40 protein-coding genes (1 of these 40 running past the window's edge) are annotated in these 57,671 nt (G+C 36.9%); 35 read left to right on the top strand and 5 right to left on the bottom strand.

Annotated elements, in window-relative coordinates:
* Positions 1-895: the 3' portion of an acyltransferase family protein gene (locus RZN25_06405; protein MEQ6376458.1), read on the top strand. The gene continues 149 nt to the left of window position 1, outside the view; only the last 895 of its 1,044 coding nucleotides appear in the window; its start codon lies off the left edge, out of view; it ends in the stop codon at positions 893-895.
* A 516-nt stretch (positions 896-1,411) separates the two neighbouring features.
* Positions 1,412-2,860: an S-layer homology domain-containing protein gene (locus tag RZN25_06400; GenBank protein MEQ6376457.1), complete on the top strand. Its 1,449-nt coding sequence runs from the start codon at positions 1,412-1,414 to the stop codon at positions 2,858-2,860.
* 590 nt (positions 2,861-3,450) lie between these two features.
* Here the strand turns inward: RZN25_06400 and RZN25_06395 are convergent.
* A complete protein-coding gene (locus RZN25_06395) occupies positions 3,451-4,851 on the bottom strand; it encodes an O-antigen ligase family protein (protein MEQ6376456.1) in 1,401 nt (466 codons plus the stop codon).
* A 776-nt stretch (positions 4,852-5,627) separates the two neighbouring features.
* On the opposite strand from RZN25_06395, the gene RZN25_06390 reads away from it, so the two are divergent.
* Entirely contained in the window at positions 5,628-8,225 is a 2,598-nt protein-coding gene (locus RZN25_06390; GenBank protein ID MEQ6376455.1) for an SH3 domain-containing protein, read from the top strand.
* A gap of 522 nt (positions 8,226-8,747) precedes the next feature.
* On the opposite strand, the gene RZN25_06385 is transcribed toward RZN25_06390, so the two are convergent.
* Entirely contained in the window at positions 8,748-9,656 is a 909-nt protein-coding gene (locus RZN25_06385) for an accessory Sec system S-layer assembly protein (GenBank protein MEQ6376454.1), read from the bottom strand.
* A gap of 186 nt (positions 9,657-9,842) precedes the next feature.
* Positions 9,843-12,212, bottom strand: a complete 2,370-nt coding sequence (secA2, locus tag RZN25_06380; protein ID MEQ6376453.1) for an accessory Sec system translocase SecA2 — start codon at positions 12,210-12,212, stop codon at positions 9,843-9,845.
* A gap of 736 nt (positions 12,213-12,948) precedes the next feature.
* On the opposite strand from secA2, the gene RZN25_06375 reads away from it, so the two are divergent.
* The 6 genes from RZN25_06375 to RZN25_06350 all read left to right on the top strand — a co-directional run bounded on the left by RZN25_06375 (position 12,949) and on the right by RZN25_06350 (position 20,841).
* Positions 12,949-15,240 (top strand): polysaccharide pyruvyl transferase family protein, encoded by a 2,292-nt coding sequence (locus RZN25_06375; protein ID MEQ6376452.1) that lies wholly within the window; start codon positions 12,949-12,951, stop codon positions 15,238-15,240.
* Between the two features lie 442 nt (positions 15,241-15,682).
* The gene (gene murJ, locus RZN25_06370) at positions 15,683-17,140 is read left to right on the top strand and encodes a murein biosynthesis integral membrane protein MurJ (GenBank protein ID MEQ6376451.1); all 1,458 of its coding nucleotides are present in this window, start codon (positions 15,683-15,685) and stop codon (positions 17,138-17,140) included.
* 90 nt (positions 17,141-17,230) lie between these two features.
* Positions 17,231-18,175 (top strand): glycosyltransferase family 2 protein, encoded by a 945-nt coding sequence (locus RZN25_06365; protein MEQ6376450.1) that lies wholly within the window; start codon positions 17,231-17,233, stop codon positions 18,173-18,175.
* A gap of 51 nt (positions 18,176-18,226) precedes the next feature.
* Positions 18,227-19,951: a DUF6020 family protein gene (locus RZN25_06360; GenBank protein ID MEQ6376449.1), complete on the top strand. Its 1,725-nt coding sequence runs from the start codon at positions 18,227-18,229 to the stop codon at positions 19,949-19,951.
* A gap of 97 nt (positions 19,952-20,048) precedes the next feature.
* Positions 20,049-20,396 (top strand): EamA family transporter, encoded by a 348-nt coding sequence (locus RZN25_06355; GenBank protein MEQ6376448.1) that lies wholly within the window; start codon positions 20,049-20,051, stop codon positions 20,394-20,396.
* On the top strand, positions 20,383-20,841 hold the full coding sequence (locus RZN25_06350) for a DMT family transporter (protein ID MEQ6376447.1): 459 nt from the start codon (positions 20,383-20,385) through the stop codon (positions 20,839-20,841). Before RZN25_06355 ends, RZN25_06350 begins: the two co-directional genes overlap by 14 nt.
* Before the next feature lie 481 nt (positions 20,842-21,322).
* Here the strand turns inward: RZN25_06350 and galU (RZN25_06345) are convergent, their stop codons facing one another.
* Together galU (RZN25_06345) and RZN25_06340 are read right to left on the bottom strand one after the other, a co-directional pair.
* Entirely contained in the window at positions 21,323-22,243 is a 921-nt protein-coding gene (gene galU / locus RZN25_06345; GenBank protein ID MEQ6376446.1) for a UTP--glucose-1-phosphate uridylyltransferase GalU, read from the bottom strand.
* Between the two features lie 83 nt (positions 22,244-22,326).
* Positions 22,327-24,777 carry a S8 family serine peptidase gene (locus RZN25_06340; GenBank protein ID MEQ6376445.1) on the bottom strand — a complete coding sequence of 817 codons (2,451 nt, stop codon included), beginning with the start codon at positions 24,775-24,777 and terminating at the stop codon, positions 22,327-22,329.
* Positions 24,778-25,951: 1,174 nt separating this feature from the next.
* On the opposite strand from RZN25_06340, the gene RZN25_06335 reads away from it, so the two are divergent.
* From RZN25_06335 to RZN25_06210, 26 genes are all read left to right on the top strand, one after another.
* Complete coding sequence (locus RZN25_06335; protein ID MEQ6376444.1) at positions 25,952-26,596, top strand: DUF4433 domain-containing protein; 645 nt, start codon at positions 25,952-25,954, stop codon at positions 26,594-26,596.
* Between the two features lie 164 nt (positions 26,597-26,760).
* Positions 26,761-27,798 (top strand): macro domain-containing protein, encoded by a 1,038-nt coding sequence (locus tag RZN25_06330; GenBank protein MEQ6376443.1) that lies wholly within the window; start codon positions 26,761-26,763, stop codon positions 27,796-27,798.
* Between the two features lie 674 nt (positions 27,799-28,472).
* Positions 28,473-29,207 carry a hypothetical protein gene (locus RZN25_06325; GenBank protein MEQ6376442.1) on the top strand — a complete coding sequence of 245 codons (735 nt, stop codon included), beginning with the start codon at positions 28,473-28,475 and terminating at the stop codon, positions 29,205-29,207.
* A gap of 1,155 nt (positions 29,208-30,362) precedes the next feature.
* A complete protein-coding gene (locus RZN25_06320) occupies positions 30,363-30,911 on the top strand; it encodes a transposase (protein MEQ6376441.1) in 549 nt (182 codons plus the stop codon).
* A 159-nt stretch (positions 30,912-31,070) separates the two neighbouring features.
* On the top strand, positions 31,071-31,835 hold the full coding sequence (locus RZN25_06315; protein ID MEQ6376440.1) for a Wzz/FepE/Etk N-terminal domain-containing protein: 765 nt from the start codon (positions 31,071-31,073) through the stop codon (positions 31,833-31,835).
* Position 31,836: 1 nt separating this feature from the next.
* Positions 31,837-32,508 carry a CpsD/CapB family tyrosine-protein kinase gene (locus RZN25_06310; GenBank protein ID MEQ6376439.1) on the top strand — a complete coding sequence of 224 codons (672 nt, stop codon included), beginning with the start codon at positions 31,837-31,839 and terminating at the stop codon, positions 32,506-32,508.
* Between the two features lie 639 nt (positions 32,509-33,147).
* A complete protein-coding gene (locus RZN25_06305; protein MEQ6376438.1) occupies positions 33,148-33,915 on the top strand; it encodes a CpsB/CapC family capsule biosynthesis tyrosine phosphatase in 768 nt (255 codons plus the stop codon).
* A 757-nt stretch (positions 33,916-34,672) separates the two neighbouring features.
* A complete protein-coding gene (gene galU, locus RZN25_06300; GenBank protein MEQ6376437.1) occupies positions 34,673-35,551 on the top strand; it encodes a UTP--glucose-1-phosphate uridylyltransferase GalU in 879 nt (292 codons plus the stop codon).
* Between the two features lie 30 nt (positions 35,552-35,581).
* On the top strand, positions 35,582-37,426 hold the full coding sequence (locus tag RZN25_06295) for a nucleoside-diphosphate sugar epimerase/dehydratase (GenBank protein ID MEQ6376436.1): 1,845 nt from the start codon (positions 35,582-35,584) through the stop codon (positions 37,424-37,426).
* Positions 37,427-37,987: 561 nt separating this feature from the next.
* Entirely contained in the window at positions 37,988-38,353 is a 366-nt protein-coding gene (locus RZN25_06290; GenBank protein ID MEQ6376435.1) for a type II secretion system protein, read from the top strand.
* Between the two features lie 1,060 nt (positions 38,354-39,413).
* Positions 39,414-40,040: a sugar transferase gene (locus RZN25_06285; protein ID MEQ6376434.1), complete on the top strand. Its 627-nt coding sequence runs from the start codon at positions 39,414-39,416 to the stop codon at positions 40,038-40,040.
* Positions 40,037-40,888, top strand: coding sequence for an NAD-dependent epimerase/dehydratase family protein (locus RZN25_06280; GenBank protein ID MEQ6376433.1), 852 nt, complete (start codon positions 40,037-40,039; stop codon positions 40,886-40,888). Before RZN25_06285 ends, RZN25_06280 begins: the two co-directional genes overlap by 4 nt.
* Position 40,889: 1 nt before the next feature.
* Positions 40,890-42,002, top strand: coding sequence for a glycosyltransferase family 4 protein (locus RZN25_06275; protein ID MEQ6376432.1), 1,113 nt, complete (start codon positions 40,890-40,892; stop codon positions 42,000-42,002).
* Entirely contained in the window at positions 41,992-42,894 is a 903-nt protein-coding gene (locus RZN25_06270; protein MEQ6376431.1) for an ATP-grasp fold amidoligase family protein, read from the top strand. The genes RZN25_06275 and RZN25_06270 overlap by 11 nt, the downstream gene beginning before the upstream one ends.
* Positions 42,895-42,914: 20 nt before the next feature.
* Complete coding sequence (locus RZN25_06265) at positions 42,915-44,006, top strand: CapA family protein (GenBank protein ID MEQ6376430.1); 1,092 nt, start codon at positions 42,915-42,917, stop codon at positions 44,004-44,006.
* Between the two features lie 2 nt (positions 44,007-44,008).
* Complete coding sequence (locus RZN25_06260; GenBank protein ID MEQ6376429.1) at positions 44,009-45,220, top strand: glycosyltransferase; 1,212 nt, start codon at positions 44,009-44,011, stop codon at positions 45,218-45,220.
* A gap of 105 nt (positions 45,221-45,325) precedes the next feature.
* Positions 45,326-46,390, top strand: a complete 1,065-nt coding sequence (locus tag RZN25_06255; GenBank protein MEQ6376428.1) for a glycosyltransferase family 4 protein — start codon at positions 45,326-45,328, stop codon at positions 46,388-46,390.
* The gene (locus tag RZN25_06250; GenBank protein ID MEQ6376427.1) at positions 46,387-47,700 is read left to right on the top strand and encodes a hypothetical protein; all 1,314 of its coding nucleotides are present in this window, start codon (positions 46,387-46,389) and stop codon (positions 47,698-47,700) included. Before RZN25_06255 ends, RZN25_06250 begins: the two co-directional genes overlap by 4 nt.
* Complete coding sequence (locus RZN25_06245; protein MEQ6376426.1) at positions 47,701-48,837, top strand: glycosyltransferase; 1,137 nt, start codon at positions 47,701-47,703, stop codon at positions 48,835-48,837. It abuts the gene before it with no gap.
* 1 nt (position 48,838) lies between these two features.
* The gene (locus RZN25_06240; protein ID MEQ6376425.1) at positions 48,839-50,188 is read left to right on the top strand and encodes a hypothetical protein; all 1,350 of its coding nucleotides are present in this window, start codon (positions 48,839-48,841) and stop codon (positions 50,186-50,188) included.
* A 12-nt stretch (positions 50,189-50,200) separates the two neighbouring features.
* Positions 50,201-51,238, top strand: a complete 1,038-nt coding sequence (locus RZN25_06235) for a nucleoside-diphosphate sugar epimerase/dehydratase (protein MEQ6376424.1) — start codon at positions 50,201-50,203, stop codon at positions 51,236-51,238.
* A gap of 15 nt (positions 51,239-51,253) precedes the next feature.
* Positions 51,254-52,366 carry a capsular polysaccharide biosynthesis protein CapF gene (locus RZN25_06230; protein MEQ6376423.1) on the top strand — a complete coding sequence of 371 codons (1,113 nt, stop codon included), beginning with the start codon at positions 51,254-51,256 and terminating at the stop codon, positions 52,364-52,366.
* A 3-nt stretch (positions 52,367-52,369) separates the two neighbouring features.
* Entirely contained in the window at positions 52,370-53,542 is a 1,173-nt protein-coding gene (gene wecB / locus RZN25_06225) for a UDP-N-acetylglucosamine 2-epimerase (non-hydrolyzing) (GenBank protein MEQ6376422.1), read from the top strand.
* A gap of 117 nt (positions 53,543-53,659) precedes the next feature.
* Entirely contained in the window at positions 53,660-54,892 is a 1,233-nt protein-coding gene (locus RZN25_06220; GenBank protein MEQ6376421.1) for an ISL3 family transposase, read from the top strand.
* Positions 54,893-55,103: 211 nt separating this feature from the next.
* Positions 55,104-56,459, top strand: coding sequence for a UDP-glucose/GDP-mannose dehydrogenase family protein (locus RZN25_06215; GenBank protein ID MEQ6376420.1), 1,356 nt, complete (start codon positions 55,104-55,106; stop codon positions 56,457-56,459).
* Positions 56,452-57,483 carry an SDR family NAD(P)-dependent oxidoreductase gene (locus tag RZN25_06210; GenBank protein MEQ6376419.1) on the top strand — a complete coding sequence of 344 codons (1,032 nt, stop codon included), beginning with the start codon at positions 56,452-56,454 and terminating at the stop codon, positions 57,481-57,483. The genes RZN25_06215 and RZN25_06210 overlap by 8 nt, the downstream gene beginning before the upstream one ends.
* The last annotated feature ends 188 nt before the right edge of the window (positions 57,484-57,671 follow it).

Genomic DNA, 57,671 nt, shown 5'->3' with positions numbered 1-57,671 from the left:
TATCTTTGTAATGATCAGTGGAATGCTTTTATTGAATCCTAAAAAGCAGGAATCAATCTCCGATTTTATGAAAAAGAGAGCTTCTAAAATCTTAATTCCCTTCGTCTTTTGGGTATTATTTTATACCCTTTGGAAATCGAGACGTAGCTTAGGAGATTTTAGTGTGGTGAGCGAAGCTAGTAATATTATCAGTGGAGATGTCTATTTCCATTTATGGTATATGTACATGATTGTGGGGCTTTATTTAATTACCCCTGTGATAAGAGTTGTCATTGCTCATGCCCAACAAAGGTTGATCGAGTACTATTTGATTATCTGGTTTATTACAAGTTCATTATTTCCTATGGCAAGCCATTTTCTCGATTTGAATGTTGGACTTAAGCTAGAGTTTTTCACGGGGTATCTCGGATATTTCATTTTAGGATACTATTTGCATAATGTACAGATTTCAGAAAAGGCCAAGAAGTGGATTTACTTAGCAGGCTTTTTAGGATTGATTGTCACCTTCTTAGGAACCTATCTCGGGACAGAAGCAAAAGGTGCCTTTGAAGCGTATTTCTATGAATATAAGTCACCTAATACATTTTTTGTTAGTGTTGCTCTATTTGTATGGGCTAAAAATATAGACTGGGATAAACATTTTTCAAAAGATGGAGCATTTATGAGAGTAGTAGCTTCCCTATCGGCTACAAGCTTTGGAATCTATCTTATCCATCCATTTGTCATGTCCCTACTGGGAACTGAACTGAAAAATTTGGTAGGATTCAAACTTAACTATGCCTTTATTCATCCAATTATAGGCGCGCCAGTTTCAATTGTTGCAATTTTAGTATGGAGTTACCTCATAGTTTGGATGATGCAGAGAATACCCATCATTAAGAAGTTAGTACCTTAAATAAAAAGGTATGGTCACAGTGACGCCCCGGAATTTGTCGAATGTTGGTAGGGTAGAAGTGTAGGGGTGGTTGGGTTTGTTGTTGTGCTTTTTTCTATTATTTTTTCAAACACTGGTGTCAGGCAGCACATAAAGACAAATTATTAAAGTTGTTTTTAGTGGAAGGACATAGTATAGACATATAACGATGGGCGAGTTCAAGATCTAGGAATCACTGACTGGGAAAACTTCAGAACCTAGTGAAATTAGCGGAAGAAAATGCCAGCAATATCGACGTAACAACTGAAGGCCGAATTGCTGTCGTGGCAGAATAATAAATGAAGAAAATGTTTGTTGGTAGGGACGGTTCTTAATTTTACGCGAAGTCAAAAAGAAACGTTGATATAGTGGGATTCTTAATTTTGAAACTGTGTTGGTGAGAACCGTCCCCACCAACACTAGTTTTAAAATCTAATCTATCAAAAATAGTAAATTTCTAGTAAAATATTTAATGAAAGGTAGAGGAGGTTTATGGAGATGAAGAATTTACGAAAAGTGGGAGCTGGATTCCTAGTATTTATTTTTACTATGAATCTAGTGAATCCAGTTAATGCTACAAGTGTTGAGCCAGTCTATGTGAATCCTCCTGTTGAGGAAATTAAGCAACTCATCACAGAAACAGCCAACAAACACAATATTCCACCTGAGATCATGAAGGCTATTGCCTTTAACGAGACTGCTTATAAGCAATTTGATGACGCAGGGCAACCTATTATTTCTCCAGACGGTGGGATTGGAATGATGCAGGTGACACCCGACAATATCGATACGGACTTATTGGTTGATGAGCAAAAGCTTAAAACCGATATTGCCTATAACATTGAAATTGCTGCGCAAGTCTTAAATAAAAAATGGAGTACAAGCTTTCTGCCACAAATCAACGGTGGGGAACGAAATGTTCTAGAAAATTGGTATTTTGCGGTAATGGCCTATAACGGACTGGCCAAGCAAAATGATCCAAATTTCCATCCAGATACGGCTTACCAAAGCAAAATTTACAAACGTTTGGGAGGACATTCGTTTATCGTTCAAGAGCACGACTACTTTCTTTTCCCAAAATTCGATATTAATTATAAGGAAGGCTCATCTATCATGGCTTTTCCTGAAAAGGATTATAAAACAAATGTCATGACCTCATCTCAACAAATGTACAATGTTGGTGACACAGTTTACATTAATGGACGTGATGGTGTGGTGAATTTTCGTGAGGGTTCTATCACAGGCTCTCCCACCAAACAGCTTTCTCATAATACGGAGCTAACTATAACTGGGGCTCCTATTGAAACCGAATATAGAGAGAATGACTATGTTTATTACCCAGTAGCAACAACTGATGAGGTGGAGGGTTATGTGGCGTCTGCTTATTTAACTCCCGAACCTGGAAAGCTATTTGAATTTCCTGACCTTTTGGGTTATCGAACGGAGATCACATACCTAGCAGAAAGAAAGATTATTAACGGTTATACGGATGGAACATTTGGTCCAGACCAAACAGTTTCAAGAACACAGGCTGTAGTCATGATTTTAAGAACTCTTGGCGTGGATTATCAAAATTCAAACGCACCGGATCCGGGTTTTACGGATGTTAGTCCAGCAACCAACGAATATAAAGCTATCGCAGAAGCGGTAAGCCTAGGGTTTATTAGTGGAAAAGAAAATAATACTTTTGATCCAGCAGGAAAACTCACACGCGGTCAAATGGCAAAGATCCTAGTTAAAGCATTTGAATTAACAGGGGAATCAGATAAAACATTTACAGATGTTGCAGCACCAACAGATGATTCTGATGGCCATTGGGCGTACGACTATATCAGCACCCTAGCAGCAAATAAAATCACAACCGGCTATCCAAATGGCACTTTCTTGCCACAGGCCGACATTAGTCGCCAGCACTTCGCATTGTTTATTTACAGATATTTAAATTAAAGTTTAGGGGACGCCCGTTGTGTGCGTCCCTTTATTTTTGGGTTGGTTTAAGCAAGGGGGTTATTTTATCGTTTGTTGGTTCCTTTATGTGTAAACTGCTTCGTTTGAGAGCCGCTATAATTCATTGGGTGATGATTAATAGGTTTCCGTGATGATATAGAAAACTTAAGTGCTAGAAGAATAGTTTTAAGTGACGGTTTGGAAAAACATAGTGACGTTAACATTGTTTCCGTGAGAACATAATTAAATAAGTGCCACTAGCATTAAATGGGTGCCAACTCCGAAATTCCAATGAACCATATAAGTGCCGGTTCATCAAAGCATAGTGCCACAATCAATGAATAAGTGCTAATCCATCTAAATAGATGACAAAAAGTAAATTTAAGTGCCACCACCGCACAACACAAACTCCCCAAACCACCCCTCACATCAACCCAAAACAAAAAAGCACAGAGATTATTCATCTCCGCACCTTTAAGTAAAACACATATAAATTAAAGTATAACCAAAATCCGGATTATTCCAGATCAAGGTTAACTAAGGGAGCAGTAATTAGACCCATGAGCTAACCAATCATAATATCACGAGAGCTAAACGAGCTCTGATGATTTGGAATTATTTAGAAAATTTGTCAGAAGTAAAACCATAGCCAAAGCTAGATAAATGCTGACTGCTGGTGCAAACCAAACATGACCTGCAATAAGTGCAATTCCTGACGCGAGCCCTATGGAGACCATATAGGCTACATTTTCTATTTTAAACACTTTTGTGACATTTGTAAACAGATTCTTAACAACTATTCCAACTAAAATAAATAATGGTAAGAGAATGAGAATGGATCCAAAAATACCAAAGGAAAAGAAAATATCGAAAAAGTCCATTTCAATGGTCTTTCGGTTTTTTATATAATTCCCTGCATATCCCATTCCAAATACCTTTTGTAGAGGTTCTGCGTATATATATTGATTATATTGCCACGTAAAGTAAATCTGACGAGAACTCAAAATTTTATTCAAAATCGGTGAGTTCAAAGTAATAATCTTTCTCTTTGGTTCTCCATTCTCTCCACCTAAATCAAGTTCATCTTCTAGCTCAAAGCCCTTGTCAATGTCCTCCTGATCTGGGACCTTCATATTAACAGACAAGTTTGTATATGAAGGAGTCGCAGGAATAATGGCCATAAATACGATAGTAAAAATTAAGCTAGTCAAAAGCTGAGGTGTTTTCTCATTTTTTGCTCCTTGTTTCCGTAATAAGAACAGCCAGTGAAGTAAAATAACCACAAACATGATCACTGCCGTTCCAATCATGGCAAATAGCCCGACCTTTGTCCCAATAAGTACACCTACAATGCCTAACACTATCGTTGGAATCCAATAAACAGCTTTCTTTAAAGAATCCGTTTTTAATACTGAATAAAGATAAACCAGTGGGAAGGTAATGCCAATTATGGCGCTTAACTCGTTCCCGGAGTAAAACCAGCCTTTAAAGCCAGCCTTAACCCATTCGTAAGTATCACTTGAAGTTCCAGTTATGATAGAAAAAAGAATTGTTCCTGAAACAATCATCATAGCAATTAAAGTTAAAAATAAAAATCTTTCTTTAACTTTTTCAAGATTCTCTCTTGTTGTAAAAACAAGTAAAAGGGTAGAGAACATAATTACAAAGTAAAGGATCTTCGCTAACCATTGGGCTTCCATAAATAAATTGAACACAGGCTTGCTAAAGATATTTATGATAAAACCAATACCTAGGACACCAAATAAAGCAACAAGATACCAAACTGCATATTTTTTATATGGACTATCATTACCAAACAAAATATAGAGAAGAGAAATTCCCATGAACAGGACACGTATGACTATCCCTACTGTTAAACTGGTGTCTAAGTAAGCAAGTGACGCCGTGGTTAGAATATCGAGAATAGGTTGAAAGATAATGTAATATTTCAAAAGGGTTGTAAACTTTGATGCCTGGGAAAATGTTGTCATCTACTCGTACCACCTTACCGTTCTTTTTAAAAAGATAAGAAAATATTGAGTCTGTTTAGCTCCAGCGAAAAAGCATCATCGAGTGATCTTCGAAGTTTTTGTCCCAAGTAAGGAAAGCTACTTAGAGCTTCTTCGTAGAAACAAGTGATTTCTTGTTTCGAGGGGAAGACTATCGACCAGAGTTGGTTCTCTCCTCTCGAGTCAAAGTCAACATCGATGAAGGAAGTTTGATTAAAAAAGCGACGCCCTGGGCCTGCGGTCACTCGGCCTACCGAAAACATTTGTCGCAACACCGAACAGACTCGCATCCTGCGAACCGTGTTTCCTTTATCTCGGAGGAACGTAGGCTAAAACCGCGACATCGTGTTGGGACTGCGATTACTCGTCCCACCGAAATGATTCGCAACGCCTACGTGCCCACATCCTGTGGGCCTCACCTCCTTACGTCGATGGTCAAGGGAGGTTCCGCTTATTAAATAGTCATTTAAAGTATATCTCAATTCATAAGGGATTGTCCATATGACTGGAATAATGAATTGAAATAGAAATAGACCATTTGATTCATTTTTTAAATATGAAAAAAACAAGGATATAAAAGAACCTTAGTCTATCAATTTGCGACTCTATTATTCCATATTTTGGACATATAGTTTTTTGCTAATATGCCAATTTAGTATAGATAAATACAAGTTTTGCTTATAAAATGAGAATAAGGGAAATTAATTCTGATATTTTGTAGAATTTTCCCGAAAAATACAAGGGGAGTGATCACATCATTGAGGAAAGCAAGATATAAAAACTTCATATCGTTTGGGATTGGTATTTTACTAGCTTTAGTCATCTTTTTACCGTCCACTACTTCAGCAACAGAGAGTTTTACAAGCGCGGATCAGTACTTTGAAGTCACAAGCGACCGGTTAACCATCTATGATAATAGCTCGGGAAGTCTTGTCCCAGTAGGCACTCTGCATAAGGGTCAGATTTTTAAGCGTATTAGTGGTATGGGTAACTGGCATAAGGTCCAATTTGGTGGTAAGTACGGATATATATGGGGACCAGCAACTGTCCCTGCAACTGAGCCGGCAGAACTTAAATGGTCAGAGGGGACAAGCCACCCCAACACAGGGATCGCTTTTAAAACTTTGACGGTATACGATAACAGTACTGGAAAACTCGTTCCTTTTGCAACAATCCTACAAGGAAATGAATTCAAGTATGTCAGGCAATCTGGTAATTGGATGATTGTTGAAATCTCTGGACGGAAAGGCTATGTCTATGCACCGGCCGTTAGCTTTCCTTTTAAGTCAACCGACCGTTACTTTAAGGTTTTAACTGATAATTTAACGGTTTATGACAACAGTACAGGTAAGCTAGTAGCAGTTGGAACCTTGCCAGAGGGTCAGGTGTATAAGCGTACTCGCGACATCGGAAACTGGCATGAGATTGAGTATGCGAGCGGAAAAGGGTATGTTTGGGAAGCTTCAACTACACCAGCAACCTCTAGTGAAGTTAAAAACTGGACCAGTGGCGGAACCTATGTCCAAGAAATTGTTGGAATGACCGATCTTCCTGTCTACGATAACACAAGTGGATCCCTGGTTTCTTTTGCTAAAGTTACTAAAGGTCATACGATTAAGTACATTCAGAAATCTGGTAATTGGCTTATTGTCGAAGTGGGAGGTCGCAAAGGTTACATTTATGAGCCAGCGACCAAGAGACCATTTAAGTCCACGGATAAATTTTTCGAGGTACTTGAAAACAATCTCACAATCTATGACAATAGTACAGGTAGTCTCGTAGCGGTAGGTACATTGAAAAAAGGGCAAGTGTTTAAGCGTACAGCTGACGTAGGAAATTGGCATGAGATTTCGTATGGCACAGGCAAAATGTTTGTATGGGAAGATTCTACTCGGCCTGTGGATGTAAGTAATGTTTCGAACCCTAACCTTGGAAAAGCGTTTAAGGAAGAAAAAATTGTCCTTGGACAAGATGTTCCTGTTTATGACAACTCAAAGAATGAATTAGTTCAGTTTGCTACGTTAAAGAAGGGACAGCTTTTACAAATCACGGGAATGGATGGTTCGAACTGGTACGAGATTGATCTAGGAGGTCGTCTTGGTTACATCCATGTCACTGGTGTTGAAAAGAACATGCAGACTATCTATGAAGAATACAATAAGGACTTTAATAATCTAGTTAATCTGCAAATGAATTATTCACCAAAAGCTGACGGATCCGGTAATATTTATGCAAGTCGTGAGGCCGTAGAATATTATATGAATCCCAATAATTTTTCTGTAAGTACAACAGATTTCTTTCAGTTCCTTGTCCTTTCTAGAAATGCAAATCTACATGCAGCAGAAATTAATGAAAAAGTCTTATCAGGTAGAGGGATTTTTGAGGGAAGAGCGGAGGCATTCATTGAAGCGGGACAGAAATACAATATTAATGAGGTGTATCTAATTGCTCATGCTTTACATGAAACTGGGAATGGTACATCCACTCTTGCACAAGGAGTAAGCGTAAATGGCACAACGGTTTACAATATGTATGGAATCGGTGCCTATGATGCCACTCCAGTAAGTAGCGGATCTAATTTTGCTTATCAGCAAGGCTGGTTTACACCTGAAGCTGCTATTGTTGGTGGTGCGAAATTTATCGCGGATAGATATATCAATAGTGGACAAGATACCCTTTATAAAATGAAATGGGATCCAGAAGATATTGATACACGTAACAGGAAGCAATATGCAACTCATGTAAGTTGGGCTGTACTTCAAACGTCACGAATTAAAGACATCTATGACATACTTGAGAATTATGTCATAGTGTTTGAAGTACCAAAGTATCTCAACCAACCAGGAGCAACGGCGAAACCTACGGGAGAAGCTCTTTATCTACTAGATACAACTAAAGCTGGAAAAGCAGGAGCGACAACTGATAATCTAAATATGAGAACAGGTCCTTCCACGTCCTTTAGCAAAATCACAACTCTACCATTAGGAACACCAATTGAAGTGATTGGTTCAAATGGTTCATGGTTGAAAATCAAGGCAAACGGACAAGTGGGATGGGTCATTGACACTTATGTAACGTTTACGGATGGAGCACCTACTACTCCTGAACCTGCACCATCGGTGGATGTGCTTACGGTAGTAAACACTGAAGGAGTAGGCTTGAATGTTCGTAGTACAACTGATACAAGTAGTAGTGCAAACATTATGGGTAAAGTTTATGAAGGAGATATCCTAGATGGTGTAAAGGATGCTTCTGGTAATTACGTGAAGGACACAACCGGAAAGTGGTACCAAATCAATTTCCAAGACCAGCAAGGCTGGGTTCATGGAGATTATGTACAAGTTACTTCTAATTAATGTAAAAGATGCACAACCCTTGTGGGGAGTGCATCTTTTTTTGTATTAATAGAATCATTTATATGGAGTGCTCTTAACCACGTCAGTCAATGCCCAAAAAAATATTTCTATGCTCAATTTCCGTTTGTTATGCTTAATATATAAGTTTAATGCTCAGACTTTATGGGGGCTATGCTCAAAATCCAACGTTGGTTTCAGGGAGCAGTGCTCAAGGTAATCCCTATATGCTTAACCCTATGATTACATGCTCAATTTTACTACTTTATGCTCAACATCCAGAAATTCTATGCTCAACTTTTAAACGTTAATGCGCGTTATTGTTAATCTTTGCGCAGGAAACAGTCTCTATGCTCAAAATCCTTTTACTCCGCGCAAACTTTAAATCTTATGCTCAACGGTGACAACAGCAAATTTAACTAAGTCAACAAAAAAAACTAGCGAATATTATTAAAACAAAACAAAAACCGCCTGCATCTCTAAACTAAAAATTCAGGCGGCCTTACAACAAAATATCTTATTTACTTACTGTACCGGATAAACTCTCCACTTCGAAAGATTAATAACATCATTCTTAACCATAGACTTAGGGAAAATAAACGTCCAAGGCTTACTTGTATTAGCCTTCACTTCAAAAGAATCGAATTTGAAACTCCCTTCAGCAATGACTTCTCCTGATGCATCTTCAACTTTCAACGGAAGCTGCTGGAACTGAATGTTTTTATCCGTACCATTTCGAATCAATACAGTCACTGCTAGGTCACCAGAGTCTTGAATACGAGCGTTAATTCCCATGAAATTCACTTCCCCTGGTTTTAATGGAGCGGCGTTTGCTATTACTTTTTCTAAACTTTCAATGGCGTCCTCTGCTAGAGATTGCTTCCAAGAATCAGCTAAATCTAGTTCATGGCGACGGCTCGTTGGCTTGATTTCAAAAGCAAGAGACCATCCCTCTCTAGGAATCTCTTCATTGGTGAAAAAGTCTTTTGGTTGAAAAGTGAACTGCCATGGGCGGCTCGTCTTAGAAGGAATAACTCCAGCCTGACTAAGATCAAACACCTTGCGAGCTAATTTTTCTTGATTTGGTCCCAACAACAAAATCGGCATTTCCTTCAATTGAATGTCCTTGCTCAATGTCTGACGGATAAAGGCAACAAACACATATCCACCAGCTTGCTTATCCATGTTAATCCCAGATAAGGAGAGCTGGTTCGGTTTCAAGGGTTTTAAATCACTATGATGGAAGGCATACACATATTTTTCTTCTTCGGGAAGCTTCCAATCAGGATGATAGGAAATCTCTGTTTGCACCAATTCTTCCTCTGGGCCCTCTGCCGAATCAGGACCTTCAAGTAAATCCTTTGCATCAAACGATTGATCAATTCCAGAAGTATTTTCTTTCGTTACTTTCTTACTTTTCGAAAATGGAAACATTGCAAACTCCCCTTTTTTAAAACTACTTTACAGAAAACACCTAAACTTATATTAACTAGACTAACACTAAGCACAAAATTTTCCTCTTTATAAAAACGGTCATGGGCCTCCATCTCATAAAAGACCGAAACCCTTGCCAAATTAGGTTTGACCCAAAACGCCGGTTCAACTCAAATTCAATCCAAATTAAGTTAAATCAATCTTAATTTTTCTAGCTTCAAACTGTTGAATCGCTCTGGTCATACGACGGTTAAAATCAAGCTCTAATCGATGATACATTATCTCGAAAAGCTCAAAGCCTTCTTTTTGGAAGGTTCGGATAGGATCCTCCTGTTGATAGTGTCGGATACCAACGCCTTCCTTCATACGATTCATTTCATCTAAATGCTCCGTCCAATGATGGTCCACAAGCGCCAAACTAATCTGTCGTAACGTATTTTGAATTTCCTCTACATTCTCATGGAAGGAAACTTCCTCTAAATGCCTCTCAATGAAAGGCTTTACTGCTTCACGAACCTCTTCTGGCTCTTCGTAATCTCTATCAAACGTAACTTCCACAAGCATGAAATCTTCTAACTTCTGATTTAAACCTTTAAGATCCCAATCATCAGGAATAGAATCTTCTGAGCAATGTTTATCAACCAAATCAAGAACAACAGGTTCCACATGCTTTTTCAAAATTTCAATCGTATTCGTAGAATAGAAGATTTGATCTCGTAGTTTATAAATAACCTCTCGTTGATCATTAATAATATCGTCCAGTTTCAAGGAAAATTCACGAACAGAGAAGTGGCTTCCTTCACTGATTTTTTGCACCTTATCTATAAATTTATGAATTTCTTTATTCAAAATTAATCCGGTACTATCCGTCGTTAAAGAAGGAAGTTTAGCTTCCACATCATCTTTGGCGAAGCGGATAAAAAGCTCATCTTCTAATGAGATAATAAATTGGGTAGAGCCTGGATCGCCTTGACGGCCAGAACGACCTTTCAACTGATTATCGATGCGACGGCTTTCATGTTTTTCTGTTCCAAGAACGTGCAAACCACCAAGTTCAGCTACACCCTCTCCAAGCATGATGTCTGTTCCGCGACCAGCCATATTCGTGGCAATCGTGATTTGACTCTTTTGTCCAGCGAGGGAAATAAGATGTGCTTCATGCTCCACGCTTTTAGCATTCAACAAATGATAGCTCAATCCAGCCTCATCCAAATATTCAGCCACAACCTCTGATTGAAGGATGGACGTTGTCCCGATTAAAATAGGCTGTCCCTTTTCATGACGCTGACGAACTTCCTCAACCATCCGGCGGTATTTCTGTTCCTTCGTTTTGAAAACTAGGTCAGGTAAATCTTTACGAATAATAGGCTTATTTGTTGGGATCTGAACAACATCCATACCATAAACATGCTGGAACTCAGTTATTTCAGTTTTAGCTGTACCTGTCATACCAGATAAAACAGGGTACATACGGAAATAGTTTTGAATCGAAACGGAAGCCTGAGCCTTATTTTCTTCTGTAACCTTAAGCCCTTCCTTCGCTTCGATTGCCTGATGCAATCCATCACTTAAACTACGACCCTCCATGATGCGGCCGGTGTTCATATCCACAAGCTTTACTTCACCCTGATCAACGATATAATCAACATCTCTCGTAAATAACACACGGGCACGTAACGCTTGCAACATATAATGATAGAGTGAACGATGTTCAAGATCGAACAAATTTTCAATCCCAAAAGCACGTTCAATTTTATTAATTCCTTCATCGGTGATGTTAACCGTTTTTAACTCATGGTCAAACTGAAACTCCACATCCTGCTGGAAGTTTTTTGTGACCTTCGCACATACATTGGCCAAATTTTCACTTGGCATTGTTTTTCCAGCAATAATAAGAGGAGTTTTTGCCTCATCAATTAAGACACTATCAACCTCGTCAATAATTGCATAATAATATTTTCGTTGAACCTTTTGAGTTTTGGCATAAGCCATATTATCTCGTAAAAAATCAAATCCAAATTCTGTTCCAATACCATAAGTAATTTCTGCTTCATAAGCCTCTTGTTTCTGAAGAGGGTGCAGACCTGGGATATTTAATCCAACGGTTAACCCTAAAAATTCGTGGATTTGCCCAATTAATGCACGGTCACGACGTGCTAAGTATTCATTCACCGTAATAACGTGAACACCTTTCCCTTCAAGGGCGCGCAAATAACTTGGAAGAGAGGCAACAAGTGTTTTTCCTTCTCCCGTTGGCATTTCCGCAATATTTCCTTCTAATAAAACAAGCCCACCAATTAACTGTACGTCAAAATGGCGCAGCCCAAGTACTCGCTTTGAAGCCTCGCGAACCACCGCAAACGCCTCACCTTTAAGATCATCCACCGAAGAACCATCGGCTATCAACTGCTTAAACTCCACCGTCTTCATACGCAGCTCATCATCACTTAGTTGCTCAAATTCTTTCTCCAAAATATTTATTTTATCTACCGTTTTTAGATACTTTTTTAGATGACGTTCTTCCTTCGACTTGCTCAACATTTGTAGAACACCCATGTCGTCCTAACTCTCCTTATCATTCGTGAACTCACTGAATCTAGTATAACACGAATTAAACTTGACAACACTACTAACCAACATGATAGATTAGGTAAAATATGTAACTTTTTTGAATAGATTTTGGGTGCGCGTAACCTTGTTTTTACGCGCGAAGAGGGTTGATTTTGCGCTTATGAAGTGAATGTCGCGCTTAGGATTAACTTTTTGAGCATTACCTTTTCAAACCCGCGCATTAACTTGTAAAAGCTGAGCATTGGATTCGCGGAGGTTGCGCATAGAAGACGGTTGTTGAGCTTAAGTGAATAGATTCGCGCATAGAAGAAATTAACTGCGCAAAGGTTTCAAAAACCCGAGCATAAAACCAAGAAATTTGAGCATAGCCCCAATCAAACCCGCGCATAAGAGAAACAAACCGCGCATAGAAAATAAAACTTGAGCATGTATGAACAAAAATGAGCATAATAAACCTCAACCCGTCAATTAACTTAACGCAACTATAGATGCACCCTGTAACTCAAGAAAAATAGGACCTAGAAAACCAATAATAAATCAACAAAACCATTAATTAAAAATGCGATTTTCTAACAAAAAAATGTTATGTTTTTATGCGACATAATTCGTGTTACAATAGTATAATGGTATGGAATGTCGAACATTAAGAAATAGCTGAAAAGACAGCATGATCATAAAAGAACATCCATTGAATTTTGGAAGACAAAGGATTGAATAACATATGACAATTGGTATTGTCGGCAACTACGGGAACAATAATAAAGGCGATGAAGCCATCCTTGAAGGAATCCTACTTCAGCTTCAAAAGGTATTCAAGGTCAGCCGCGACGAAATCATTGTTTTTTCCAACCAGCCAGACCAAACAAATAAATCCTATGGAGTAAAATCAGAGCGCCTTTATCACAAGAAGAAAAGCGCTTATTTAACCATGCTCTCCACCATGCGCGCCAACTATTCTACCATTAAAAAGTTGGACATGCTCATCGTCGGTGGAGGAGGAATCTTCATGGACCTTTACGGGCGCGAAGCCTTTTTATTCGGGATGTACGGCTGGCTCGCCAAACTGTCACGCACCCCCGTTGTCCTGTACGGCGTAGGCGCAGGCCCAATACTTACCAAAGTAGGAAAAATATTACTTCGATCCTTAGCCAATTTGTCTGAAATCGTCACCGTTCGAGATCCAAAATCAAAAGAACTCCTCAAATCCATAGGAGTTAAATCTGAAATACATGTCATTGGAGACCCAGCCTTCGAAGTCCCTATGCCAGCAACAACCCAAAAAAGAGAACGACCACTCCAAATCGGAGTCACAGCCGTACCCTTTCATCATGGAAGCTACTGGCCAGAAGAAAACGTTGAAATGTATCAAAACTACGTCCTTGGGATGGCGCGAAACCTAGACGCACTCGTCGAAAAATACCCAGACGTACAAATCAACTTCTTCTCTACTAAATACCCACAAGACGTCTGGGTATCAGAAGAAGTCAAATCCAAAATGACACACAGCGACCACTGTCGCGTCCAAAATAAAGTCTTCTACCCAGAAGACATCGTCAAATTCACAGCCGAACAAGACATCGTCATCGGCACAAGATTACACTCACTCATACTAGCACTCGTATCCGAAACACCCGTGATCGCCGTAGCCTATCACCACAAAGTAAAAGACTTCATGGACATGATCGGCTCCAACGACCACGTCATCGTCATCGACCAACTCAACAAAGAAGACGACTTTTTCGTCTGCTGCTACGAACAAATGGCAAACGACTGGCCAGCAACACTCGAACGCTACCAAACCATAGCCAACACCATGAAACACAAAGCACACCAAGGAATGGTCCTAGTAAACGAACACATCCAAGCAAAAAAAAAACGGAAATCACGAGTCCTAGTACTCAGTAACATGTACCCATCAACACACTCAAAAACATTCGGAATCTTCGTCAAAAACCAAGTAGAACAACTGCGGAACCAGGGTCTAAAAGTAGACACCATCGCCATCACCGACCCACGCAAGGGCAAATCAATTCTTTTGAAAAAATACCTCGGATTCTTCCTCCGAGGCCTAGCAAGACTCATCGCTGGGGGATGGCGCTATCAGGTTGTTCACGCCCACTACATCTTTCCGACAGGATTGATTGGGCTAGCGTACAAGTTCTTGCTTCGCAAAAAACTTATCGTCACCTCCCATGGCGGGGATATCGACCAAATGGTCAAAAAGAGTGGGTGGGCACGAAAGCTATCAGAAATGATTTTACAAAAAGCCGACCATATCATTGCCGTCGGTGACCGCTTAAAACAAGACATCGTCGACAACTTTGATGTTCCTGCGGACAGAGTATCCGTCATTAACATGGGTGTGAACCGAGATGTTTTTAAGCAGATAGAAAAATCTGAAGCTCGCTCTAAGCTCGAGCTTTCTGCTGATGAGAGAATCCTTTTGTTCGTCGGTAACCTTATTTTTGCCAAAGGCCTATCTGACTTAGGTCAAGCCATGCTTTCTTTAAAGGAAACCGATCCAGATGTGACCCTTCATTTAATTGGAGAAGCCAAGGATCGTAATTATATTGAAAAATTCAAAGCGGAGTTTATGGGTGAAGGATCTGCTAACGAAATAAATGATCCCAATAGTCCTAATGGAAATCGAAATGGCGGAAACATCGTGATTCATGATGCTATGGACCAGTCAGAAGTTGCAGTCTGGCTCTCTGCCGCAGACCTATTCATTCTCCCATCCCATATCGAAGGCTTTGGCCTTGTGGCATTGGAGGCTATGTCCTGTGGGACGCCGGTTGTTGGTACCGATGTGGGAGGCCTAACCTATTTACTAGACGGTGAAGCGGGGCTTAAGGTGGAACCAAAAAATCCAACTAGTCTTGCCAAAGGGATACGCTCCCTATTGCATGATCCTGAACGCCAAGAGATCCTCCGTACAAACGGATTTAAAAAAGCTGAGGAAAATGACCAAAATCAGCTTATTCAAGAGATCCTCAAGATATATGGGATTTAAATACAGTTACAAAATGAATACATTAACTAATCCCCGCTGTTGAAACCTCAAAAGCGGGGTCAATTTTTTGAAGTGTTTAAGAGTTTATTTAGTTTTGTAAGTAAAGTGTATTCAAAAGTGAATAAAAGCCGGTTTTAAATTGAGTTTGGACAAAGAAGCAGGCCCAAAAGTGAATAAAAACCGGTTTTAAATTAAGTTTGGACAAAGAAGCAGGCCCAAAAGTGAATAAAAACCGGTTTTAAATTAAGTTTGGACAAAGAAGCAGGCCCAAAAGTGAATAAAAACCGGTTTTAAATTAAGTTTGGACAAAGAAGCAGGCCCAAAAGTGAATAAAAACCGATTTTAAATTGAGTTTGGACAAAGAAACAGCTCCAAAAGTGAATTAACACAGGTTTTATATACAAAGTTCAAAAACGTATCAAAAAGTAGGAGAGCGATCTATGTGCGGTCATTAATAAAAATATTGGGGACAGTGGCGGTGATCAATGTCCTGGCAAGGCTATTTGGCTTTGCACGCGAAGTAGTCATTGGATATCAATATGGGACGAGCTATCAGGCTGATAGTATTGTCGTTGCCTTTACGATTCCCAATTTTATTTATATAGTCCTTGGTGGAGCGGTCACCACGGCCTTTATTTCCGTGTACAGCAAACTCGACGAATCCAGAAAAAAGGAATTTGTTCAAACTATTTTTTCGGGTTTAACGCTTGTGATTGGTGGAATCACCATTCTATTCATGGTGTTCTCTGATTTTTGGATTGAGCTTTTTTTCAGTGGGATGTCAGAAAAAGCCTTTCAATTAACAAGTGAATTGTTTGTGTGGATGGCACCATCAACCTTTTTCCTTGTGCTCGCTATGTGGCTCAGTGGACTTATGAATGTGGAGGGTCGTTACCGACTTAGCGCCTTTTCAACCCTGCTTTTCAACGGATTATTTTTACTAATCGGGGTTGGACTTACACCGATTTTACTTGAATATTCCTATGGTCTTGGTGCTTCAGTGGGAGCATTAGCCATGGTTTTATTGCTGATACTAGCCCAAAAGAAAACGAATATTTTCAAGTTTCATTTCAACTGGAGAAACAATCCTGATATTACTCGTTTTATGAAGCTAGCGGTTCCTATTTTATTTGGGGGAGCAGCATTACAGTTTTACTTTTTCATTCAAAGAATCTATGCCGCTGACCTGCAGGATGGATTAATTGCTTCATTAAACTATGCATCAAAAATGACCCAGTTTCCGCAGGCGGTTCTAATGACAACTATTACAACAGTTATCTTTCCTATGCTAGCTAAAACGGTTGGGGAGGGGGATACGGCAAAACTTAAACGCATTTACCAAAAAGGATTTAAGTGGCTGTCTGTATTACTCATTCCTGCCACTGTATATGTTTTTTTCTATGCTAAAGAAATCATAGAAGTCGTTTTCCAATATGGGAACTTTAACGAAGATTCAACGGCAATGACGTATCCATTGCTGCAAATCTTCGCACTGTCAATGTACACATTGGCGTTGAATACGTATGTGACTAGGTTCTTCTATGCGAAGGAAAATTCCTATATACCGATTTTATTTAGTATTGTTTCCGTATTCGGAATCAACATTTTAGTGATCAACTTATTCCTTGAGGAAATGGGAGCAACAGCCATTGCTCTTGGAACCGTGGTTGGCTCACTAGTGAATACCATTCTGCTTATTATTGGAGCACAAATCAAATACCGTTACACTATCATGTCAAAAATAGATTTTGTAAAAGTGACAGGATTTTTACTGGTGACAGGCACCATGATATGGGCCATACACCTGCTTCCAGTTGAATCTAGTCTCCTATTGTTACTCCTTGGAGGACTATTGACGGCAGTAGTTGTTTTAGGTGGGTTGCGTGTTTTTAAGACTTAATGTTGACTTTCTGCTATAATCTCAGTGGATATTGTCAAAATTAATAGAAGAAGGACAGAGGATGATTCTCTGTCGTAAGGAGTGTTACCATTGAAAATCGCAGTATTAATCCCTTGTTATAATGAGGAGCAAACCATTGGCGCGGTTATAGAGGACTTCAGACAAGAGCTGCCTGATGCAACCATATATGTTTATGACAATAATTCGAAGGACCGGACGTCTGAGATTGCCCGAGAGCATGGGGTAGTTGTGAAAAAGGAGTTCAGACAGGGGAAGGGCCATGTGGTTCGATCCATGTTTCGCGAGATTGAAGCGGACTGTTATGTGATGGTGGATGGAGACAATACATATCCGGCAAAATTTGTCCATCAGCTGATCGAGCCTATCAAAAATAAAGAAGCTAATATGGTCATTGGGGACCGTTTATCCAATGGGACCTACACAGAAGAGAATAAGCGAGCGTTCCATAATTTTGGTAATTCATTAGTCAAAGGTCTAATTAACTTTTTATATAAGAGTAAGCTAGATGACATTATGACAGGATACCGTGCTTTCGATCCTCTTTTTGTTAAATCAATGCCAGTCATGAGTCCAGGGTTTGAGATTGAAACTGAGATGACCATCCATGCCTTGGACAAGCGTCTAGCTATAAAAGAAATCCCAATTGAATATCGGGATCGTCCGGAAGGTAGTGAGTCTAAACTAAATACCGTCAGTGACGGTTATAAAGTTGTAAAAAAAATCTTTACTTTGTTTAAAGAGTACAAGCCAATGTTATTCTTCAACGTTTGGGCGGCTATTTTTTTCATTCTTGGTTTAGCTGTGGGAACTCCAGTCATCGTTGAATTTATTCAAACACAATACGTTGAAAAAGTCCCGTCTGCTATTCTTGCGGTTGGTCTCGTGTTACTAGCGGTTCTTTCTCTAGCCTGTGGACTCATCTTGGATACCGTGGCATCCAGTCATAAAAAACAATATGAAATAGAATTAAATAAAATATACAAAGATATTGCGAAGGGCCCAGTGGAGGAATAATGCCCTTCGCTTCTGCTCGTTAACATGAAGGTGGTGTCACATGTGTTTAAAATGGTTAAAGGATTGGCAGTAGTTATTGCTGCAGTCCTAAGTACAGTAGCTTCCATATCATGGTTCCAGTCGTTCATGGAAACACCCAATCCAACGATTGCTATTATCTTTTTGATCTATATCGGAATATACTGGTTGTTTTTTCGCCTCCTTTTTGAAGAGTGGCGAGAGTTGTTCCATCTCGGGACGGTTATTTTCAGTATGCTTTTTACTTTAGCTTTTCTTACCAGCATTTATCAACCAATGGAGCATCTTAACGACAACGGAACACTGGTTCATGCATTTATCTATGTGGGGACTTTTGTAACATTTACGTTGGTTTCCATACTCCTGATCTATCTTTTCACGAAAGTAAATATTGAAATAAAAGACAAACAGGTTTCCAAATGGAATATTGCATTTTATGGTTTTCCCATGGCTATTGTGGGGACCCTGTTTTTACTTGGATTTTTTCCTGGGGAGATGTCGCCGGACTCGTTCTCTCATTGGACTCAAATACATACTCATGAATATAACAACTGGCATCCTGTGGTCTATACCTGGTTAATTCAACTGTTGACTGTTTTTTGGTATTCGCCGGCAGTGGTGGGAACGTTTCAGATTATTGCATTGAGTCTTACCCTTGGTTATGGACTTTATCGATTTCAGAAAGCAGGGGTTCCTAGGACAGTTCTTTGGATCGTTGCCATTCTTTTCGCGATCCACCCAGCTACAGGAATGTTTTCGATCATTCTTTGGAAGGACATCCTATACAGCACCGCCCTTATGTTGTTTACTATTCTTCTATTTAATATAGTAGCTACAAGAGGGGCATGGCTTAGCTCCATTAGCCATCTTGTGTTTTTCGGTTTAACAGCTCTATCCATGATGTTCATGAGAAGTAATGGTGTACCCATTTTACTCCTATTGATTGTCTTGTTACTTCTTGTTTATCGGAATCAGTGGAAGAAGCTTGGAATTTTTGCTGTTAGTGTGTTCGCAATTTATTTTATAGTTTCAGGACCAGTGTACTCAGCGTTCCATGTTGAAGAAGGGGATCCGAACGAAGCTCTCGGTATACCGCAGCAACAATTGGCTCGCGTCGTTGTGGAGGGTGGCGAGATGAACGGGGCCCAGCAACAGTATGTATATAAACTCTTGCCGCGAGATAAGTGGTTTGAGCTCTATAATCCTTATCTCACCGATACTATAAAATTTTCCGGCATATATAACAAGGAACTCATTTTTTCTGATTTTCCGTACTTTTTAAAGGTGTGGGCTCTTGTTGTAAAAAATAATCCAGGACTTGTGATCGATGCTTATCTAGACCAAACTTCTCTTGTTTGGCAAATCGTTGAGCCGGAAGACGGGTATACAAACACGTATCCAGGAGGAATTTTCCGTGCGAACACGTATGGGATTAAGCAGACTCCAGTTAGTGATGGATTACATGAATTCTTAACAGGCTATCTTGAAGGGTCCTTTGAAAATTACAAGGAATGGTTTTGGCGACCAGCAACATACACGTTTTTCATCCTATTTTTCAGCTTTATAGCTGTTCGAAAAATTGGTTTTCGTTCACTGCTCGTAAGTGGGCCAGTCCTCCTGAATACGGCAATCGTGGCCGCAGCCATCCCAGCTCAGGATTATCGATATCTTTTCGCCAACACTTTGATTGCTTTTATGATATTTTTAATGGCTCTTGTGAAAAAAGAGGAAGAACATGTTTTTGGGTTCAAGGTATAGTTGGGTTTTGTAAAAAATTAAAATTATTGAAGGCCTAGGTAATGGAAGAGAAACGAAAGTGATAGGCTAAGGCGGACGCCTTTGGAGGAGAAACGAAATGAACAATCTGATCTATTCATTAAATAAAAATAAAAAGGGAATTGCGATCATGACCATAGCTGCACTAATGACAGCTTTTGGTCAGCTTCAGTGGAAGCTTTCTGGGGGAGACATTAACCTGCATCTTATTACAGGTTTTGTCCTTTATTTTTTAGGTGCTGTTCTTATGATTGTTGCCTATCGGTACGGGAGTCTATCCGTTCTGCATCCTATCTTAAGTCTAGGCTACATTTTTGCCCTACTACTCGGGACTCTCTTTCTTCAAGAAGTCATAACAGAAAAAAGCATACTCGGAACCCTACTCATCATACTAGGAGCAACCCTCATAGGAGGTGGAGAAAATTAACCTACTAACATTCCTAACACTACTACTCTTCACACTCCTAGGCTCCATCGGCTCCTTCTACTTCAAGAAAATGAGTAGTGACAGTCATCGTGTTGATAGGGACGGTTCTCACCAACACGATATGGGAGAAAGTGGAGAAAAACAAAATCAAAGGGGGAAATTAACGCAGATTTGGCAGCAACAAGAGTTTCGTGTTGGAACTCTCACTTTACAGCGTTCCTTTGTGGAGTATTTCATCTTAGGAGGATTCTTTTACGGTACAGGAGCTATTCTAAATATAGTCACCCTACAGCTTTTACCATATACAGTTGTATATCCATTAACATCAATCACTTACATATGGACGCTTATCATTTCAGCCTTATTCTTAAAAGAGAAAATAACCGTAAAGAAAATACTTGGCCTAACACTTATCGTGGCAGGAGCCTTTCTACTAGTGAGTTAGACTCTACTTGATGGTAGGTAGAGGCTTGAAATTAAAGAGATCTCTCATGCTCATGGGGTTTGTCATAGCTATCACCTACACAACATTAATGCTCAGCTTTATTGGTATATGCTCAAATTATATTCTCTGGGCGCAGTTAACTACTCTTATGCGCTGATTTCATTGGGGCTATGCTCAAATTTTACAGTTTTATGCTCGGTATTTTAGTACCTCGGCTCAATAAACCTGCTCAATGCTCGAAGCAACCACTTTATGCTCAACAAAGTTGTTCTATGCGCGACATGAGAAAAATCAATGCTCAACTTTTCCATGTATATGCTCTGATTTTTAAAACCTTTGCGCACAAAACCTGCTCAATGCTCAAATCGAATATTCTATGCTCACCAAACATGTGCTATGCTCAACACAACAATTAATAATATTCCAAGTCCCACATATAACAAAACAACAAAAAAGAGCCCCAATCAGAGCTCTTTCTTCCTTATTTCTTGCTATAATTTCCTATCACATTCTTCATATAATCCAAAAGCTCATCACGAATGTCCTCACGTTCAATTGCAAAATCAATAGTCGCCCGAACAAAACCGAACTTGTTCCCAATATCATAACGGCGCCCTTTATACTCACAAGCATAAACGGATTGTTCTTGATTCAGTTTGTTAATCGCATCCGTCAACTGAATTTCTCCACCTTTCCCGGGTGGAAGGGTTTCAAGAATCTTAAAGATTTCTGGCATCAGAATATAACGACCTGTAATCGCTAAGTTTGAAGGAGCATCCTCTGGTTGAGGCTTTTCTACCAACGACCGCACCTTATGAACGTTGTGTTGGTAAGAACCGTCCCCACCAACACGCTGGCCGCCACCAACACGCTCATCGGCATATTCGATAATTCCGTAGCTGGACACGTCGGAGTGGGGGACTTCCTGCACTCCGACAACGGATGAACCATGCTCATTGTACACATCAATCAACTGCTTCAAGCAAGGCTCCTCGGATTCGACAATGTCGTCTCCAAGTAATACTGCAAATGGCTCGTTCCCCACAAATCGATTAGCCACATAAATAGCGTGTCCCAGACCTTTTGGTTCCTTCTGCCTTATATAATGAATATTTGCCAAACCAGAAATCGATCGTACCATATTCAACTGATCCGTCTTACCTTTTTCAGCAAGCTTTTCTTCAAGCTCATAAGAAATATCGAAATGGTCTTCAATTGCACGTTTCCCACGACCAGAAATAATAATAATATCTTCAATTCCTGATGCCGCAGCTTCTTCAACGATATATTGAATCGTTGGCTTGTCCACTATGGGAAGCATTTCTTTTGGCTGTGCTTTAGTTGCTGGTAAAAAACGTGTACCAAGACCAGCTGCTGGAATAATTGCTTTACGTATCTTCATCAGCTAAACTCCTTTTAAAAAAAATCTTAACCGATACTCCAACACATTTTACCACAAAGCGGAAAAACTAACACAAACCCCAATTATTCTCCTTTAAGTTCTGTAACCACTGAGTCACTAACCGCAACTGTTCCACCAAAGATGGTAAAATTCCGTACGTCCTTTTCTGCAATCACTAACGAAGTTTCCGATGGCACCTTATTCGTAGAAACAAGTAGTAATGGTACATTTCTTTTTGCTGCTAAAACTGACCCGGTCAATGCATCAGCAAAACTTTCTCCAGTGGCCACGAAGGCATTTTCAGAAGCTGGCATCAATTTCTGTACAATCATCGCCATCGTATCATAACGGTTAGCTCCACCAATTCTGACTGGGTTCGGTAATTGATTGAAAACAGAATTACTTATAACGCCTGTCCCACCTATGACAAGTGTTTCTGATATTCCCTTCAAGTATTCAGAAGTTTCCGTTGGCAATAGGTTCTTTCCCGTAAATAAAATAGGATACCCATTCCTAGCTGCATATGGGGCTATGGAAAGGGCATCAGGGAAGTTGTTATCGTAAACAACAATTGCTTTGCTGGGTTTAATGCCACTTCGTTTCTCCATTTCTAATGCGATCAACCGTGCACTGTCTGATCGTGTCTGTCCGGCAATTCGTTGTACATTAACACCGAGCCCCTTCAGATCCTCCTCCACTTGAGCAGAAATAGAAACCGGTCCTCCAATAACAATGACATTCTTAGCATTCAAACGAGCCAATTCCGTGGCCGTAGCACTAGAAAGATGATCTTTATTCGTTAACAAAATAGGCGCTTCAAGCTGGTGCGCAAGAGGTGCTCCAGCCAATGCTCCTGGGAAGTTGCCAGCTGTTGCAATCACTACATTAGTGGATCCGCTTGGCCAACCGACTTTGGATATTTCCACTGCAGTATTAATTCTTGTTTTTCCTGAAATCCTCGCCACTGTCCCTTCCTCCAAAGCTGAAGCTGCCACCGCCTGTGGGAAATTAGCAACTACTTGATAGGGGCTCTCAGACCAATGGTTATATTTTTCATAAACACTAAAATAGTATTCCTCGGTTTGAACAGGGTAAGTAAAAGTTTCTGCCCCACCCTTACCTTGGAAATCAAACTCCTCCAGAGTGACAAGTGTTCCATCCAAATCCTTCTTTTGTAAAATCCCAATCAGATCAAGGGTTGATGGGACCCCTTGAAGTAAAATCTTAATCTCCCCGTTAGCTCCAACATCCAGTTTATACACATCTCGCTCCATAGGAAGGCCCAGAGTTGCACTAACAACCTCATCAGAAGATATCGTCTTTGGTGTGAAATTTGGTACAGGAACTATAACTTCCAAAGCACGATACGCATCGACACGCCCATATCCCACAAATTCATTCCACTCCGATCCAGAATTACGAATGGCACTTTTCTGCATAGAATACTCAATTTGAGCAGGAACCCAAGCGGGATTCACTGCAATCAGTAGCGAAGCAATTCCGCTAACGATGGGTGCTGAGAGGGAGGTTCCTGTTGCAACTATATATTTTCCATTTGGCCATGTAGTGATAATGTCCTCCCCCGGCGCCGCTATATCAATCCAACCTCCGTAATTAGAAAAGCTAGAAGGTAAGTCGTTGACACCAGTCGAGGCAACGCTAATCACCCATGGATAAGAGGCGGGGTAAAGAGGCTGGTTATTTCCATCATTTCCGGCTGAAGCTACAATGACAATCCCCTGATTATAAGCTTCAAGTAATGCTTCTTGAATGGCTAAATTAAGAGAGGGGCCCGCAAAACTCAGATTCATTACATCAACCTGTTGTTCCATCGCGTAATAAATTCCCTTTAAAAATGCGCTGTCACTCACTCTTTCCTGTTCAGCTACCTTCACAGGAAGTATTTTTGTTTGAAAATTTATACCGGCAACACCAGTATGATTGGTGTTTGCTGCAATTACACCTGAAACAAGAGTTCCATGCCCGTGGTTATCTTCAGGTATAGAGTCCTCGTTAAAAAAATCATATCCAGGCAGTACTCTTCCAACCAGGTCAGGGTGACTACTCTCCACGCCAGTATCAAAGACGGCTACCACAGTTTCAGAAGACCCTTTGGTGAAATCCCATGCGCGTTCCATGTTGATGTCACGTAAGTAACCCTGCTCAGGATAATAAGGATCACTTGGTATGTACTCAAGGATTCGAATATAATCTGGTTCCGCGAACAACACCATGGGGTCTTGCTTTAACTCCTCTAAAGCCTCCTTATAGTCCGCCTTATCTCTAACACGTAGAAAAAGATATTCATTTTCCGCCATAACACCATAATCCGTAGGCTTATCAAAAATTGATGAGTTGTAAGTAAACTCATCCACATCCAATACTTTTATCATTATGCGACGGTCATTGACAACAATATCCCCCGATCCATTTCCTTCAGCAAAAGCTTGAATCAGAAAAATATTAGTCAGAAAAATATTAGTCGGAAGAAGTAAAACGAAAATCAATAGAATCGATAGTCTAATCTTTTTCATAATTTGTTGTCTCCCCTTTGTTGTAATTACTAGATTGAAAGATTATATGAATATATTTTACCATATGGTATGGTCACAGTGACGCCCCGGAATTTGTCGAATGTTGGGATCTTAAGATACCGTCTTTATGTTTTTTAAGCGACTTGGCCAGCTTGATCATAGTCGTCAGCTGAGAACGTATCGCACAGTTATACCATTCGTCAAAATGCATTTTGGAAATGATTGGCGACCTGGTAAACATATTCTGAAGGGATAATTTCATTCGATATGCACGCCCTGTCGCTAAGTCAAGATCCTTTAATTTGGCTAATGTTCTTTCTTGTTTTTTGGTAAGGTTTTTTTGATTTTTAAGCCATACATCGCGTGATTTCTTTAACTCAGGTTGTGTGGCTTGTTCTTGTCTACGGACCTTATCCAATGCTTCAAACACTGGTGTCAGGCACCAAATAAAGACAAATTATTAATGTTGTGTTTAGTGGAAGGACATAGTATAGAGGGGATTGTCACTGCGTGTATTTTCGCTTTTTAGTTTTACATAAATAAAAAGTACCTTATCCCCATTCAGGTAAAGTGTATAAATGATGAGCAGTCTTAAAGAGCTTGTGACGGACTTTGCGAATGAAAAAACATAAGTCAACGAGACTTGTTTGAAGTGGCACTCATTGAGTTCTTTAATAAATACGGATACGAACAGCTGGTGGAAACCATGTTTAGGAGGCGGTAATCGTCGCTTCCTTTTCTAACTCCTTAAAACGGATAGGCTGGACAACAAAGCGACCATTTTGGAAGGGATAATAAATCCATGAGAGGCAAGGAGTTTGTGACATCGACCTATTCACCCAAGCAAAAAAATGAATTTGTTAAAGGAATGAGGGAGACAAAAAGATAAAATAAAGTAAAATATCATATCACAAAGTATTACTGGGTATAGATTGTAAGGAGTTAAGGTGTTATCGATACAAACCGTTCGTTTATAGGTGTGAGAGAAAAGAAAAATAAAACTTTATAAAACTTTTTCATGCATGGGTAAGTTGTAAGGAGTTAGGGAGTTACCGATAGAAAACGTTGGATTTCAAATTCACTCAGCTGAGTTTTACAAAAAGTAGGATTCTATTAACGTCATGTCGAATATGGTAATATGAAGTTATAAAGAATAGGTAGTGGAAGTGAATAAATGGGAACTCATCTTTTGTTTCATATTTCTTTTTATAAAAACTTAGATTCCATTTTTAGTAATGGAGAACTAGCATCTCATATCAAAGTGCAAGAGCAAAAGGTAGGCTATACCAATATAGCCCATCAAGGACTACAAGAAAGAAGATCTACTACTGTTATCCCTGTTGAACCCAATGGATGTTTACATGATTATGTTCCTTTTTATTTTGCTCCTAGGTCACCGATGTTGTATGCCATTAAACAGGGACGAGTGATAGACTTTGATGGGAGCCAAGATGACATTGTTTATTTTGTTACAAGCACAGACAAAGTGGTAGATGCTGGGTTGTCATTTGTTTTTACTGATGGTCATGCCATTATGTTTATCACCGATTTTTATAATGATATACATGATTTAGATAAGGTTGATTGGGACATTATGAAAGAGATATATTGGAATGATACGGAGGAAGATCCTGATCGGAAAAGGAGACGACAAGCTGAATTTCTAGTACATGAGAGAATTGGCTTAGAGCACTTTTTAGGGATTGCTGTTAGAAATGAACGAATGAAAGAGATAGTTGAGGATAAAGTAAAAAATTATAAACTGGATTTACCAGTTGTTGTAAGACCTCGTTTTTATTTCACACACCAGAAAGTATAAAATTTGTCTAGCTCCAGCGCCCTATCGACTAGAGTCGGTTCCCTCCTCTCAATCGATAAGTCAACATCGATTCACTTCGTGAACCGTGTTTCCTATATCTCGCTCGATGAGGTCCACCGCCTTACGTCGATGATCGAGGGCGCTTGCGCTTTTCTTATTAGGAGGTGATTGAATTGATACATTTTAGAACAGGCAACTTGTTAGAAGATGATGCAGAGGCTCTTGTTAACACAGTTAACTGTGTCGGAGTGATGGGAAAAGGCATTGCTTTACAGTTTAAACAAGCATATCCTGATGTTTATAAAGAGTATGCTAAAGAATGTAAACAAGGGAATATGGAAATAGGAAAAGTACATGTAGTTTCGACAGAGTCCTTATTTGGAACGAAGTACATTATTAACTTTCCAACAAAAAAACATTGGAAAGAAAAGTCTAAAATGCATTACGTAGAAGAAGGTTTACAAGACTTGGTTAAAGTAATTAATGACTTAGGCATTCGAACAGTTGCAATCCCTCCACTTGGATGTGGAAACGGTGGATTGGAATGGGTGAAAGTAAAAGCCAAGATAGTAGATGCTTTCCAGAATTCACTTATAGATATCCATGTTTATGAACCAGCAGGGAGCCCAAAGCCTGATGAAATGAAGATAAGAACAAAAAAACCTAATATGACAAAATCTAGAGCACTATTGTTAGCTTCTATGAATGATTACTCCGTTCCAGGATACCGTTTATCACTATTAGAAATACAAAAAATCGCTTATTTCTTACAAGAAGTGGGCGAACCGCTCAAATTACGTTTTGAGAAAAATAAATATGGTCCTTATGCAGAAAATCTAAATCATGTGTTATTGAGAATGGATGGTCATTTTATCAGAGGATTTGGTGATCGTAATCGAGAAGCGGAAATATATTTACTATCAGATGCGGCAGAAAAAGCTAAAAACTATCTTCGAAATGATGAAGAATCAGAAGAAAGACTTTCTAAGGTGCAACAGATCATTCGAGGTTTTGAAACTCCTTATGGAATGGAGTTGCTAGCAACAGTTCATTGGATTATTAGAGAAAATAATGGTTCGGATTTGACTTTGGATTTTATCATTAATGAGGTTCACAATTGGAATGAACGAAAGCGTAAAGTTTTTAATAGTAAACATATTGAAAAAGCATGGAAACATTTTCAAAAGCTTGAGTTTATTTAGAAGGGGGAATTTGCCTCCTTCTTTTTTCGTTGGACAACATCCTTACTTTGTAAAAGGTCAAATGAGAGTTTGTCTCTCTGGAATTTTTAGCTTGGGAAAATGGGGCAAAAAGGGTGTTTTCGTTGGGTGGCATTGAAATTCTTCTTATGGATTATTGGGTCAGAGCAAGAGAATGGGGAAGTGTTTTTGGGGATTAAAAGCATTTGTTAAAGGATCCAAATCATTAGACATGACTTTGACCCTTTAATTCTAATTAGTAAACCAGAACATCTTTTAAAGTTCCACTTGTGTAGTTCATATTTTGATTTCTCCCTTTGTTACTATACCCAATTATAGGAAATATATGTATTTGGTTACATTGAATCTATGAAACCATTTCTTATCATGTAGAAAATTAGGTATAATAAAAATAACCCCTTTCCAGGACTATGCCCGAAAGGGGATGCTGTAATTCAGGACTATGCCTAATTACATTACTAATAATTATTACCAAAATATCCTTTTTATAACCACAAAAGAAAGGAAGATCTACTATTTCTTCTCCAGTCCAGTGTATTACTTATTTAGACGAATCAAAGATTGAAAATCTAACAAATCATTCGTACAGATATTATAATATTGTTAGTATTACTGCAGACAAAGATATCTATATTAATGAAATAGAAAACAAGTGGATGAAATTTAGAAGAGAATTTGAGATCCCTATTGGCTTATCCATGCATTTTGCTGACATTAAACATTTGTTAGATGAAAACACAAATCATCCTTACGATCAGCAATGGTTTGACATTTTTCAGAGGGATTCAGAAAAGATAGATAACCGAAAAATGCATGAATTTTACAAGGAATTGCTGGAATTGGTAAGTAGTCTTCCAATGAAAGTATTCATTACAGGTTATCGTTGGGATCATCTACATAGAATTCGATCCCAAAAAAAGAGCTTTAAACAAAAGAACACATATTTACCTCCATATATTGCACTTAGGGAACATATGAATATGCTTAGCTTTTATTTATTAGGACTTGATAAAGAACAACCTATTAAGGAACATAGAATTACAAAGCTAAGATATGATGGTGACGTAGGATTAGGGGAGAGGGATGATATAAAGGAAGCATATCATCATTCAATTACATTAGGAACAAAGCATTTTCGTCCACAAACAATTACAAAATTATTTGACGAAATACGTTTTATTGGAAAGAATGAAGTAGCTCAAAATGAAAGTTTACCACATGCTGGTAGTGAGATCGTAGATTTTTTGGCAACTATTATTTCAAGAGATTTATGGAAATTAGAAACGGAAAAAATTCCTATTGAAGTACCCGGGCTACCTTCTATCAATCCCTTAGAGTGGATAAATAAACTAAAAATAACAAAGCAGAAAATTAATGATGTAGAATTTTAATTTTTTGTTGATAAATATTATACATGTAGTATAATGAAAGTAGTAATGAGGGAACATTCCTGTCATTACAAACCTCGCGAGCATAGTCTTGGCGAGATTTTTTTTGGTATGGTCACAGTGACGCCCCGGAATTTGTCGAATGTTGGTAGGATAGAAGTGTAGGGGTGGTTGGGTTTGTTGTTGTGCTTCTTTCTATTATTTTTTTATATTTCAACACTGGTGTCAGGCACCACATAACACACATCAAAGGTTTCGATGAATTTCATCTATTTTTTGATAGTAAGTGGACATTTGAGTAAAATAGACATTGTAGTAGGGAGGTTATTTGTTCTCTGGCCTGCAAGCAAAGAGGAGCAAATAACCTTTTCCTTTCCTAGATTAAGAGCTGTCAGCTCTACAGACCATTATACTATGGTCAATAGAGCTAACGGCTCTTTTTTTAAAAATTATCCGCCAAGAACAGTGGCAAACTTCTGTTAAATAGCGACATTAGAGCTGGCTCCGAACAGCATGGAAACAGAAGAAAATTAGGAGAAGCAATGAAGAATGGTTATAAACCACATTTGGCTTTTCCGGATATCACAAAACATATACATCGTTTCAACTTTTCGGACCATTTAATCGTAGGTTACCAGATAAAAGACGACCAGATTAAAAAAACTACTACATGAATTGGGGTTAACAAAAGATAATTCTGAAATGGATTTGTTAAGTGCGACAGGGGGACGTTTGGCAACAGATCTGTACGAGTTTGTACATCCTCTTTATTGGACCATAATCACTTCGATTTCGATTTTTACATTGCGGGATGGGGCTACTATGATGGCGATCAAATTATTAATACTTTGCATTTGTTGTTGGTGCCTGTCACCACCCGAAAAATCTTGTTTCACAGAATCGTAATTGTTCCACGGATGTGGTAAATTCTTTTGTTGTTAGGTGAATTGCTTTTTTGTATGTGCTATTGGTACTGGAATTTGTGTTTTTAGAGTGAGATTATCCTATTTTATAGAAGGCAAATTGAGAAGGAAAACGAAATTTGCGCTTTAGACTCTTTACCAACATTTTGCTATAATTGCTACAGTGCCAGGCACCACCCGAAGTTTGTCGAATGGTGCCTGTCACCACCCGAATAAAATATGGGAGAGGTGAAATATGGGAAGAAGGAAACGTATTTGGTTACCGAATTATTTTTATCATATTGTTTGTCGTGGGAATAGGCGTGATGCTTTATTTAATGATAAACATGATTTTTTAACTTACCTCTATATCCTGAGACAAATCTACGATCGATACCCCTTTGAAATTGCTTCTTATTGTCTTATGACAAATCATCTTCACTTACAACTTATGTCCCCAGAACAACCCATTTCTAAAATAATGTCCCTAGTCAACAAACGCTATGCAGACTACTATAATACCAAATATAAAATGACCGGCCACGTCTATGAAAAGCGATACTTTGACAAGATCATTCCTGACCCAATAGCAATGCTAGAGGTTAGCCGCTATATCCATCTCAATCCACTAGAAGCACAAATGGTCTTAAATCCAGAAGATTACCAATGGAGCAGTTACCGCCATTTTTCATCGGAGAAAACCACAAAAGTAGAACCATTCCTCAACACAAACAGAATACTAGACTACTTCCCAGGAACAGATGAAGAAAAGAAACTAGCGTATTGTGAATTTGTCGAAAAGTGACAGGCACCACCCGAAATTTGTCGAAAAGTGACAGGCACCAACCCGGGGCACCACGCGAATCCAAAATTTCCTACTTTCTAGGCGGGCATTTTATGATATACTTTTTTTGAGTTATGTTTATAGAGAATAGTAATTGAAAATAGTAGATGGAGGGACATCATGGAAGAAACAATTTCATTACAGGAGATCTTTGAGGTTATTAAGAAGAGATTTATCCTGATTCTTTCACTTTCGGTAGCGGCTGTAATAATAGCAGCGGTGGTTAGCTATCTGATAATCACACCAACGTATGAAGCGAAGACGCAGTTTATTGTCAATCAAAATAATGCGGACCCAATGGCAGGGTACAATGTAAATGATATTCGGACAAACGTAGAAATTATAAATACTTATAACGACATCATTAAAAGCCCGAAAATTTTAGATATCGTGGCAGAAGAGCTAGATTCTGGTTTATCAGCTACTCAATTGGCTGCTAAATTGCAGGTAGCCAGTGGAAATAACTCACAGGTCGTAAATGTGACAGTGACAGATATCGATCCAGAAATGGCTGTGCAAATCGCAAACACGACAGTAGAAGTTTTTAAGGAACAAATTCCTTCGATTATGAATGTGAACAATGTCAGCATATTGTCACCAGCGGTTTTATCTTCTAACCCTCAACCAGTAAATCCAAATCCTATGCTCAATATGGCTATTGCCCTAGTGGTTGGTTTAATGGCAGGAGTGGGACTAGCCTTTTTGTTAGAGTACTTAGACCAATCCGTGAAAGATGAAAAGGATTTAGAAAGACATCTTGGGATACCAGTTCTTGGGGTAGTGGCTGTTATGAAAGAAGAAGATATAAAGGTGAGAAATGGAGTACGAAAACCTGTTGGTGTAGTGAGGAGTGAGGCAGTTGGCTCGTTTAAAAAAGAGGGATAGAATGGTCCGTGCAAGGCAAATAATTGCCAATACAAATCCATCGTCACCTATTTCTGAACAATATCGGACAATTAGAACCAATTTACAATTTGCAGCTGTTGATAAAGAGATTAAAAGTTTTATAGTGACATCAGCAGAGCCAAGTGATGGAAAATCCATTACGGCAGCCAATATGGCCGTTGTTTATGCCCAGCAAGGAAAAACTGTACTACTTATAGATGCGGATTTGCGAAAACCTACAATCCACTTTACGTTTCGTGTAGATAATGTCAAAGGGTTAACGAATTACTTAGTACGTGAACGGTCCGTGCAGGACATCATTACTCCTAGTAGATTACAGAATTTAGATTTAATCACATCGGGACCGATCCCACCAAACCCAGCGGAGCTGTTAGGTTCAAAAGCGATGACCATGTTCCTTCAGGAAGTGTACGGAGCCTATGATATCATCATCTTTGATACTCCACCAGTACTTGCGGTAGCTGATGCTGCTATTCTTGGGAGTCATGTAGATGGGGCCCTCTTAGTAGCCTACAGCAAGAAAACAAAATTAGAAGCGGTGAAGCAGGCTAAGGAGAGACTTGAACAAGCTCATACGAAAATCTTAGGATCTGTTCTTAATGGAAAAGAACTGAAAAAGAGTCACTACTATTACTATGGGAATGACGTTTAATTCCCCTGTTGACAAAAAAAGAAAGTACTGAAAAATTGTGCTTTCTTTTTTTAATGACAGAATTAATCCCGCATGAACAGGACGTTTTACCCCCACCTGAAGTCTTAAGTGAAACAAAAAGAGAAAATTAAACATCCTTGTTGGTGAAGCTTGCTTTATGGATTGGCTGGCCGTAAATGTCCGATTGGTTCGAGGGCCTTTAGGTGGGCGCTAAGAATCAGTGAGGATTTTATTTTCTTCATCCCCTACTGATTGTTAGTGGAATGAATCGGAAGATAACAAAGTAAAAATCTGTCTAGTTTCAGCAAAAATTTTCAACGAGTAATCTTCGAAGTTTTTGCCTGAGTCATCGCAGCAAGGAAGGCTACTTAGAGCTTCTTCGTAGAAAACAAATTTTTCGAAGGGCAACCTATCGACTAAAGTTGTTCCCTCTTATGTAGATGGCCATGGAGCTTGAATTTTTCTGAATTTACCAAAAAATAATCATATTCGACAAAACCTTACAAAAAAAACCATACAATTCTCTGTTAAAAAGTGTTACTATTGGTCTTAGGATTTTCAAAAAAATGTGAATTTATTATAAATAAAAACAAAGAGTCTAGGAAAAAAGATTTAGAATTACCTGTGGAGGTGGACACCATGATTGATATCCATTGTCATATATTACCTGAACTAGATGACGGGGCTCAGACATTGGAAGATAGCTTAGAAATGGCAAGGGCGGCTGTTCAAGAAGGAATCCATACGATTATTGCCACTCCACATCATATGAATGGCAAGTATATAAATCTAGCAGAAAATGTAATAAAAGAAGTATCTGCATTAAATCTACAATTAAAGGAAAATAACATTCCATTAACGATCCTACCAGGACAAGAAACACGAATTAACGGAGAAATGATCAACAACTTGCAAAGGCACCAACTGCTTCCTTTGAATCAGACAAGCAGTTACGTTTTCGTGGAGCTTCCATCGGACCATGTTCCTCGATATACAACTCAATTATTATTCGATATCCAATTAGCAGGATACAGGCCAATCATCGTTCATCCTGAACGAAACCAACAACTCATTCAAAATCCTGATGTATTATATAAAATGGTGGAAAAAGGAACCCTGACACAAGTGACAGCAGCTAGCGTTACTGGGAAGTTCGGGAAAAATATACAAAAGTTTACGCAAAAAATCATAGAAGCCAATCTCACTCATTTCATTGCTTCTGATGCTCATAATACGACGACAAGGCGTTTCTGTTTGTCGGAGGCTTATGAGGAAATCCGAAATCGATATGGGGAGGATTTCCTTCATTTCTTTATGGAGAATGCGGAACTAATTTTGGAGAATCAAACCGTTGTGGGAGAACCTCCAGAGAAAATTGGTCGAAAGAAGATTTTAGGGATTTTTTAACTTAAATGGACGTCATTAAAATAGAAAAGATGTCTAGCTCCAGTGAAAAAGCTTCATCGAGTTAGCTTCAAAGTTTTTATCCCGAGTAAGGCAAGCTACTTCGCAGAGACAAGTGCTTTTCTTGTTTCTAGGGGCGCTTCTGCTTTCGCTATAGGTGATATCTCCTTACCTTTATCAAGGGAGGTACTCGGTCCTGCTGTGGGTGTTCAAAACCACCTTAGACGCGCTTGTTGTCAAGAGTGGGGTGTGAGGGTGGGTTAGATGCCCAATTTTTTTATATTATCAGGAAAAGAGAGCAAGGGGTAGAAAACTCTTTTTGTGTTAAGGGAAAATGTATAAGTAAGTTGGAGTGGGAAAATGGGGTTTCCTATTTTGACAGATAGGAAAGTATAAAACTTTCCTAACTGCATAAGTGCAACTAAGCCATTCGCCACAAAGGCTTGGCGAATGCCAAGTTTTCTAACAAGATAAGAAAGTATAAAATTTGTCTAGCTCCAGCGCCCTATCGACTAGAGTCGGTTCCCTCCTCTCAATCGATAAGTCAACATCGATTCACTTCGTGAACCGTGTTTCCTTTATCTCGCTCGATGAGGTCCACCGCCTTACGTCGATGATCGAGGGCGCTTGCGCTTTTCTTATTTCACTTAGAAGATATTTAGCGACGGGATGTGACTGCCATCCATTAGGAAACAGTTACACTCATATCTCATCCCTAGATATTTTCATTAAACAACTTGCAATTGATGGGGGTAACCAAATGAAGAAAATTAGAAAAGCGATTATTCCTGCGGCTGGTCTTGGGACAAGGTTTTTACCAGCCACAAAGGCAATGCCTAAGGAGATGCTGCCTATAGTGGATAAGCCAACGATTCAGTATATTGTGGAAGAAGCGGTGGCATCGGGTATAGAAGATATTATTATTGTAACGGGAAAAGGGAAGCGGGCGATTGAGGATCATTTTGACCGTGCGCCGGAGCTAGAAAGTAATCTTCAAGCGAAAGGGAAACTCGACTTGCTGAAAACGGTGGACTATTCTACAAGTTTAGCGAATATCCATTATATCAGACAAAAGGAACCTAAAGGTCTAGGTCATGCGGTATGGTGTGCACGGAACTTTATCGGAGATGAGCCGTTTGCGGTTCTTCTTGGGGACGATATCGTACAAAACAATTATCCTTGTTTACGACAATTAATGGATCAATATGAGGAAATGGGGTCATCCGTGATTGGGGTACAGACCGTTCCTGATGAGGAAACCCATCGTTATGGAATAGTCGATCCTGTTTCAAACGAGGGACGTCGCTATGAAGTCAGAAACTTTGTGGAAAAACCAAAACAAGGCACTGCACCATCGAATTTAGCCATTATGGGGAGATATGTGTTCACTCCTGAAATCTTTAAGTATTTAGATAAGCAAATAATTGGTGCCGGCGGTGAAATTCAATTGACGGATGCCATTCAAATGTTGAATCAAACCCAAAAGGTCTATGCGTATGACTTTGAAGGGGAGCGCTATGATGTGGGAGAAAAACTAGGGTTCGTCAAAACAACGATCGATTTTGCCTTAAAAAATGAAGAAATAAGAGATGAATTACTTAAATATTTGCAATCCAAATTATCAAAAACCTCTCTATAAATCAAAAGTCGAGAGGAGGGGGGTCTATTCATGTCACTTAGAAAACGTATTGGGATCTTAGTAATAGTTGATTCTTTCATTGTGTTAACTGCCATTTATATTAGTAACTTTTTCTTAAATCCAAATGTTCACTTGCTTATGTATGATATTCTACTAGTCAGTTCGGTTGCTTTATTAACATTCCATCATATTTTTTCGTGGCATTATAAACTTTATAAAAAAGCATGGGAGTATGCGAGTATTCGGGAACTAATCGCGATTTTTAAGGCGGTTAGTTTATCGATTTTAATGACTGCTGCTGTTCAATTGGTTGTTTTCCAAAACATAGCTTTACGTACATTAACGATTACGTTTATGTTACATATCCTACTTATTGGAGGATCGCGTTTTTCGTGGCGAGTGTTTCGTGACCGCTATTTAGCAAGTGCATCTAACCAAAAGCGAACTTTGGTTGTTGGAGCGGGTGCTGCTGGGACGATGGTTGTAAGGCAGTTAATCAATAACAAGGAGGCCCACTTACAGCCCGTTGCTTTTGTCGATGATGATCTGAGGAAACAACATCTTGAAATTCATGGTGTTCCTGTTCTAGGTGGAATCCATGATATTGCTGAGATTGTAAAAGAACGCGAAATTGAAAATATTGTTATTGCTATTCCTTCCCTTAGTAAAAAGGAGTTAAATGAGATTTTTCAAGAATGTACGAAAACTTCTGCAAAAACGAAAATCCTTCCTATGATTGAGGATCTTATGGAAGGGAATGTTTCGGTAAACTCTTTTCGAGATGTACAGGTGGAGGATTTATTAGGTCGCGAGCCTGTTCAGTTAGATAATAAGGGGATCGCTGAAAATTTATCTGGAAAAGTGGTGCTTGTAACGGGAGCGGGTGGATCGATAGGATCTGAGATTTGCCGGCAAGTGTCCAAGTTTAAACCTGCAAAAATGATTTTGTTAGGACATGGGGAAAACAGCATTTATACGATTGAGATGGAGCTGCTAGGAACGATTGGTTCTTCTATTGAAATTGTGACGGAGATTGCGGATGTCCAGGACCGGGATAAAATGTTTGACGTGATGGATAAGTACAAGCCGGATGTGGTCTATCATGCAGCGGCTCATAAGCATGTTCCGTTAATGGAGAGAAATCCAGAAGCGGCTGTGAAAAACAATGTCATTGGAACGAAAAATGTAGCTGAAGCCGCGAGTAGCTTTGGAGTTGGTTCCTTTGTTATGGTTTCTACGGATAAGGCGGTAAATCCAACGAGTGTGATGGGGGCATCGAAGCGGTTAGCTGAAATGATTGTGCAAAATATGGACGCGGCTAGCAAAACTAGATTTGTAGCGGTGCGCTTTGGGAATGTACTGGGAAGTCGTGGAAGTGTCATTCCGTTATTTAAAAAGCAGATTGAAAAAGGTGGACCAGTGACGGTTACCCATCCAGACATGGTGCGTTATTTCATGACGATTCCTGAAGCTTCTCGTTTAGTGATTCAAGCTGGTGTCTTGGCCAAAGGTGGAGAGATCATTGTGCTCGATATGGGAGATCCTGTGAAGATTGTGGATCTTGCGAGTAATCTTATTAAACTATCAGGACATTTGGTTGAGGATATAGGGATTAAGTTTACGGGAATTCGTCCTGGTGAGAAGATGTTTGAGGAATTGCTGGGTAAGAATGAGGTTCATGACGAACAGGTGTATCCGAAGATTTATGTAGGGAAGACATCGGAGCTGTATATGGAAGAGATTGAGAATGTGATTAGAGAGTTTGGAGAGATGGAACCTTCGGTTTTGAGGGAGACACTTCTAGAGCTAGGTAATAGGAGGGTGGAGAAGGTCAGGGTTTCTTCTCCTTCGGAGAAAAGGGTTGTGACAGGGTAGAGGTGTGGGGGGTGCTTGGGTATTTTAGGGATACACACCTTTCGGTGTTTGGAGATGTACACTTTTCTGTTTTAGAGATTTACACATCTTTCTATTTTAGAGATTTACACACCTTTCGGTGTTTGGAGATACACACCTTTCTATTTTAGAGATTTACACATCTTTCTATTTTAGAGATTTACACACCTTTCGGTGTTTGAGATGCACATCTTTCTGTTTTAGAGATTTACACATCTTTCGGTGTAGTTATTGTAGTTCCTGCTTATTTTAATTTTGGGTTAAATTTAAGGAAGATGTGTGGGAAAGTAATAGGGAAAATGTTAAATTTATGTAGGGAAGACTTTGATGTTGTATATGGAAGAGATTAGGAATGTGATTTGAGAGTTTGGAGAGATGGAACCTTCGGTTCTGAGAGAGACACTTCCAATTCCTTGGGAATAGGAAGGTGGAGAAGCAGGTTGTGACAGGGTAGTATTATAGGGTAGGGGAATAGCTGTTTTAGGGATGACACCTTTCTATTTTAGAGATACACACCTTTCGGTGTTTGGAGAGGAACTGTATATGAAGAAGAAGTATAAAGCCAATGGGTTTACTTTGATAGAGATTTTAGCAGTGATTGTTATTTTGGGACTTATTGTAGCTATCGCAGTTCCTGCTTATTCTAATGTTGTGGCTAAATCTAAGGAAGATGTGTGTGAAAGTAATAGGGAAGAAGTTAAGAGAATGTACCACACAGACTTAACTATAAATGGCCTGGATCATTCAGGCTTTTACTTTGTAGATTATTTAGCGACATATGATGGAGATGTTTGTCCTGAAAATGGGGTAATGACTTACCATGATGGGGTAGTGAATTGTAGTATTCATTCAGAGGATCTGTCTAATGAGAATGATAGTAATGATGGCGTTGGGGTTCCTTTTTTTTAGGTTTAGGGAGGTCGATTTAAGGCCTCTCGGCCTTGGTAGTTAGGTTGTGATTGGATGGATTGAGGGAACTGACTATCGTTGTTAGATGAACACAATATGTAGTGTTGGAAATAGTGTAAATTTGCACATTTAATACAATATATTGATTTTATCTATAGTGCATACTCTTTTTTGATCAATCGAAAAAGATAAAAAGGTCTATTTTAACCTAAAATATGGAAGTTCAGATTTTGAATACGTTGATTTGACGGGGTTTTTGGTAACCTAAAAATGGAGAAAAGATTGAATAAAAAGACGGAAGTAAGAATGGCGTATAGATCAACACAAGATATAGTATCTAAAAACCCTCAAAAATCAATAAATGATACAATATGTGGATTTCATCTATTGTTCATACTGGTCTTGGGGTTACTATGTACTAGATAAAATAGATAAAAAACAGTCATTTGTAAAAATATGGATTGTAAAAACGTTGATTTAACAGGCTTTTTAAGTAAGAATATTCTGAAAACAGATTGAACAAATTCAAGGAAGTCAGAATGGACAAGAGATAACATCTATATGTTGTGTTATTTTTGGTTGAAAATCAATAATATATACAATATATGCATATTATCTAAAGCCTATACTGGTCTTGGGGTTACTATGTACTAGATAAAATAGATAAAAAACAGTCATTTGTAAATATCTGGATTGTGAAAATGTTGATTTAACAGGGTTTTTAAGTAAGAATATTCTGAAAACAGATTGAACTCGTGGAAGGAACTGACTATCGTTGTTAGATTGAACGCTAGAAACCTTGCAGGATAAGGGTTTGGGACGCTTTTAGTTAGATTTATAGATTGATTGAATGGTATATATAATAGGAAGAAACTCGGTTTTGGGTGGTAAACAAGATTATCTATTCCGTATTTGCTTGGTAGATTGAATAGATATTACGAGGTGAGTATCAGAAATCGATAACAATTTTAGTGGTTTAGTAGTTGGTTGGAATGGAAGAATATCATATTCTAATTAAGTCCTAATCTACTAAAGAACAAATTTTAAGGAGTGTAGCTGGATGTATATGAAGGTTAAAAGATTGATAGATATTATACTTTCTTTAATTGGACTTATAGTTTTATCACCTATTTATTTACTTTTAATAATTGCTATTAAGATTGACTCAAGAGGTCCGGTTCTGTTTAAACAAAAGCGTGTTGGAATTAATAAGACTCATTTTAATATATTAAAATTCCGTACTATGAGAATAGACACGCCAAAGGACACACCTACACATTTGCTAGAAAATCCTGAGCAGTATATTACTAGAATGGGTAAATTTTTAAGGAAAACCTCTCTTGATGAGCTGCCACAGATTTGGAATATCTTTGTTGGTCAAATGAGTATTATTGGTCCGAGACCGGCATTATGGAATCAATATGACTTGATAGCAGAACGAGATAAGTATGGAGCTAATGATGTTCCTCCAGGACTTACTGGGTGGGCTCAAATTAATGGTAGAGATGAACTTCCTATTGAGATAAAGGCAAAACTAGATGGGGAGTACGTTGAAAGAATTAGTCTTTGGATGGATGTTAAGTGCTTCTTTGGGACAATCGTAAGTGTTGTAAAAAGCGATGGGGTTGTTGAAGGTGGAACTGGAGTTAAGAAGGAAGTTGCTACTAAGGAGAGTATTTCCAAATGAAACGAATACTGATAACAGGTAAAAATAGCTATATAGGTACGAGCCTAGAGAAGTGGCTTGAAAAGTATCCTGATAAATATTTCGTTGATTCGATTAGTCTAAGAGATGATTCATGGAAGGAAAAGGACTTTTCGAAGTATGATGTTGTGTTCCATGTGGCTGGGATAGCACATATAAAGGAAACGAAAGAAAACGCAAATCTTTATTATAAGGTGAACCGTGATTTGGCATACGAAGTTGCCCAAAAGTCAAAAACTGAAAGGGTCAAGCAGTTCATATTCCTCAGTTCTATGAGTGTTTATGGAATTGAAACTGGTGTTATTGATAAGGACTCGCCTCTTAATCCAAAAAGTAATTATGGAAAATCTAAGCTAGAAGCAGAAAAGTTAATTACAAATTTAGAAGATAGTCTTTTTAAAGTTGCAATACTAAGACCACCTATGATTTATGGAAAAGGTTGCAAGGGTAATTATACTAAGTTGGCAAAACTCGCACTAAAAACACCTATTTTTCCGGAGATAGACAATAAGCGCAGTATGATATATATAGATAATTTATCAGAGTTTGTTAAGAGCGTAGTTGATAATAGTGGGAGTGGTATATTTTTTCCACAGAATAATGACTATGTGAACACAAGTAGAATGGTTGAATTAATTGCAAAGGCACATGGGAAGAGGATCTTATTAACTGAGATATTTAATCCTTTATTAATTTTAATCAAAAGGAACGAAACAGTTAGTAAAGTATTTGGTAACTTGATTTATGAAGAAACTCTATCTAGAAATAGTAACGTTCAATTTAATAGCTTTGTTGATTTTGAGGAATCGATAAGGTTGACGGAGGATTAAAATGAAAAAAGTTGTAATACTCTCAAACCATCATGCATATACGTACAACTTCCGTAAGGAGATTATACAAAGACTTTTAAATCAAAACTATAAAGTTTATGTAGTCCTGCCTTATGGTGAGAAAGTTGAACTTTTAAAACAGATGGGATGTGTATTTATTGATTTGCCTCTTGATAGAAGAGGAATGAATCCAATAACTGATTTGAGGCTGCTGTTAAGTTATTACAAAATTATTAAAAAAATCAAGCCTGATGCGGTCCTGTCTTATACTGTAAAGCCGAATATATATGGTGGGTTAGTTTGTGGACTCCAAAATATTCCGTTTTTTCCTAATGTAACAGGGCTCGGAACTGCAGTAGAAAATGAAAGTCTAATTCAAAAATTATTAGTGCAAATGTATAGAGTTGCATATAAGAAAGCAAGTTGTATATTCTTTCAAAATGAAGAAAATCAACAGTTTTTCAAAAATAATAAGATTGCAATAAAAAGGTCAAGGAAAATACCTGGGTCTGGTGTAAACACACAATATTTTTCATTACTTCCTTACCCATCTGATGAAACAATTGAATTTGTATTCATATCGAGGATTATGAAGGAAAAAGGAATAGACCAATTTTTAGAGGCGGCTGAATTTATCAGAGGAAAGTATCGGAATACAAAATTTCATGTTTTAGGGTTTTGTGAAGAAGACTATGAACAAAGGCTGCAAGAATTACAGGATAAAGAAATAATCCATTATCATGGAATGCAAAGTGATGTTCGGGAGTTTCATAAAATATCTCATTGTACAATTCATCCAACTTACTATCCTGAGGGAATGTCAAATGTACTTTTAGAAAGTGCTGCATCTGGAAGGCCAGTTATTACAACAAATAGAAGTGGATGTAGAGAAATTGTAGACGATGGTGTAAATGGTTATATAGTAGAACAACAGAACAGCAAAGATTTAATTGATAAGATTGAAAAATTTATTAATTTAGATTATGAAGCGAAAAGACAAATGGGGATATCTGGGAGAATTAAGGTTGAAAAAGAGTTTGATAGAGAGATTGTGGTAAATGCTTATTGTGAAGAAGTAGCTCACGTATTGGGGGATTCGATGAATGGATTATAAAAAGCTAATACCTAGCCAACAATTAAGATTGAAAATTTTAAAATTAGCAGACTTTTTACCGGATAAATTAATGATTAAACTTCAATATAAAATAGCAACAGGAAGGAAGCTGAATTTAAAAAAACCTGAAAGATTTACTGAAAAATTGCAGTGGTATAAATTACACTATCGAGACCCATTAATTACCAAATGCTCAGATAAGTATAGTGTTCGAGAATATATTGCCTCTAAAGGATATGAGGATATCCTAGTCCCATTGTACGGAGTATATGACCGGGCAGAAGATATCAATTTTGAAAAATTACCTAATAAGTTTGTACTAAAAACTACAAATGGTAGTCATTCTAATATTCTGTGCGAGGACAAATCGACTTTGGATATTAAATCTACAAGGGAAACGTTAAATAGATGGTTAAAAGCTTGGAACGGAAAGGTTGGTCGAGAATGGGGATATTATAATATCAAACCAAGAATTATTTGTGAGGAGTATTTAGATAAAGATGAAAATAACGACTTAATTGATTATAAATTTTTCTGTTTTAATGGTGAACCTGTATGTTTGTACGTTATAGTAGATAGATATTTGGAGGATGGTATAAAGCTCGGAATATATAATCTGGAATTTGAAAAATTACCATATCGACGAGTTGATATACGCGGGTTAACCTCAAATCCCAATAAGCCAAAAAACTTCGAAAAAATGATCGAAATCGCAAAAGTTCTTTCTAAAGATTTCCCTCATACGAGAGTTGATCTTTACAATATAGACGGTAAAATCTACTTCGGGGAATTAACCTTTTATAATGGAAGTGGTTATAAGGGATATATTCCCGATGAATTTGATTTTATTCAAGGAGAGAATTTTATTCTTCCTTCACCGTTTAAGTCCTAATACTTTGGAGGCAACTTATTATGAAAATAGCATTTTTAGGGGATATCGCATTAATTGGAAAATATGATATAACTAAAAATTCAGACGTTAAGCAAAGGTTAAAACCTTTATCTACCAAGTTGGAAGAATATGATTATGTTATTGGGAATTTAGAGTCTCCGTTAACAGATGAAAAAAATACATTAATATGCAAATCAATGCATTTGAAAACCTCAACATTAAATGTAGAATTATTAAAATATCTCCATATAGATGCGGTCTCTCTTGCAAATAATCATGTTTATGATTATGGGTTGAAAGGATTTCTAGATACAATTAACACTTTGGAAAATAATGGTATAGATTGGTTTGGTGCAAATCTTAAAGATCTTACTAAAGAAATTAATGGTGAAAAAATTACTTTCAGCGGTTTTTGCTGCTACAGTACTAATGGTTCTGGGTATATAGAAGAAAATAATCGTAAGGGGGTAAATTTGCTTACTTATGATAATGTAATGAGGCAAGTTAGAAAAGATAAAGAAAGTGAATCTTTTAGTATTATGTCCTTCCATTGGGGAGATGAACACACGAATTATCCTAAGTATGAGCATAAAAAGTTTGCAGAAAAAATTGCAAATAATAATGATGTGATAATTTATGGCCATCATCCCCATGTAATACAAGGTATTCAAAAATTAAACAATTCATTAGTCGCATATAGTTTAGGTAATTTCTTGTTTGATGACTGTACCTCAATAACTGGTGGATTAGTATTAAAACAGAATTCCCAAAATAAGAAATCTTTTATTTTAGATATTGAAATAAAAAATAGGTCAATAATTGATCAGAAGTATCATGGTTTTCGAGAAGATGAAAATGGATTTGTTTTTTACGATATAGAAAACGAAATTGATGAGATATCAAAACCATTAAATAAAATTGAGTCTATTGATAAATATGAAGAAACAAGAAAAATGCAAATAAATAAAGTAAGAGAAGAGAAATTCGGAGAGAGAGATATAAACTGGTTGATTAGTAGAATGAATTATTACTCAATAGGTGCTTTTTTAACTGCAAAGTTGCGAAGGAAAAAGTATATGAAAGAAGCAGTGAAATTTTTAGGTGGGAATTAATTATGAAAAAGACTGTGTTATATATAGGTAATTTTTCATTTCCCTTAGGAAATGCTGCAGGAAAAAGGGTATACGCTAATGGGAAAATTTTAAGAGAACTTGGATATGAAGTAATTTTTATAGGGATGGATAAGGAAGTTGATAGTTCTTTAAATGGTACAAAAAGTGAATATGAAGGATTCACTTTTTATAATTTTCCATATCCTAAGAGAAGTATGGAATGGATTAGTTACAGGAAAACATTTAGTGATTTAATTAAATTTTTGAATACAGAAGAAATAGTTAATAGTTTAGATCTAGTCATATATTATGGTAGCCCTACTTTATCAATTTTCAATATGAAACTTATTAGATACTGTAAAAGAAAAAAAATAAGTGTAATAGCTGATTGCGTCGATTGGCTAACTACTAAAACAAATAACCCAGTTTTTGATTTAATTAAGTGGGCTGATAATACCTACCAAAAAGCTTATGTTAATAAGAAAGCGGATGGCGTTATCGCAATCACTAACTATTTGTCGGATTATTACAAGAAAAGAGGTAGTAAAACAGTTGTAATACCACCGCTATCGCCAATTGAAAATTTAAATTCAAAAACTGTTCATAAAAAAAGTGATATAAAAATTATCACCTATGCTGGGTTACCTTTTAGAAAAGGACAGCCGGTAGTAGATTGTAAGAAATTAAAAGATAGAATAGATAAGACTGTAATCTTACTTTGTAAACTGAAGCGAAAAGGAGTCAGTTTCGTTTTTAATATTTATGGTTTTACAAAAGAAGAATATTTAATAGCAATTCCTTCGCAAAAAGTTTTTATAGAAGAATTAGGAGATAGCATAATTTTCAATGGGCATATGCATAATGAGATAGTTGTTGAACGGGTAAGTAATTCGGACTTCACTATATTACTTAGAGATATTAACAGGGATACAACTGCAGGATTTCCAACCAAAATATCTGAGAGTATTAGTTGCGGCACCCCTGTAATAACTACAGATACAAGCGATTTAGGTGAATATATAGTAGAAGGAAAAAATGGTTTTTTTATTGAAATTGAAGATGAAGAAAAGGCTTCAGAAACTTTAAAAAATATTTTAGAACAGAAAATGGAAGATATCCTTTTGATGAAGAATTATTGCAAGAATTCAAAAACCTTCCACTATAGGGGTAAATTATCTCAGATGGCTGAGCTAATAGAAAAAATAAATGAGTGAGTTTTTAATATAAAGAACTTTTAGATTTATACTTTTTGTTAATGTTAACATAATTTTTACATCGGTATTTATTATGGAATACATTTTTAGGAGAGGGTCAAATTAATGAAAAGAGTTATGATAACCTTTCGAGAGGGTGGCGAGAATGGAGGCCCCTTTAATAGTCATAAGAGAATTATAAATAGTAATTTAAATGAAAAATATGAATTTATTCCCTTAGTTATTCCTAAAGGAAGGTTAGGGGTAATTAATATCAGATTAACCAAATATCTGATTCGTGAGATTCGTAAAGAAAATCCTGATATTATTCATTTTAGTGGTTTAGAATTAGGTGGTTTTCATGTTGCATTAGCATGCAAAATAATTGGAGTAAATAAATCAGTTGTAGCTATTCATGGAAGTACGAGCGAATCAATTTCTTATAATAAAACATTTTTTAAGAAAAGAATTATATCATTTTTGGAATTCTTAACATTAAAGTGGACTAGATATAGCTATGGTGTAAGTGAGTACGTTAGTAGTTGGTCCAAGGTTAAAATGCATGGTAATAATTATTTTGGTCATATATACAATATGGTGAGTGTAGAAGTTGACCAAAGTAAAAGGATATCAATTAAAGAACAACTAAGTATTCCTAATGGAACTCGGATAGCTGTTTCAACTGGCAGGATAGTAACAGAAAAAGGTTATGATATCTTGACAGATGTTATAAAAAGAGATGTTAATGAAAATCTTGTTTATGTCATCGTGGGTGATGGCGATTATCTTCCAGAGATGAAGAAGAGATTGAAAAAAGAAATAGAAAATAGAAAAGTTTACTTTTTGGGATACAGAGAAGATGTTCTTGATATTTTATCTGAATGTGATTTATGTGTAATGGCAACTCTGCATGAAACATTGTGTATGTCTTTGGCGGAAGCTGCTTTTATGGGGCTCGCTTTAGTTGCAAGTAATGTTGGAGGTATTCCAGAAATAATTGTTGAGGGGTATAATGGGTATCTTATTGAAAAGGGCAATGTATTGGAATTCAATAATAAAATTAATGAAATAGTAACCGATAAGGAACTGCTGGCCAAAATGAAAGTGAATTCTAAAATTCATGCGAAAGAAAAGTTTAGTAACTTAACTATTGAGAGTCAACTTGAAAAGCTATATGAGGGAATTAAATGAAACAAATAAAAGGTGCTTTAGTATTAATAGTTGCATTAACAGCTACTTTCCCATTGATGTTTTGGATTCCAAGTATTGAGGCTATATCCATCTTTTGTATGTTGATTTGGTTTGTACTAAATACATTTGATAAACCCAGAATGCATAATCGAACAAATGCTGTATATTATTTTTTCAGTATGATATTTTTAGCATATATTTCATTAGTTCCATATTTAGCAGGAAACTCCACTATTGGGAATAGATATCTAAATTTATTTGCAATTCCCTTTTTTTATATTGTCTATAAGGAGAATGCTGATCGATCTAATTTTAAACTAAATATTAAATTAGTGATAATGATAATCTCCTTATCAGCAATAACTTTTATTAAAACTGTAAGTGAAATTTTAAATAATCCCTATATTATACGGACTATTAAAAGTTCGGGTTCTTATACACTTAATACTTTAAGGGAAGGTATTGGTGGGTACTCATTTTTATATTTTTTTATTTTTGTTGGAATAATATCATTTGGAATCCTAACAGGCTTAAAGCAATTTGGGGGATTTCGAAATAAAAGGGTTATTAAATTTATACTTTTTATCATAATAATTAGTTCAATAGTGCTAGCAATATTGTCAAATTACCTGACCGCAATTTTTCTAATGTTGCTGGGGATTATTCCAGTATTTATCGTAGGTTTATTTAAATTTAAATCCAAAAGGATAATAATATGTACTTTGTTAGTACTTCCTGTTTTATTGATGGTTTGGAAAAAAATTGCGAGTGTGGTCATTAGTGCTCTTATTAATATAATTGGTGAAGGCTATACAAGTGAAAGATTGTCAGTATTCAATGATTACTTTTTATATGGAAGTGAACTAGTATCAGTAACTGAGGATCGAAATTTAAGGATGGATCTTAGCATTGAAAGTTTTCTTAATAACCCTCTGTTGGGTTTAGTAACGACTAAAATTGAATATTCAAATGGTTACTTAACAGGTTTTGGTCAACACTCATACATTTTGGACACATTTGCACTTTTTGGGCTATTTATTGGTTTATTAAACCTATATTTATTAATTTACCCATTTGCAGTAAGAATCAAAAGAAGTAACAATATAATAAGGTTCTTAAATATAATTATTCTTGCATTAACATTATTTTTCTTCTTCATTAATAACGCAGTGGGATCTATTGGTTTTGCGGTTTATTTTATGTTCCCAGTATTATGCGACTTTTTGGAAAAAATGATGAAAAAAGATGAATTAATAGTTATATTAAAATCAAAAAATGAAAATAACCCTTTGAGTAAGAGGAAGATATAAATGAGAAAAATTAAGTATATAGCTTTTTATTCAAGTAGTGCAGATAGCGAAAATCGACAATCAGCTTTGTCTGCTTCTAATAAAATTGATTATATTTGTAAAGCATTAATTAAAAATAATTATAATGTTGAAATTATTTCACCTAGTTGGACCAATAACACTACAGGTTTCTATAAAGGTGGGAATAAGAAGATAGCTGATAATATTAATTTAAGAACCTTCGCAACTTTTGGGAGTAAGAATAAAGTACAAAGGATATTTAAATATCTATTTTCTCTAATTCAATTATTCTTTTATTTGTTAATTAACACCAATAAACATGAAATAGTTATTGTTTATCATTCGGTAGTTTTATCAACTCCTATTAGGCTTGCAAAGTTTTTTAAAAAATTCAAACTAATTTTGGAAGTAGAAGAGATCTATCAAGACTTTCAGACATTCTCTAAATATATGAAGAGAAATGAATATAAATTTTTTAATGCTGCTGACAAATTTATTTTTCCTACGGAACTTCTTAATGAAAAAATTAATTCAAAAGGAAAACCACATTCGATTATATATGGAACATATCAAGTTGAATGGGATAGAGAAATTAGGTTTAATGACGAGAAAATACATGTAGTTTACGCTGGTACTTTTGACCCTAGAAAAGGCGGGACTGCTGCTGTTTCTGCTGCAACTCATCTTCCTGATAAATATCATGTACACATAATTGGATTCGGTAATGAAGAGCAAAAAAGAAATATCATAGAACTAATTTCAGAAACTAAGAAAACATCTAAATGTGAAATTTCCTTTGATGGATTGCTTAAGGGAGAAGAGTATATTAGGTATTTACAGAGTTGCGATATTGGCTTAAGTACACAAAAGCTGGATGCTTCATTTAATAATACATCTTTCCCGTCAAAAATTTTATCATATATGGCTAATGGACTACGAGTAGTTTCAGTTCGAATAAAAGCAATTGAATTGTCTGCTATTGGGAATGCTATTTATTACTATGATGAGCAAACTCCCGAGGCGATAGCAAAAGCTATAATGTCAATAGATACAAAGGAATCTAGTGAAAGTAAAAAGCTAATAAAAAAACTTGATGAGGAATTCGTTCACAATATAAGAGAATTATTGGAGAATTAATATGTTTAAGCTTTCTAAGCTAAAAAGGACAGTAAACAATGAAAATAATAAAATAATATTAAATAACGTTATTGGTGCTTTTTTGGTTAAGGGTGGAGCATTATTTGTTTCATTACTAACTATGCCTGCATATCTTAAATATTTTGATAACCAACAGATATTAGGTTTGTGGTTTACCATTTTATCAGTTTTATCATGGATATTGACATTTGATTTAGGAATTGGAAATGGATTAAGGAACCATCTGGTACATGCATTAGTAGCTAGAAATGATTTATTAGCAAAAAGGTATATATCCTCTGCTTATATTGCTATTGGTGCAGTAGTAATACTAATATCATTTTTATCAATAATACTATTTAGGCTTATAAATTGGAATATAATCTTTAATATATCTTCTACTATAGTTTCTAAGGAAACACTTTATATTACGGTATGTATAGTTTTTAGTGGAATAATGCTACAATTTTTATTCAAACTAATTACATCAATACTATACGCAATGCAAAAATCTGCTCTTATTAACTTATTAAGTTTAATCACTAGTATTACTATTTTAATATATGTGTCGGTAGCAAAGTCTACAGATATATCCACTAACCTAGTTTCATTAGCAATTGTATATCTATTAGCAGTAAATATACCACTATTAATCACAACCATAATAGTATTTTCAACAAAATTAAAAAATAGTAAGCCGAACATAAAATATTTTGGAAAAAAGTATGCTACTGATGTAATGAAGTTGGGTGGCATTTTCTTTTGGGTCCAAATAATGTATATGGTTATAACAACTACAAATGAATTTTTAATTACCTGGTTAACCGGACCAGAAATGGTTGTTGAATACCAAATTTATAATAAATTATTTACTTTGATAGGTACTTTGTTTACTTTGGCATTAACTCCTATTTGGTCGGCAGTTACAAAAGCTCTATCTGAAAAGAATTATGCCTGGATTAAGAGACTTTACAAAACTTTAAAATTAATGGCTCTACTTGCTGTAATATGTCAATTTGCTATGATCCCATTCTTACAATTTGGTGTTAATCTATGGCTTGGAGACAATTCAATACAGGTAAATTATGTATATGCTATTGCCTTTGCTTTATCTGGTAGTATTTTGATTTGGAACGGAGTACTATCGAGTATAGCTAATGGATTTGGTGAACTAAAAATACAAAGCATATTCTTTACTATTGGAGCTATTATTAAGATACCTATTGCATGGATTCTTGTAATGGTTTTTGAGTCATGGATATCTGTTATAGTTGCCAATATTATTGCTATGAGTTTGTATTGCATTGTACAACCGATTTGGTTGAATAGATTTTTAAATAAAAAGAATTAGGAGATGAAAGTTATGTTTAAAAATAAAACATTATTAATTACAGGTGGAACGGGCTCTTTCGGTAATGCCGTTATGGAAAGATTTCTAGGCACTGATATAAAAGAAGTTCGTATATTTTCACGGGATGAAAAAAAACAAGATGATATGAGAAAGCATTATAAAAATGAAAAATTAAAGTTCTATATTGGGGATGTTAGGGATTTAGCTAGTGTTAAAAATGCAATGCATGGTGTTGATTATATTTTCCATGCTGCAGCCTTGAAACAAGTTCCGTCTTGTGAATTTTTTCCCCTAGAAGCAGTGAAAACAAATGTACATGGTACAGATAATGTGTTGACCGCCGCTATTGAATATGGTGTAAAAAAAGTTATTTGCTTATCAACTGATAAAGCAGCATACCCAATTAATGCAATGGGAATATCGAAGGCTATGATGGAAAAGGTTTTTGTTGCTAAATCTAAAACCGTGGAACCAGATAGGACGCTTATTTGTGGAACCAGATATGGTAATGTAATGGCATCACGTGGATCGGTTATTCCATTATTTATTGAACAAATAAAGAGTGGGCAGCCTTTAACAGTAACGGATCCTAATATGACAAGATTTCTTATGAGTTTAGAAGAAGCAGTAGAGTTAGTAGTATTTGCATTTCAAAATGCTCAGGCAGGTGATATTATGGTTCAAAAATCTCCAGCTAGCACTATTGGAGACCTTGCTCAAGCTGTAAAAGAACTATTTAAGGCGGATAATGAAATAAAAATTATTGGAACGCGCCATGGAGAGAAACGTTACGAAACACTTCTTACGAAAGAAGAATACGTAAAGGCAGAAGATTTACCTGGTTTCTATAGAGTTCCTGCTGATCAAAGAGATCTTAACTATGATAAGTATTTTGCAGAGGGAGACCAAAAGCTAACTACTGTAGAAGAATATAATTCTGATAATACACAAATTCTTAGCGTAGAAGAAATTAAAGAAAAATTACTTGAATTAGATTATGTGCAAAGTGAGCTTAAGGAATGGAATAAAAAGGTTCATGTAATGAACTAAAGGTGGTATTTACTGATGAAGATACTTGTAACAGGCGCAAAAGGTTTTGTAGGTAAAAATCTTATCGCTGAGCTTAAAAATAAAGGATACAATGATATATTTGAGTTTACTAGGAATAGTAATCCTTCACTACTTGAAGAATATACAAGACATTGTGATTTTGTGTTTCATTTAGCTGGCGTAAACAGACCAAAAAATGAAAATGAATTTATGGAGGGAAATTTTAGTTTTACTTCTAAATTGCTAAAACTATTGAAGAAAAATGACAATAAAGCTCCAGTACTTATTACTTCTTCGATTCAAGCAGATAAGGAAAACCCTTACGGAAGAAGTAAGAAAGCTGGAGAGGATTTAATATTCAATTATTATTATGAAACTGATGCAAAAGTTTATGTGTATCGACTACCAAACTTATTTGGTAAGTGGAGTAAACCTAACTATAATACTGTAGTAGCCACATACTGCCATAATATAGCAAGAAATTTAGATATTCAAATAAACAACCCGGATGCAGAGCTTAATCTTTGTTATATAGATGATGTTTTAGAAGAATTCATGAGGGCTCTTGAAGGAAACCCTACTATACAAGATGATGATTTCTGTGTTGTACCTGTAACGCATAATATAAAACTTGGAGAATTGGCGAACGTTATAAAAAGTTTCAAAGAAAGTAGATCAAATTTATCTATTCCTAATATGGAAGATGCACTAACTAAGAAGCTTTATAGCACATACTTAAGCTTTTTACCAGAAGATCAGTTTTCTTATGATCTAAAAATGAATTGTGATCATAGAGGTTCTTTTACAGAATTTATGAGGACACCGGAAAGAGGACAAGTTTCTGTAAATGTATCAAAACCTGGGATTACAAAAGGGAATCATTGGCATCATACTAAAAATGAGAAATTTTTGGTTGTTAGCGGTGAAGGTTTAATTCGCTTTAGAAAGATAGATTCTGATGAAATTATTGAGTATAGAGTAAGTGGAGAGAGGCTACAGATTGTTGATATTCCTACCGGATATACACACTCAATTGTCAATGTAGGAGAAAGTGACCTCGTAACAGTAATGTGGGCAAATGAATGCTTTGACCCAGAAAAGCCGGATACTTATTTTGTGGAGGTATAATTAATGAAGAAATTAAAGGTCATGACAGTCGTAGGTACTAGGCCAGAGATTATAAGATTGTCGGCTGTTATAAATAAATTAGATGAATCAGATGCAATTGAACATACTCTTGTCCATACGGGACAAAACTATGATTATGAGTTAAACGAAGTGTTCTTTAAGGATTTTAATTTAAAAAAGCCAGATTATTTTCTTAATGCTGCTACTGGAACCGCAGTAGAAACAATAGGAAATATATTAGTTAAAATAGATCCAGTTATGGAAGAAGTAAAACCAGATGCATTCTTAGTACTAGGAGATACAAATAGCTGCTTATGTGCCATCGCAGCAAAAAGACGTCATATTCCTATATTCCATATGGAAGCAGGAAATAGATGTTTTGACCAAAGAGTTCCAGAAGAAACAAATAGAAAGATTGTAGACCATACAGCAGATATTAATTTGACCTATAGTGATATTGCGAGAGAATATCTTCTTAGAGAAGGATTCCCTTCAGATAGGATTATTAAAACAGGAAGTCCTATGTTTGAAGTTCTAAACTCTAGAAAAGGCGACATAGATAGTTCAAATGTATTAGAAAGATTAGACTTAGAAGAAGGTAACTACTTTGTAGTATCGGCTCATAGAGAAGAAAATATCAGTTCTGATATCAATTTCTTAGATTTAGTTGATAGTTTAAATGCGATTGCTGAAAAGTATAATATGCCTGTAATTGTAAGTACACATCCTAGAACTAGAAAAATGATCGAGGCTAAAGGAATAGAATTCAATCCTTTAGTGAAAACTATGAAACCTTTAGGGTTTAATGATTATATAAAGCTTCAACAAAATGCAAAGGCTGTTCTTAGTGATAGCGGAACAATTAGTGAGGAATCTTCTATTCTAGGGTTTAGGGCACTTAATATAAGACAAGCCCATGAGAGACCAGAAGCGATGGAAGAAGCGTCTGTGATGATGGTTGGGTTAGGAAAAGAAAGAGTATTACAAGGACTTGAGGTGCTAGAAACTCAAGATAAAAGTACATTAAGGCTTGTTGGAGATTATAGTATGCCTAATGTATCAGATAAAGTGCTGCGAATAATATTATCTTACACTGATTATATAAACAGAGTTGTTTGGGGAAAAAATAAAACTTGTAATTCTTCCTATAGTGTACAAAAGGCATATTGCGATTAGTAGATAAGCAAAATAGCCTAATTTTTAGCTTCTTCGCTATTTAGTGTTTAGTCTAATGTTTCATAAAGCTGTCCATACTAGGTAAAAACTATTAAATTACCTAGGAGTGTTTGCCTTATGGAAGATTTCCAAGAAAAGTATAATGTGTTCCAATCTGCGTTAGAAATACCTGAGCCATGGTATGTTTTTCATCATGAATTAGCTAAGGAAGAAAAAACATTGCACATCTATATTGAGTATAGAAAGGGTGCTGAATTTTCATGTCCCAACTGCGGTGCATCTGGCTGTAAAGTTCATGATATTCAAGATCAAGATCGCACATGGCGCCATCTTGATTTTTGGCAATATCGTACTCTTTTACACGCTAGAATGCCTCGAGTAAATTGTGATTCTTGTGGCAAAATACGTACAGTAATAATTGATTGGGCACGTCCTGGTGCAGGTTTTTCCTTATTATTTGAGTACCATGCCTTATCATTAATGGTTGAAATGCCAGTTGCAGCAGTAGCCCGTAAAGTTGGTGAGCATGACACCCGGCTTTGGCGTGTATTTAAACACTATGTCAACAAAGAAGTTGAAAAAATTGATGTATCTAATGTGACACGTATAGCCATGGATGAAACTTCTAGAACAAGGGGACACAATTACGTAACATTGTTCGTTGATTCCGATACGAAGCGTGTTATTTTTGTCACTACAGGCAAAGGTGCCGAAGTACTGCAGGAATTCTGCCAATTCCTTGATCATAAGGGTGTTTCACCCTCTCAGATAGAGGAATTCTGTTGTGATATGTCTCCATCATTTATTTCAGGAATTGAAGAAAACTTTCCAAACGCTTCAATTACATTTGACAAATTTCATGTTATGAAAATGGTTAATGAAGCATTGGATAAGGTCCGTAGACAAGAACAAGCCACACAGCCAGAGTTAAAGAAATCACGCTATGTATGGCTTAAAAATCAAGAAAACCTTACCAAAAAACAAGAAAGAACATTTGCCAAATTAAAGGATCTTGACTTAGCGACAGGGCGTGCATATCGAATGAAATTATCCCTTCAGAATATGTTTACCAGGTCGCCAATCATTTCCAAAATGTATTTTGACGAATGGTATAACTGGGCGATACGTTCTCAGCTGACGCCTATGATCAAGCTGGCCAAGTCGCTTAAAAAACATAAAGACGGTATCTTAAGATGGTTTGAAACCAAACTGACCAATGGTTTACTTGAAGGGATAAACAGTCTCGTTCAAGCAGCTAAAAGGAAAGCCCGTGGATATCGCACGACGGATAATTTTATTGCCATGATCTACGCAACAGTTAATAAGCTGGATTTGATTGTTGAATACTGACTAGGCTAGTTCCTTTGTTTGCTTGCCGACCATACCTTAGGTGTTTTATAGGTTGTCAAGTGCTCTCCTTGACTAGCTATAAAACACCTAAGACAATACTGGCATCAAACAAGGAATGATAGATTCAACTAAGCTCTAGTAAATTGTTTTTTCAACACTAAATAGCGATGAGCCAATTTTTATTATTCAAAAAGTGAAGGAAGGCGTTACTATGTACAAAATAGCAGTGGCAGGAACAGGTTACGTCGGCTTAGTTGCCGGCGTTTGTTTTGCTGAAGTAGGTCATCAAGTAACCTGTGTTGATATAGATGAAAAAAAAGTAGAATTAATGAAAGCTGGAGTTTCTCCAATTTATGAAACAGGTTTAGAAGAGTTAATGAAAAAAAATTATTCTGCTGGAAGAATTGAGTATACAACTGATTTTAATTCTGCCTACAAAGATGCTGATGCAATTTTTATTGGTGTTGGGACACCTGAGCAACCTGATGGTTCTGCAAATTTATCATACATTGCTACTGTTGCTAGGCAAATTGCTGAATCAGTAGAAAAAGATTGTCTAGTAGTAGTTAAATCGACAGTTCCAGTTGGAACAAATGATAAAGTAGAACAATTTATTCAGGACTTTTTAGTCAAAGATGTTAAAGTGGAAGTAGCATCAAACCCTGAATTCTTAGCACAAGGCTCTGCCGTTCATGATACTCTTCATGCTGAGAGGATCATTATTGGAACTGAAAGTAAATGGGCTGAGGAATTATTAATGAAAATTTATGAACCGTTTCATTTACCGATTGTTTCAGTGAATAGGAGATCGGCAGAAATGATCAAATATGCTTCTAATGACTTCCTTGCATTAAAAATTTCGTATATGAACGACATAGCCAATCTTTGTGAATTGGTTGGAGCGGATATTCAGGATGTAGCTAAAGGAATGAGCTTTGATGAGCGTATTGGAAGTAAGTTCTTAAATGCGGGGATTGGCTTTGGTGGATCATGTTTCCCTAAGGATACAAAAGCACTTGAGTATATTGCTAAACAGAACGGTTATGAACTCAAAACGGTTAAAGCGGCTATTGATGTAAATAAAGAGCAGAAAACAATGCTTTATAAGAAAGCTAGTAATAGACTTATTACATTTAGCGGGCTTAAGGTTGCGGTATTAGGATTAACTTTTAAGCCTGGAACTGATGATTTAAGAGAGGCAGCATCACTTGAGAATGTGCCTTTATTGTTAGAACAAGGAGCAAACATTTATGCATTTGATCCTGTGGGAGCAGAGAATTTTGCTAAATTTCACCCAGAAGGCAAAAACGGAAAAGGTAGCATTACTTATGTTTCCAATATCGAACATGCTTTGGAAGATGCCAATGTCTGCTTTATCTTTACAGAATGGGAAGAAGTAAAAGCAATAACGCCGGACACTTATAAAAAATTAATGAGAACACCATTAGTTTACGATGGCAGAAACATTTATGGTGTTGAGGATATGCAAAAAGCAGGAGTAGAGTATCACTCAATCGGAAGAAAACCTGCAATTAGAGAAGCTGCTAAGGAGTCGAAGAATCTTTAACTACAAAACTCTTAACACTAGTAAAACATTTCTTATCACCGGGGCAGCAGGTTTTATTGGATACTACTTATCAAGAAAGCTACTAGAACAGGGATGCAAGGTAATTGGTGTTGATAACGTCAATGACTACTATGATGTGAACCTGAAACATACTCGTTTAGGTAATTTGGAGCCTTATGAGAAGTTTACTTTTATTAAAGGTGACATATCGGACAAAGATTTGGTAATGAAAACCTTCGAAGAGTACAAGCCTAATGTTGTAGTAAACTTAGCTGCTCAAGCAGGAGTAAGGTATTCGATAGAGAACCCGGATGTCTATATTCAAAGTAATATTATTGGCTTTTATAATATCCTTGAGGCCTGCAGATATAATCCAGTGGATCATCTTGTATATGCGTCATCTAGTTCAGTTTATGGTGCCAATAAAAAAGTTCCATTTGAAGAGACAGATTTTGTAGATAATCCAGTATCACTTTATGCATCTACAAAAAAATCAAATGAATTGATGGCTCATACGTATAGCCACCTCTACAAGATTCCAGCTACAGGGCTTCGATTCTTTACTGTTTACGGCCCAATGGGTCGACCAGATATGGCCTATTTTGGATTTGCAAATAAATATTTTGCGGGTGAACCTATTAAGATTTTTAATAATGGAGATTTTGAGAATGATCTTTACCGTGACTTTACTTTTATCGATGACATCGTTGAGGGGATTGAACGATTATTAAGTAACCCACCTGAAGGTGATGTTCAACATAAAGTCTTTAACATTGGGAACAATAGTCCAGAAAAGTTGATGGTATTTATTGAAACACTTGAGAAAGCATTAAGTAATGCATTAGGCAAAGAAGTACAATTTGAAAAGATCTTTGAACCAATTAAGCCTGGTGATGTACCGGCTACTTATGCCTCAACAGATCAATTGCAAAAAGCTGTGGGCTTTAAACCGGAAACTTCAATAGAAGAAGGACTTCAGATGTTTGCAGACTGGTATGTAGATTATTATAATTTGAAGAACTAAAAACATTTACCCGCTGGGCCTTTGATATGGCTTGGCGGGCTTATTTGTGTTGGACTTATTATCTCTCTGAAGTTTTTCATAGCTATTCTACTCTATATTTACTCAACATCTCTTCTTTTGAAATCTTACCCCATTCTAGATCTATCAACATGAAGGTATGGTCACAGTGACGCCCCGGAATTTGTCGA

The sequence above is a fragment of the Bacillaceae bacterium S4-13-56 genome (genome assembly GCA_040191315.1).
In the GTDB taxonomy this organism is placed as follows: domain Bacteria; phylum Bacillota; class Bacilli; order Bacillales; family JAWJLM01; genus JAWJLM01.
The sequence above is the reverse complement of the archived record's forward strand: the minus strand, read 5'-3'. Positions and strand labels throughout refer to the sequence as shown.

What these genes read in the sequence shown, in the direction of transcription:
- RZN25_06400 (MEQ6376457.1), top strand. Translation starts at nt 1,412, where the DNA reads ATGAAGAATTTACGAAAAGTGGGAGCTGGATTCCTAGTATTTATTTTT.
- RZN25_06395 (MEQ6376456.1), bottom strand. Translation starts at nt 4,851, where the DNA reads ATGACAACATTTTCCCAGGCATCAAAGTTTACAACCCTTTTGAAATAT.
- RZN25_06385 (MEQ6376454.1), bottom strand. Translation starts at nt 9,656, where the DNA reads ATGTTTCCATTTTCGAAAAGTAAGAAAGTAACGAAAGAAAATACTTCT.
- secA2 (MEQ6376453.1), bottom strand. Translation starts at nt 12,212, where the DNA reads ATGGGTGTTCTACAAATGTTGAGCAAGTCGAAGGAAGAACGTCATCTA.
- RZN25_06375 (MEQ6376452.1), top strand. Translation starts at nt 12,949, where the DNA reads ATGACAATTGGTATTGTCGGCAACTACGGGAACAATAATAAAGGCGAT.
- RZN25_06360 (MEQ6376449.1), top strand. Translation starts at nt 18,227, where the DNA reads ATGGTTAAAGGATTGGCAGTAGTTATTGCTGCAGTCCTAAGTACAGTA.
- RZN25_06355 (MEQ6376448.1), top strand. Translation starts at nt 20,049, where the DNA reads ATGAACAATCTGATCTATTCATTAAATAAAAATAAAAAGGGAATTGCG.
- galU (MEQ6376446.1), bottom strand. Translation starts at nt 22,243, where the DNA reads ATGAAGATACGTAAAGCAATTATTCCAGCAGCTGGTCTTGGTACACGT.
- RZN25_06340 (MEQ6376445.1), bottom strand. Translation starts at nt 24,777, where the DNA reads ATGAAAAAGATTAGACTATCGATTCTATTGATTTTCGTTTTACTTCTT.
- RZN25_06335 (MEQ6376444.1), top strand. Translation starts at nt 25,952, where the DNA reads ATGGGAACTCATCTTTTGTTTCATATTTCTTTTTATAAAAACTTAGAT.
- RZN25_06325 (MEQ6376442.1), top strand. Translation starts at nt 28,473, where the DNA reads ATGAAATTTAGAAGAGAATTTGAGATCCCTATTGGCTTATCCATGCAT.
- RZN25_06320 (MEQ6376441.1), top strand. Translation starts at nt 30,363, where the DNA reads ATGGGAAGAAGGAAACGTATTTGGTTACCGAATTATTTTTATCATATT.
- RZN25_06315 (MEQ6376440.1), top strand. Translation starts at nt 31,071, where the DNA reads ATGGAAGAAACAATTTCATTACAGGAGATCTTTGAGGTTATTAAGAAG.
- RZN25_06310 (MEQ6376439.1), top strand. Translation starts at nt 31,837, where the DNA reads ATGGTCCGTGCAAGGCAAATAATTGCCAATACAAATCCATCGTCACCT.
- RZN25_06305 (MEQ6376438.1), top strand. Translation starts at nt 33,148, where the DNA reads ATGATTGATATCCATTGTCATATATTACCTGAACTAGATGACGGGGCT.
- galU (MEQ6376437.1), top strand. Translation starts at nt 34,673, where the DNA reads ATGAAGAAAATTAGAAAAGCGATTATTCCTGCGGCTGGTCTTGGGACA.
- RZN25_06295 (MEQ6376436.1), top strand. Translation starts at nt 35,582, where the DNA reads ATGTCACTTAGAAAACGTATTGGGATCTTAGTAATAGTTGATTCTTTC.
- RZN25_06290 (MEQ6376435.1), top strand. Translation starts at nt 37,988, where the DNA reads ATGAAGAAGAAGTATAAAGCCAATGGGTTTACTTTGATAGAGATTTTA.
- RZN25_06285 (MEQ6376434.1), top strand. Translation starts at nt 39,414, where the DNA reads ATGTATATGAAGGTTAAAAGATTGATAGATATTATACTTTCTTTAATT.
- RZN25_06280 (MEQ6376433.1), top strand. Translation starts at nt 40,037, where the DNA reads ATGAAACGAATACTGATAACAGGTAAAAATAGCTATATAGGTACGAGC.
- RZN25_06275 (MEQ6376432.1), top strand. Translation starts at nt 40,890, where the DNA reads ATGAAAAAAGTTGTAATACTCTCAAACCATCATGCATATACGTACAAC.
- RZN25_06270 (MEQ6376431.1), top strand. Translation starts at nt 41,992, where the DNA reads ATGGATTATAAAAAGCTAATACCTAGCCAACAATTAAGATTGAAAATT.
- RZN25_06265 (MEQ6376430.1), top strand. Translation starts at nt 42,915, where the DNA reads ATGAAAATAGCATTTTTAGGGGATATCGCATTAATTGGAAAATATGAT.
- RZN25_06260 (MEQ6376429.1), top strand. Translation starts at nt 44,009, where the DNA reads ATGAAAAAGACTGTGTTATATATAGGTAATTTTTCATTTCCCTTAGGA.
- RZN25_06255 (MEQ6376428.1), top strand. Translation starts at nt 45,326, where the DNA reads ATGAAAAGAGTTATGATAACCTTTCGAGAGGGTGGCGAGAATGGAGGC.
- RZN25_06250 (MEQ6376427.1), top strand. Translation starts at nt 46,387, where the DNA reads ATGAAACAAATAAAAGGTGCTTTAGTATTAATAGTTGCATTAACAGCT.
- RZN25_06245 (MEQ6376426.1), top strand. Translation starts at nt 47,701, where the DNA reads ATGAGAAAAATTAAGTATATAGCTTTTTATTCAAGTAGTGCAGATAGC.
- RZN25_06240 (MEQ6376425.1), top strand. Translation starts at nt 48,839, where the DNA reads ATGTTTAAGCTTTCTAAGCTAAAAAGGACAGTAAACAATGAAAATAAT.
- RZN25_06235 (MEQ6376424.1), top strand. Translation starts at nt 50,201, where the DNA reads ATGTTTAAAAATAAAACATTATTAATTACAGGTGGAACGGGCTCTTTC.
- RZN25_06230 (MEQ6376423.1), top strand. Translation starts at nt 51,254, where the DNA reads ATGAAGATACTTGTAACAGGCGCAAAAGGTTTTGTAGGTAAAAATCTT.
- wecB (MEQ6376422.1), top strand. Translation starts at nt 52,370, where the DNA reads ATGAAGAAATTAAAGGTCATGACAGTCGTAGGTACTAGGCCAGAGATT.
- RZN25_06220 (MEQ6376421.1), top strand. Translation starts at nt 53,660, where the DNA reads ATGGAAGATTTCCAAGAAAAGTATAATGTGTTCCAATCTGCGTTAGAA.
- RZN25_06215 (MEQ6376420.1), top strand. Translation starts at nt 55,104, where the DNA reads ATGTACAAAATAGCAGTGGCAGGAACAGGTTACGTCGGCTTAGTTGCC.